Annotated in this window: 54 protein-coding genes, 1 tRNA gene and 1 other RNA gene (2 of these 56 cut by a window edge); 26 read left to right on the forward strand and 30 right to left on the reverse strand. The window is 40.1% G+C overall.

Annotation, left to right across the window (positions count from 1 at the left end):
- A protein-coding gene (fabB, locus tag QL986_RS08485; RefSeq protein ID WP_013465470.1) for a beta-ketoacyl-ACP synthase I crosses the window boundary here: on the reverse strand, positions 1-660 show its 5' portion. 552 nt of this gene lie to the left of the window's left edge; only the first 660 of its 1,212 coding nucleotides appear in the window; it begins with the start codon at positions 658-660; its stop codon lies beyond the left edge, outside the window.
- A gap of 179 nt (positions 661-839) precedes the next feature.
- Between fabB and mnmC the strand changes: the two genes are divergently transcribed.
- On the forward strand, positions 840-2,849 hold the full coding sequence (gene mnmC / locus QL986_RS08490) for a bifunctional tRNA (5-methylaminomethyl-2-thiouridine)(34)-methyltransferase MnmD/FAD-dependent 5-carboxymethylaminomethyl-2-thiouridine(34) oxidoreductase MnmC (RefSeq protein ID WP_290191461.1): 2,010 nt from the start codon (positions 840-842) through the stop codon (positions 2,847-2,849).
- 291 nt (positions 2,850-3,140) lie between these two features.
- Positions 3,141-3,776, forward strand: a complete 636-nt coding sequence (locus tag QL986_RS08495) for an NAD(P)-binding oxidoreductase (RefSeq protein ID WP_290191462.1) — start codon at positions 3,141-3,143, stop codon at positions 3,774-3,776.
- On the opposite strand, the gene QL986_RS08500 is transcribed toward QL986_RS08495, so the two are convergent.
- Positions 3,769-4,527: a sulfite exporter TauE/SafE family protein gene (locus tag QL986_RS08500; protein ID WP_290191463.1), complete on the reverse strand. Its 759-nt coding sequence runs from the start codon at positions 4,525-4,527 to the stop codon at positions 3,769-3,771. The genes QL986_RS08495 and QL986_RS08500 overlap by 8 nt on opposite strands.
- A 312-nt stretch (positions 4,528-4,839) precedes the next feature.
- Positions 4,840-5,196: a transfer-messenger RNA gene (ssrA, locus tag QL986_RS08505) on the reverse strand.
- Between the two features lie 249 nt (positions 5,197-5,445).
- Between ssrA and QL986_RS08510 the strand changes: the two genes are divergently transcribed.
- Positions 5,446-7,071, forward strand: coding sequence for a FapA family protein (locus QL986_RS08510; protein WP_290191464.1), 1,626 nt, complete (start codon positions 5,446-5,448; stop codon positions 7,069-7,071).
- Between the two features lie 64 nt (positions 7,072-7,135).
- On the opposite strand, the gene rnt is transcribed toward QL986_RS08510, so the two are convergent.
- Positions 7,136-7,810, reverse strand: coding sequence for a ribonuclease T (rnt, locus tag QL986_RS08515; RefSeq protein WP_013465481.1), 675 nt, complete (start codon positions 7,808-7,810; stop codon positions 7,136-7,138).
- Positions 7,811-8,281: 471 nt separating this feature from the next.
- Between rnt and QL986_RS08520 the strand changes: the two genes are divergently transcribed.
- Both QL986_RS08520 and QL986_RS08525 read left to right on the forward strand, forming a co-directional pair.
- Positions 8,282-9,160 carry an OmpA family protein gene (locus tag QL986_RS08520; RefSeq protein ID WP_290191465.1) on the forward strand — a complete coding sequence of 293 codons (879 nt, stop codon included), beginning with the start codon at positions 8,282-8,284 and terminating at the stop codon, positions 9,158-9,160.
- Positions 9,161-9,462: 302 nt separating this feature from the next.
- Entirely contained in the window at positions 9,463-10,665 is a 1,203-nt protein-coding gene (locus QL986_RS08525; RefSeq protein ID WP_083494660.1) for an aromatic amino acid transport family protein, read from the forward strand.
- Between the two features lie 77 nt (positions 10,666-10,742).
- Here QL986_RS08525 and ggt read toward each other — a convergent pair whose 3' ends face one another.
- Complete coding sequence (gene ggt / locus QL986_RS08530) at positions 10,743-12,407, reverse strand: gamma-glutamyltransferase (protein WP_290191466.1); 1,665 nt, start codon at positions 12,405-12,407, stop codon at positions 10,743-10,745.
- A gap of 111 nt (positions 12,408-12,518) precedes the next feature.
- Positions 12,519-13,064, reverse strand: coding sequence for a GNAT family N-acetyltransferase (locus QL986_RS08535; protein WP_290191467.1), 546 nt, complete (start codon positions 13,062-13,064; stop codon positions 12,519-12,521).
- A 49-nt stretch (positions 13,065-13,113) separates the two neighbouring features.
- Between QL986_RS08535 and QL986_RS08540 the strand changes: the two genes are divergently transcribed.
- A complete protein-coding gene (locus QL986_RS08540) occupies positions 13,114-13,479 on the forward strand; it encodes a hypothetical protein (protein ID WP_013465487.1) in 366 nt (121 codons plus the stop codon).
- A 71-nt stretch (positions 13,480-13,550) separates the two neighbouring features.
- On the opposite strand, the gene QL986_RS08545 is transcribed toward QL986_RS08540, so the two are convergent.
- Positions 13,551-15,773, reverse strand: a complete 2,223-nt coding sequence (locus QL986_RS08545) for a TonB-dependent receptor (protein ID WP_290191468.1) — start codon at positions 15,771-15,773, stop codon at positions 13,551-13,553.
- Positions 15,774-16,147: 374 nt separating this feature from the next.
- Between QL986_RS08545 and QL986_RS08550 the strand changes: the two genes are divergently transcribed.
- The 3 genes from QL986_RS08550 (at position 16,148) to QL986_RS08560 (ending at position 18,551) form a co-directional block, all read left to right on the forward strand.
- On the forward strand, positions 16,148-16,744 hold the full coding sequence (locus QL986_RS08550) for a LuxR C-terminal-related transcriptional regulator (RefSeq protein ID WP_128583060.1): 597 nt from the start codon (positions 16,148-16,150) through the stop codon (positions 16,742-16,744).
- 241 nt (positions 16,745-16,985) lie between these two features.
- The gene (locus tag QL986_RS08555) at positions 16,986-18,131 is read left to right on the forward strand and encodes a porin (protein ID WP_013465491.1); all 1,146 of its coding nucleotides are present in this window, start codon (positions 16,986-16,988) and stop codon (positions 18,129-18,131) included.
- Positions 18,132-18,143: 12 nt separating this feature from the next.
- Positions 18,144-18,551 (forward strand): phosphate ABC transporter substrate-binding protein, encoded by a 408-nt coding sequence (locus QL986_RS08560; RefSeq protein WP_013465492.1) that lies wholly within the window; start codon positions 18,144-18,146, stop codon positions 18,549-18,551.
- Between the two features lie 106 nt (positions 18,552-18,657).
- Here QL986_RS08560 and QL986_RS08565 read toward each other — a convergent pair whose 3' ends face one another.
- The 8 genes from QL986_RS08565 to rlmE form a co-directional block, all read right to left on the reverse strand.
- Complete coding sequence (locus QL986_RS08565) at positions 18,658-20,283, reverse strand: methyl-accepting chemotaxis protein (protein WP_128583073.1); 1,626 nt, start codon at positions 20,281-20,283, stop codon at positions 18,658-18,660.
- Positions 20,284-20,533: 250 nt separating this feature from the next.
- Positions 20,534-20,618 (reverse strand) — tRNA-Leu (locus tag QL986_RS08570).
- Positions 20,619-20,696: 78 nt separating this feature from the next.
- On the reverse strand, positions 20,697-21,050 hold the full coding sequence (gene secG, locus QL986_RS08575) for a preprotein translocase subunit SecG (RefSeq protein WP_128583059.1): 354 nt from the start codon (positions 21,048-21,050) through the stop codon (positions 20,697-20,699).
- Between the two features lies 1 nt (position 21,051).
- Positions 21,052-21,801 carry a triose-phosphate isomerase gene (gene tpiA / locus QL986_RS08580; protein ID WP_013465495.1) on the reverse strand — a complete coding sequence of 250 codons (750 nt, stop codon included), beginning with the start codon at positions 21,799-21,801 and terminating at the stop codon, positions 21,052-21,054.
- Between the two features lie 72 nt (positions 21,802-21,873).
- The gene (glmM, locus tag QL986_RS08585) at positions 21,874-23,223 is read right to left on the reverse strand and encodes a phosphoglucosamine mutase (RefSeq protein WP_013465496.1); all 1,350 of its coding nucleotides are present in this window, start codon (positions 23,221-23,223) and stop codon (positions 21,874-21,876) included.
- Entirely contained in the window at positions 23,224-24,069 is an 846-nt protein-coding gene (gene folP / locus QL986_RS08590; RefSeq protein WP_013465497.1) for a dihydropteroate synthase, read from the reverse strand.
- Positions 24,070-24,164: 95 nt separating this feature from the next.
- Positions 24,165-26,108, reverse strand: coding sequence for an ATP-dependent zinc metalloprotease FtsH (ftsH, locus tag QL986_RS08595; protein ID WP_033104106.1), 1,944 nt, complete (start codon positions 26,106-26,108; stop codon positions 24,165-24,167).
- A gap of 66 nt (positions 26,109-26,174) precedes the next feature.
- Positions 26,175-26,804 (reverse strand): 23S rRNA (uridine(2552)-2'-O)-methyltransferase RlmE, encoded by a 630-nt coding sequence (rlmE, locus tag QL986_RS08600; protein WP_013465499.1) that lies wholly within the window; start codon positions 26,802-26,804, stop codon positions 26,175-26,177.
- Positions 26,805-26,892: 88 nt separating this feature from the next.
- On the opposite strand from rlmE, the gene yhbY reads away from it, so the two are divergent.
- Entirely contained in the window at positions 26,893-27,189 is a 297-nt protein-coding gene (yhbY, locus tag QL986_RS08605; RefSeq protein ID WP_008112687.1) for a ribosome assembly RNA-binding protein YhbY, read from the forward strand.
- A gap of 58 nt (positions 27,190-27,247) precedes the next feature.
- Here the strand turns inward: yhbY and QL986_RS08610 are convergent, their stop codons facing one another.
- Entirely contained in the window at positions 27,248-27,736 is a 489-nt protein-coding gene (locus QL986_RS08610) for a histidine phosphatase family protein (protein ID WP_024602064.1), read from the reverse strand.
- A complete protein-coding gene (locus tag QL986_RS08615; protein WP_024602063.1) occupies positions 27,736-28,887 on the reverse strand; it encodes a serine hydrolase domain-containing protein in 1,152 nt (383 codons plus the stop codon). The genes QL986_RS08610 and QL986_RS08615 overlap by 1 nt, the downstream gene beginning before the upstream one ends.
- 115 nt (positions 28,888-29,002) lie before the next feature.
- Between QL986_RS08615 and QL986_RS08620 the strand changes: the two genes are divergently transcribed.
- The 6 genes from QL986_RS08620 (at position 29,003) to QL986_RS08645 (ending at position 35,102) form a co-directional block, all read left to right on the forward strand.
- Positions 29,003-29,812 (forward strand): hypothetical protein, encoded by an 810-nt coding sequence (locus tag QL986_RS08620; protein ID WP_024602062.1) that lies wholly within the window; start codon positions 29,003-29,005, stop codon positions 29,810-29,812.
- A 358-nt stretch (positions 29,813-30,170) separates the two neighbouring features.
- Positions 30,171-31,028, forward strand: a complete 858-nt coding sequence (locus QL986_RS08625; protein WP_024602061.1) for a MipA/OmpV family protein — start codon at positions 30,171-30,173, stop codon at positions 31,026-31,028.
- Positions 31,018-31,404 carry a DUF3019 domain-containing protein gene (locus QL986_RS08630; protein WP_016899250.1) on the forward strand — a complete coding sequence of 129 codons (387 nt, stop codon included), beginning with the start codon at positions 31,018-31,020 and terminating at the stop codon, positions 31,402-31,404. The genes QL986_RS08625 and QL986_RS08630 overlap by 11 nt, the downstream gene beginning before the upstream one ends.
- A 57-nt stretch (positions 31,405-31,461) precedes the next feature.
- Entirely contained in the window at positions 31,462-32,166 is a 705-nt protein-coding gene (locus tag QL986_RS08635) for a response regulator transcription factor (protein ID WP_036953683.1), read from the forward strand.
- A gap of 86 nt (positions 32,167-32,252) precedes the next feature.
- The gene (locus QL986_RS08640; protein WP_036953680.1) at positions 32,253-33,542 is read left to right on the forward strand and encodes an ATP-binding protein; all 1,290 of its coding nucleotides are present in this window, start codon (positions 32,253-32,255) and stop codon (positions 33,540-33,542) included.
- A gap of 204 nt (positions 33,543-33,746) precedes the next feature.
- Positions 33,747-35,102 (forward strand): sodium-dependent transporter, encoded by a 1,356-nt coding sequence (locus QL986_RS08645; protein ID WP_036953677.1) that lies wholly within the window; start codon positions 33,747-33,749, stop codon positions 35,100-35,102.
- A 54-nt stretch (positions 35,103-35,156) separates the two neighbouring features.
- Here QL986_RS08645 and QL986_RS08650 read toward each other — a convergent pair whose 3' ends face one another.
- Together QL986_RS08650 and QL986_RS08655 are read right to left on the reverse strand one after the other, a co-directional pair.
- Positions 35,157-35,600: a GNAT family N-acetyltransferase gene (locus QL986_RS08650; protein ID WP_036953674.1), complete on the reverse strand. Its 444-nt coding sequence runs from the start codon at positions 35,598-35,600 to the stop codon at positions 35,157-35,159.
- Positions 35,601-35,652: 52 nt separating this feature from the next.
- A complete protein-coding gene (locus tag QL986_RS08655) occupies positions 35,653-36,396 on the reverse strand; it encodes a sporulation protein (protein WP_013465509.1) in 744 nt (247 codons plus the stop codon).
- A gap of 309 nt (positions 36,397-36,705) precedes the next feature.
- Here QL986_RS08655 and QL986_RS08660 point away from each other — a divergent pair, with 309 nt between their 5' ends.
- Together QL986_RS08660 and QL986_RS08665 are read left to right on the forward strand one after the other, a co-directional pair.
- Positions 36,706-38,277: a cation:proton antiporter family protein gene (locus QL986_RS08660; protein WP_024602056.1), complete on the forward strand. Its 1,572-nt coding sequence runs from the start codon at positions 36,706-36,708 to the stop codon at positions 38,275-38,277.
- A 288-nt stretch (positions 38,278-38,565) separates the two neighbouring features.
- Entirely contained in the window at positions 38,566-38,787 is a 222-nt protein-coding gene (locus QL986_RS08665) for a DUF3820 family protein (RefSeq protein WP_010387988.1), read from the forward strand.
- Between the two features lie 110 nt (positions 38,788-38,897).
- On the opposite strand, the gene QL986_RS08670 is transcribed toward QL986_RS08665, so the two are convergent.
- The 6 genes from QL986_RS08670 to ilvY all read right to left on the reverse strand — a co-directional run bounded on the left by QL986_RS08670 (position 38,898) and on the right by ilvY (position 44,236).
- Positions 38,898-40,130: an ATP-binding protein gene (locus QL986_RS08670; protein WP_036953671.1), complete on the reverse strand. Its 1,233-nt coding sequence runs from the start codon at positions 40,128-40,130 to the stop codon at positions 38,898-38,900.
- A 26-nt stretch (positions 40,131-40,156) separates the two neighbouring features.
- Complete coding sequence (locus tag QL986_RS08675) at positions 40,157-40,849, reverse strand: response regulator (protein ID WP_013465514.1); 693 nt, start codon at positions 40,847-40,849, stop codon at positions 40,157-40,159.
- 14 nt (positions 40,850-40,863) lie between these two features.
- Positions 40,864-41,229 (reverse strand): DUF3019 domain-containing protein, encoded by a 366-nt coding sequence (locus tag QL986_RS08680; RefSeq protein WP_028834008.1) that lies wholly within the window; start codon positions 41,227-41,229, stop codon positions 40,864-40,866.
- A gap of 13 nt (positions 41,230-41,242) precedes the next feature.
- A complete protein-coding gene (locus QL986_RS08685) occupies positions 41,243-42,082 on the reverse strand; it encodes a MipA/OmpV family protein (RefSeq protein ID WP_290191469.1) in 840 nt (279 codons plus the stop codon).
- Positions 42,083-42,193: 111 nt separating this feature from the next.
- Entirely contained in the window at positions 42,194-43,240 is a 1,047-nt protein-coding gene (locus QL986_RS08690) for a GGDEF domain-containing protein (RefSeq protein WP_013465517.1), read from the reverse strand.
- A 90-nt stretch (positions 43,241-43,330) separates the two neighbouring features.
- Positions 43,331-44,236, reverse strand: coding sequence for an HTH-type transcriptional activator IlvY (gene ilvY, locus QL986_RS08695; RefSeq protein WP_024602050.1), 906 nt, complete (start codon positions 44,234-44,236; stop codon positions 43,331-43,333).
- Between the two features lie 137 nt (positions 44,237-44,373).
- On the opposite strand from ilvY, the gene ilvC reads away from it, so the two are divergent.
- The 4 genes from ilvC to QL986_RS08715 all read left to right on the forward strand — a co-directional run bounded on the left by ilvC (position 44,374) and on the right by QL986_RS08715 (position 50,103).
- A complete protein-coding gene (gene ilvC / locus QL986_RS08700; protein WP_036953665.1) occupies positions 44,374-45,846 on the forward strand; it encodes a ketol-acid reductoisomerase in 1,473 nt (490 codons plus the stop codon).
- A 155-nt stretch (positions 45,847-46,001) separates the two neighbouring features.
- Positions 46,002-47,921, forward strand: a complete 1,920-nt coding sequence (locus tag QL986_RS08705; protein WP_013465520.1) for a methyl-accepting chemotaxis protein — start codon at positions 46,002-46,004, stop codon at positions 47,919-47,921.
- Between the two features lie 78 nt (positions 47,922-47,999).
- Positions 48,000-49,190, forward strand: coding sequence for a tetratricopeptide repeat protein (locus QL986_RS08710; protein WP_036953662.1), 1,191 nt, complete (start codon positions 48,000-48,002; stop codon positions 49,188-49,190).
- Between the two features lie 193 nt (positions 49,191-49,383).
- The gene (locus tag QL986_RS08715) at positions 49,384-50,103 is read left to right on the forward strand and encodes a M28 family peptidase (RefSeq protein ID WP_283241266.1); all 720 of its coding nucleotides are present in this window, start codon (positions 49,384-49,386) and stop codon (positions 50,101-50,103) included.
- On the opposite strand, the gene QL986_RS08720 is transcribed toward QL986_RS08715, so the two are convergent.
- Positions 50,049-50,390 (reverse strand): GIY-YIG nuclease family protein, encoded by a 342-nt coding sequence (locus tag QL986_RS08720; RefSeq protein ID WP_024602045.1) that lies wholly within the window; start codon positions 50,388-50,390, stop codon positions 50,049-50,051. The two genes, QL986_RS08715 and QL986_RS08720, sit on opposite strands and share 55 nt — an antisense overlap.
- Positions 50,391-50,496: 106 nt before the next feature.
- Between QL986_RS08720 and bamE the strand changes: the two genes are divergently transcribed.
- Complete coding sequence (bamE, locus tag QL986_RS08725) at positions 50,497-50,856, forward strand: outer membrane protein assembly factor BamE (RefSeq protein WP_013465523.1); 360 nt, start codon at positions 50,497-50,499, stop codon at positions 50,854-50,856.
- Between the two features lie 50 nt (positions 50,857-50,906).
- Here the strand turns inward: bamE and QL986_RS08730 are convergent, their stop codons facing one another.
- Both QL986_RS08730 and QL986_RS08735 read right to left on the reverse strand, forming a co-directional pair.
- A complete protein-coding gene (locus QL986_RS08730; RefSeq protein ID WP_013465524.1) occupies positions 50,907-51,230 on the reverse strand; it encodes an RnfH family protein in 324 nt (107 codons plus the stop codon).
- Positions 51,227-51,667: a type II toxin-antitoxin system RatA family toxin gene (locus tag QL986_RS08735; RefSeq protein WP_013465525.1), complete on the reverse strand. Its 441-nt coding sequence runs from the start codon at positions 51,665-51,667 to the stop codon at positions 51,227-51,229. The genes QL986_RS08730 and QL986_RS08735 overlap by 4 nt, the downstream gene beginning before the upstream one ends.
- A gap of 148 nt (positions 51,668-51,815) precedes the next feature.
- Here QL986_RS08735 and smpB point away from each other — a divergent pair, with 148 nt between their 5' ends.
- Positions 51,816-52,295 carry an SsrA-binding protein SmpB gene (gene smpB / locus QL986_RS08740; RefSeq protein WP_013465526.1) on the forward strand — a complete coding sequence of 160 codons (480 nt, stop codon included), beginning with the start codon at positions 51,816-51,818 and terminating at the stop codon, positions 52,293-52,295.
- 288 nt (positions 52,296-52,583) lie between these two features.
- Positions 52,584-55,178: a TonB-dependent receptor gene (locus QL986_RS08745; RefSeq protein WP_033104092.1), complete on the forward strand. Its 2,595-nt coding sequence runs from the start codon at positions 52,584-52,586 to the stop codon at positions 55,176-55,178.
- A gap of 59 nt (positions 55,179-55,237) precedes the next feature.
- Here QL986_RS08745 and QL986_RS08750 read toward each other — a convergent pair whose 3' ends face one another.
- Complete coding sequence (locus QL986_RS08750; RefSeq protein WP_008109095.1) at positions 55,238-55,843, reverse strand: peroxiredoxin C; 606 nt, start codon at positions 55,841-55,843, stop codon at positions 55,238-55,240.
- Between the two features lie 235 nt (positions 55,844-56,078).
- A complete protein-coding gene (fadR, locus tag QL986_RS08755; protein ID WP_008109093.1) occupies positions 56,079-56,792 on the reverse strand; it encodes a fatty acid metabolism transcriptional regulator FadR in 714 nt (237 codons plus the stop codon).
- 301 nt (positions 56,793-57,093) lie between these two features.
- On the opposite strand from fadR, the gene nhaB reads away from it, so the two are divergent.
- On the forward strand, positions 57,094-57,671 hold the start of the coding sequence (gene nhaB, locus QL986_RS08760; RefSeq protein ID WP_013465528.1) for a sodium/proton antiporter NhaB. Its footprint extends 994 nt past the window's final position; only the first 578 of its 1,572 coding nucleotides appear in the window; its start codon is at positions 57,094-57,096; its stop codon lies off the right edge, out of view.

Genomic DNA, 57,671 nt, shown 5'->3' on the forward strand with positions numbered 1-57,671 from the left:
GTATGTACGTGATGCTTTTTCAGGTGTGTCGTTATATTTAGTCGAAAGCGCGCCCATAGCGTCAAATTCCATCGCTAGCGTCCAGTGAAGTTCTTCACCCCCACCTGCAAAAATAACGTCTTGCTTGCCTAGTTGAATCTGCTCAACGGCATGGCCAATACAATGCGCAGAGGTTGCACACGCAGAGCTAATTGAATAGTTAACGCCTTTAATTTTAAATGGCGTTGCTAAACAAGCCGAGGTGGTGCTCGCCATAGTACGTGGCACCATGTAAGGGCCAACGCGCTTAACGCCTTTTTCGCGAAGGATATCGGCCGCTTCTACTTGCCACTTTGATGAACCGCCGCCAGAACCCACTAATAAACCAGTGCGCTCGTTTGATACTTGTTCGTCGCTAAGGCCCGCATCTTCAATCGCTTGTGCCATTGAAATATAAGAATAAGCCGCTGCATCACCCATAAAGCGCATTGCTTTGCGGTCAACATGCTCTTTAACATCAATATCAATTTTACCTGATACATTGCTGCGCAATTTGTAATCAGCAAATTCTTGGTTAAAAGCAATACCGCTTTTACCCGCTCTTAGTGACTCTAATACTTCTTCTTTATTATTGCCGATGCTTGATACAACACCGATGCCTGTTATTACGGCTCTTCTCATGGGTAATTCCCTTAGCTTAATACTTAATTGTGTTCTATTTTACGCGAATTTAATCACCTAAGTGGTCAGCTTTCTAGCGTACACTTGTACTCTGAACCTACAGCTTATAAATAACGCCAGACTATTTCAAAGAAAACACGTAAAATAATTAAAAAATTATCTATAAAATTGAATTGGTCATGATAAAAAACGCCCACATACACTTTAATGATTTAGGGACACCGGTTGCTAATGACTTTGATGATGTTTATTTTTCTAATGACGACGGCCTCGCTGAGTCTCATTATGTGTTTTATCAACAAAACAATATAGAGTCACGGTTACAAAATCATGACCGTGAGCACTTTGTTATAGCCGAAACCGGTTTTGGTACAGGGCTTAATTTTTTAAATGCATGGCAGCAGTTTTATGACCACCTGCAATGCCCACAAGTTCAAAGTCAACAGTCTAATAACGTGCAACGACTGCATTTTATTTCTTTTGAAAAATATCCACTTAGCGTAAATGATTTAAAACAAGCCTTGCAAGCTTGGCCTAGTTTAAGTCATTTAAGCGCCCAACTCGTCTCCCACTACCCGATTAATTTAACCGGTTGTCATCGCCTTGAATTTGCCAATGGCCTTGTGGTGCTCGACCTCTACTTTGGTGATGTGCTGGAATGTATTAATAGCATGAGCTACCCACAAAGTGGACTGGTTGACGCATGGTTTTTAGATGGTTTTGCACCGAGTAAAAACCCCGACATGTGGCAGCAAAGTGTATTTAATGCCATGGTCGATATTTCTAGAAGCAATGCCACATTAGCCACGTTTACCGCTGCGGGCTTTGTGCGCAGAGGACTAAACGAGGCAGGCTTTAGCATGCAAAAAGCCAAAGGCTTTGGCCGAAAACGAGAGATGCTAGTTGGCACACTCGCTCAGGCTAATTCAAAACAATCGGCCCCCGCCTATTTTGAGCATCACTTCTCTCCCCTTACCAATGTGGCTGTTATTGGCGGTGGTATAGCGAGCAGTTGTATTCTTTATAGCCTCGCGAAACGCGGTATACCAAGCCACTTATTTTGCCAAGATAAACAACCGGCCATGGGGGCATCTCACAATGTACAAGGGGCTATATATCCGCATTTACAAGCAAAAAATTCGCCACACAGTGAACTATTTGCCCATAGTTTTTTATACGCAAAGCGGCTTTACAATCAATTACTCAACAATGGCTTTTTGTTTGATCACCAGTGGTGTGGTGTGCTGCAACATGCAGTAAAAAAAACATTGGCAGAGCGTCATCAAAATCTCGCTGATAAACAACTGTGGCCAGAACAGCTTATGCGAAATGTGACTGCTAATGAGGGTGATGCTATTGCTGGGGTTAAAACAGGTTACTCAGGGGTGTTTTTTGAACAAGGTGGCTGGGTTAATCCCCCCCAGTTAGTCAGTGCTATGTTAGATGCCGCACAGCAATTAAATGAGTTTGAGAGCCTATTTAATTGCCACATTGAGCAACTTAACAAACAACCCGATGGCTGGTACTTAACCACGCAAAAACAAACATTTGGCCCTTTTAGCGATGTGATTATTTGCGCCGGTGAACACAGCAATGCATTTGCGCAAACTAAAACGCTCCCTATTGTTGGCGTACGCGGACAGGTGTCACATGTTCAAGCAAGCACGCAATCACGTAAGCTAAAAACCGTGTTGTGTCATAAGGGGTATTTCACCCCCACTTATTTAGATCACCATTGTATGGGCGCCACCTTTGAAAAAAACAGTAAAAGTCGTGAAGTGACCGAGCAAGATAATCAAACCAACCGCGAGCAACTGCTGAGCTTTTATAACAACACTGAATTTGCCACCAGCTTAGGCAAAATTAGCTCAGCTAAAGCCGCTGTTCGCTGTAGTTTTATTGACCACTTACCTATGGCCGGTGAATGGGTGGAGCAAACTGACTATACACATGCATTTGCTAATTTACGTTTGGGTAAGCGCTATCAATACCAAGCATTAAAAAAACCACAACAGGGCCTGCATATTTTTACCGGCTTTGGCGCGCGAGCATTATGCAGTGCACCGCTATCTGCCGAGCACCTAATTAGTAGTTTAAACAATGAACCTCGCCCACTAAGCGAACGCGTAAGCCAAGCTATTCACCCAGGCCGCTTTATTGTTCGTGACCTTATTCGCAATAAAATTTAAAGGTAATAATACCTACAAAGCCCTTTACCGTAATTACCAAGAACGCAGTGTACGTATTGGCTTATACCACCGTAGCTTTGTAACCGAAGTAAGTATAATGATCGAGTAAAAAGTTCTAAAAAACGCCTTAAAAAATAGCTAATTTTAATACTCAGTTAAGTAATAACTTTTCACTAATATGTTTTTTTTAAATAAGCTCGTTTAAATCCCATTTACTCTTTAAAAATAATTTCCTACCCCAAGGTCTGTTTGTACGAACAATCTTTACACTATATTGAGAAGGAATTAATTATGAGTAAGACTTTAATTATTGGCGCAAGTGGTCAAATTGGTAAAATGGCTACCAAACTACTTTTAGAAAATGAGCAAAATGTTGTTGCACTTGTAAGAGACAAAAGCAAACTGCGTGATTTAGATAGCCCATTTTTAAGTATTGTTGAACAGGATTTAGAAGGTGACTTTTCAAGTGCCATTAATGGCTGCGACCAAGTTATCTTTGCAGCAGGTTCAGGTGGAAGTACAGGCACAGATAAAACCGTACTTATTGATTTGTGGGCAGCGACAAAAGCAGCAACTTATTCTAAAGAGCACGGTGTAAAACACTTTATTATGGTCAGCTCTATTGGTGCAGACGATCCTGATGCGATAGATAGTGACTTAAAGCCTTATCTTGTAGCAAAACATATGGCTGATGAGCATTTAATTCACAGTGGACTCAATTACACAATTGTCCGCCCAGGAACATTAACTGACGAAAGTGCCTCTTTGGAAGTAACAACAGAGCGCCCTAGCGATCAGTCAAAGGCTAAAATTAGCCGCGAAAATGTAGCCAACGCATTGCTTCACGTTGCTACAAACTCATTTTATAGCAATCGTATTTTTGAGTTATTTGATGGCGATAAACCAATAAAAGCCGCTATTAAGTAAGCATTACACTCACCCCTTGCCATGCAAGCTGCATGGCAAGCAGAGTTAAAATCACTTTAAAAATAACCCTAAAACGCGCCACAGAGAGCCGCTTAAGTAAACGAATCCCTAACCAGGTGCCAATGGCTCCGCTTAAAATCATCGCCAGTGTTAACGGCAACCATTGCCAAAAGCTAAAACCCAGCCCCGCATAAACAACGGCTTTTAAGCTATGCTGCAAGGTCATAATACTTGAAAAAGTCGCGGTAAATTTAAGCTTATCGTAATGATTAATGTGTAAATAACTCGCCACCAGAGGCCCACTTGCTCCCACAAAAGTAGAAATAAATGTCGTAATTACACCCGCTATTAAACGCCCTAATCGTGAGTCTTTATTAAATTCAGGGATTGTTCCCCACAGTAAATAAATCACAAATAAAGCCACAAACAGCTTCATGCTATCAAGGTTAATATCGCTCACTACTTGGCTCGACAACCCGGCACCAATTAACCCACCCAGAGTAAAATACAACAACATCGGCTTATCAAGATGAGCAATACTTAACAATAATCGATTGGCATTAGAGCCTAACTGCACTAAACCATGAACAGGCACAACCATTGCCATCGGCATAACCGACGCCATTACCACCAACAGCATTAAACCGCCGCCCGCACCAAAAGCCGCCGATACAAACGAAGTAACCCCCGCCAGTAAAATCAGTAAAAGCGAGATCAAAGGCGAAATGTGTTCAGTTGTAAAAATATCCATATCAAAGCTCGCAGTTATTCATTGGCTCATAATACAAAAAATAGGTAAGTAAGCGACTAGTCTATTAGTTGTAGGGTTCGGGGTCAGCGGTCAGCGGTCAGCGGTCAGCGGTCAGCGGTCAGCGGTCAGCGGTCAGCGGTCAGCGGTCAGCGGTCAGCGGTCAGCGGTCAGCGGTCAGCGGTCAGCGGTCAGCGCAAGATAAATCAATGCACAATAAATTCAATCATTTTAGCCATAAAAAAACCCGCGACTTGATTGCTCAAGTTGCGGGTTTTTTAGGGTTTTTAAACAAACGAATTTAAAAACCGTTATTGGTGGAGCTGGGGGGATTTGAACCCCCGTCCGAAAAGCCTCGACCGTCGGTACTACATGTTTAGTATTGTCATTTAATTAACCTTTAAATCCCGGACAAACACGGTAGATAAAGGCGAGGCCGCTTAGTTTTAACGCTTCAACCCCGGCCAGGGTTTCCGTCGCGATCAGGTGTTAGGGTGACACTCCAAAATCCAGTCCACAAGAATACATGGAAGGAGCGCTAGCCAGCCTAAGCTGCTAGAGAGTAGTTATCGTCGTTTGCGATTACTTTAAATTGCGGCTTTTTTACGAGGCAAACCGCACCTCGACATGCACCTTGGGCTTCTTGAATTCCGTCGAATCCTAATCAGCCCCTGAATAAGGTTACTCATTCAGAGCGTGCAAGCAGTATAACTGAGTAACCCATCAATACTCAACACCTTAGGCGTTTTATTTTATTGGTTGGTTAATCCTGCATCAAACACACTTTTAAATGTAAAATATTGGATAATTAAGAAACAATTACTTAACAAGCATGATGCTTTATGCTCAAATGTAGGGCTAGACCTTGGTCTAATACAATATAAAAAATAATAACAGGCATATTACCTAGAGGATTTATAAATGTCGGTTTTTTCTTTTGATGAGCAAACGGGGCATATCTCTTTGCTCTCCCACCCTAATGTCTCAGGTTTAGCCTCAACAGCAACACAGCTTATTGAATTAATTAGGCAGTCAGAATATTGCGAGTGTGACATTATTGCTAGCAATATTGGTAAGTTGTTTGCTCAAAATAACGACGAAGAGACCCCCTCTTTGGTGGTTGCTCAAGCCATTGATGCAAAGCTAACCATTAACATTGATGAAAAAAATATGCTTGTTGAAGCTACCCTTATTACTGCTAAGGGCGGTAAATTACTTAACATGGAACAAGCAATTGACGTGTTAGCTCAGGCAGGGATTGTAAAGGGTATTAGCTCTCATGCATTAGAACAGTTATTGGCACAACAATTAGAACAACCCTCAGGAAGCACGCATTGCGCTGAAGTCGCTTTTGGTCGCGCGCCTAAAGTGGGTAACGATGCCAAATTTGTGCGTCTTTGCTGCACAGCGCAAGACCGCGTACTTAGCCCGCAAGCTAAGGGCGGTGGTAAAGTCGATATGAGAAACCTAGGTGATATTATTACTGTAAAACCTGGGTGTGAACTAATGCGGCGTATTCCAGCAACATCGGGAGTTGATGGCTTTACTGTGTTTGGAGATGTGCTAACTGCAATCCCTGGCAAAGAGCATAAATTACAACCTTTTGACGGTACTAAAATTGCGCCCGATAACCCCAACTTACTAATTGCCGACTGTACTGGTGTACCGGTTGCCCTTCCCCGTGGTATGCGTGTTGATGATGTTTTATGTTTTCATAATATTGACCCAAGTACCGGCCATGTTGAATTTGATGGCAGTATTATAGTCAGTGGTGATATAAAAGATGGCATGCGCGTGACTGCTACCGGCGATATTACTGTTTTAGGTTTTGTTGAATCGGCGCAGTTAAAAAGTAATAACGCCATCACAATAGTAAAGGGGGCAATTGGCAGAAAACGAGAAGCCGATGAGCCATTCACCTGTTCTATTTTTGCTAAACGAACCGTTGCACTTGGTTACTCTCAATACTGTGACATAAAAACGGAGCAAAACTTATTAATAGAACGCCAATCATTACATTGTGACTTGAGTGCTGGAAATTTAATTAGGGTTGGCAGCGCAAAAGATCCTAAAGGGAAAATTATTGGTGGTCATATTCTAGACGCAATGCGCATTGAAACAGGTGAATTGGGCGCACCAGCAGGAACTAAAACCCGTGTTTGCATCGCACAGCGATGGTATGTGCTAAAACAAAAACAAGCGCAAATCACTGACTTTGAAAAAGTTTTAATCAGTAAGTCAATTGAACTACAGCAAGCGCGCCAGCGAATTAATAAACAAGTTGCAAGCGCACAGCGTCAGCAGTTTTTGAATAAAATAACAACGAATGAAGAACACATAGCAAACCGAAGCGCCAGTATCAGTCAGCAAAAGCAGTTGCTAAGAAAGAAAATGGCGCAGCTTTTAGCGCTCAGTCGTTTAAAAGTTAATGAGCTTATGCACCCCGGGGTGGAGCTTAAAATTGCACGAGAATCAATTAGCTTTTCGCGTAATTATCCACCACATTTAATCACTCACAGTGAAGGTAAAATAACGCAATCGTTTTAATAACGCATATTAAGACTGGCTCAGCCCACACAGTGAACACTCATTAATATGAGCTGAGTTTATGCTAATCTTGGTTGCTTACTTCGTCTTCGTTTTGTTGTGTTTCATCTATAGCAAGTGGCCAACCACCTAGTTGCTGCCAACGATTGACAATTAAACAATATAATTCAGCGGTGCGTTCTGTATCGTATAACGCAGAGTGTGCTTGTTTGTTATCAAACTCTATTCCTGCCGCGCGGCATGCTTTAGCCAATACTGTTTGCCCTAATGCCAAGCCTGCAAGTGATGTGGTATCAAAACTAACAAACGGATGAAATGGTGTGCGCTTAATGTTATTACGCTCAATAGCCGCATTTAAAAAGCCATGATCAAAAGCAGCATTATGAGCAACCACCACTGAGCGCTGACACCCTGCGGCTTTTTGCGCTTTGCGCACTACTTTACAAATTTCTTTAATCGCCTCTTCTTCAGGGACTGCCCCTCGCAGTGCTGAAAAAGGCTCAATACCATTAAACTCAATGGCGGCTTGTTCAATGTTTGCGCCCTCAAACGGTTGCACATGAAAATGAACAGTATGATCTATGCTAAGCAATCCCTCGTCATCCATTTTTAAAACGGATGCTGCAATTTCAAGTAGTGCGTCGGTTTCTTTGTTAAAACCGGCGGTTTCAACATCAATAACCACTGGAAAAAAGCCACGAAAGCGTTGTGCGAAAAGTGTTTGCTCAGTATTTGCCATAGTATTCTTGGTTTATAGGGATTAGCTGTCTATTATGTCAAAATTGGGCCCCTGTCGGCTAGGGGATTTATTGATTAATTGCAGTTAAACTATAGGCATGTTACTTGCTTAGTAATTAGGGTCTGTTGACCGTTGCGGATTAAAATTTGTTCAAGCTAGGGGCGGTTTAATCGCGGCGCGAGGTTTGTAACCTAGTGGGCTAAGTAAAAACCGAGCAACAAAGAGTAAATCGCCCCTAGGCAGAACCCTTCGGGCAGCGCCTGTTTGGCATTGATGCTTTGTTATCGCCTATTTATGGGGAATAACCACACCATATAGGCGCTGCCTTGCCTAAATACCAAACAGGCTGCTGCAAATTTAACCTTGAAAGGTCAACAGACCCTAGCGTTTGCGCTGAATTATTTACTGTTGCGTAATATTTTACGGTTTTTGTCACTTTTTTGGCAAAGCTAGATAACTGGAGAATTCTCAATGAAGTGTAAGTTGTTATTTATTAGCCTAAGCATTAGTAGTGTGCTGTGTAGTTTGAATACAACTGCGGCAATGCGCCAGTACACGGCTAACCAAGATAATTCAAACTGGAACTTGGTTAAAACAACTCGCTTACAATGCCAATTAAATCATGAAGTTCCCTACTATGGTGAAGCCGTTTTTAAAGCATCAGCCAGTAAAAACAAAGATCTCACCTTTAATTTAGACATGGTTGTGCGCCCAGAAAATTACGCGATTGCCGGTTTGAAAGCGGTGCCACCTAGCTGGCGAGCAGGCCGCCCTGCCCGTGATATTGCTGATATGAAATTACTTAAAAAGTTTGATGGTGAATTAGGTAATAAAACAGCATGGGAAATGCTTACTGAGCTTGAAAAAGGTAACCAACCCACTTTTTACTACCAAGACTGGCAAAATAGTGCCGATAAAATTGCCGTGGGCATGTCTAATGTTAACTTTAAGCAAGCGTATTGGGCGTTTTTACAGTGTCGCGATGAACTACTGCCATACAATTTTGAAGATATTTCGTTCACTATAATGAACTATGAATCTAATAGCAGTAAGTTAACTAAGTCATCGCAACAACGCCTTGATAAAATTGCTGAGTATTTGAAAAACGACCCCAGTATAGAGTCAATCAGTATTGCATCCTATACCGATAGTTACGGTGGCCGCTGGAATAACCTCGATTTATCAAGAAAGCGTGCTAAGGAGATTAAAGATTACATGGTTGGCTTAGGCGTTGATGAAGCTAAAGTGGTTACTGAAGGCTTTGGTGAAAAACGCTTTGTAGATACTAATGACAATATTTTAGGCCGTGATAAAAACCGCCGCTTAGTGATTCAAATCGCTAAAATGTAAATTGTCGTATTCCTTTTCGACCGACGGTGTAATGGATAACGCTTTCGGTCAATACATACCATTTTTGTGATGCCTATTTTATACATAGCAAACAACCTCCCTTTTAATTATTAACATTTAGCTTTTTATTTTTTCATTTATATTAATAAGTTAAATTTCCTTTTTTTGATGATTTTGGCTTTTTTAATACAGTTGTAAATAGAAGATTACATTTTATTTTGTCTCTTTTATGACAAAACTATTTAAGTTTTACACAACTAGTTATATCTTGCGTGTCTCTCACGTTTGATCAGGATCATTAAGTGCTTAAAAATAAAACAATAGGTAGCATGTTAATTGTTGCAGGAACCACCATAGGTGCAGGTATGCTTGCCCTGCCTATCGCCTCTGCAGGGCTTGGATTTAATACCGCGATGGTATTAATTATCGGTTGTTGGTTACTTATGACCTACACCGCTTTACTTATGTTGGAACTACATCAATACGCCCCTCGCGACGCCACCTTAAATACCTTGGCTAAGCTTTGGCTAGGTAAGCGCGGTCAGTATGTGGCTAACTTTTCAATGATATTTTTATTTTATGCGTTATGCGCGGCCTACATAGCAGGTGGCGGAGCCCAGCTACAAGAACGTATAAACACTGGTTTTAACTTAAGTATTGCCCCACAGTTAGGCTCCGTTATTTTAGCGGTGGTGATTGCAGGTGTTGTCACTTTAGGCACCAGCAAGGTAGATAAGCTTAATAGAGTGCTGTTTAGTATAAAAATAGTGGTATTGGGTAGCTTATTTTATATGCTTACGCCTTATGTGCATGGCCAGCACTTACTTGAAATGCCGGTTGAGCAAGGGCTGATACTTTCGGCTATTCCGGTGGTATTTACCTCTTTTGGCTTTCATGGCTCTATTCCTTCTATTGTTAAATACGTTGGCCTTGACATAAAAACCTTACGCAAAGTTATGATTGCAGGCGCCTCTTTACCACTGGTTATTTATATTTTTTGGCAGGTATTAAGCCAAGGTATAATGAGCCAAGCCCAACTTCTCGAAAGTGAAGGCTTAAGCGGGTTTGTAGCCAGTGTGGCAAATATTGCTAACAACACGAGCGTTTCTACAGCCGTTAAGCTTTTTGCTGATTTAGCGCTGGCAACGTCATTTTTAGGAGTGAGCTTAGGGTTGTTTGACTTTTTTGCCGACACATTCAAAAAAGCAGATACGGGCGCAGATAGAATAAAAACCGCATTTATTACCTTTATTCCTCCTCTTGGGTTTGCCTTATTTTATCCGCAAGGGTTTATTATGGCATTAGGTTATGCCGCCATTGCATTGGTGATATTGGCTGTATTTTTGCCGGTGAGTATGGTGTACAAACAGCGTCAAGGCGTTGAAAAAAGCGGTTATAAAGTACGAAGCGGTAATATTGGTTTAGCCATAGCCGCTTTGTGTGGCATTTCAATTATTAGTGCGCAATGCCTGCAAATGGCAGGGCTAATACCTGCAATAGGTTAATACCCCATAATAAGTAATACTCTATTGGCAATCCCCCCAAACAAGAGTTTGGGGGGATTGCCATGCAAACGCTAACGTTAAAACACGATTGCTTTTCCTCTACCGCTTTGCTCTGACGCCGCATCTAATTTGCCATTATGATTAATAATCACATGCATATCACCAAAGTGGCGTTCGTCCACTGTGTAGCCCATTTTTATCAGCTGTTGTTTTACTGATGGCTCCAAGCCGGCATGTGCTCTGATAACATTTTTTGGCCATAACTGATGATGAAAACGCGGGCTATTTACCACATCATCGGCGCTCATATTAAATTCAATCGCGTTGAGTATCGATTGATACACCGAGCTAATAATAGTAGTGCCACCTGGCGACCCTGTTACCATTTTCACCTGATTATTACTGAGTAAAATAGTGGGGGTCATAGAGCTGAGCATACGTTTATGCGGCTGAATTTCATTTGCTTTGCCGCCAATGGCACCAAATACATTCATAACCCCGGGTTTAGCGCTAAAGTCATCCATTTCATCGTTTAAAATAAAGCCTGCGCCTTCTACCACCACACCACTGCCAAAGCCTAAATTAATGGTGGTGGTATTAGCTACAGCGTTACCCATGTTATCGACAATGGAAAAGTGAGTGGTTTGCTCGCTTTCTTTTAAACCGGGTTTAATGTTTTCGGTGGTTGAAATAGCCTTTAAATCTATACTGCTACTACGGTTTTTAAGATAATTTTCTGCAAGTAGTTTTGCTGTAGGTACTTGGTAAAAATCAGGATCGCCTAAGTACTCTGCTCTATCGGCAAATACTCGCTTACCTATTTCAGCCAATAAATGCACATACCCTACTGAATTATGTTGTTGTGCAGGCGTTGGTTTTTTAAGCTCATACATTTTCAGCCATTGCAATATAGCAATGCCGCCTGAACTTGGTGGCGGTGAAGTAAGCACTTGGTAGCCATTCCAGTTCGCTTTTATAGGAGTCCGCGATTTAGCACGATAACGTTTTAAGTCATCTTGGTTAATGATCCCGCCATGTTGGTGCATAAATTTTGCAATAATTGCGGCAGTTTCACCTTGATAAAAGCCATCTTGACCGTCATCGCGAATGCGCTTGAGTGTGGCAGCTAGCTCTGGTTGTTTAAAAAGCGCACCTGCCGTAGCTGTAGCAAAATAACTGGCAAAATTTACATTAATGTTTTTATTATTTAGATGCGCTATATAGTCCTCAATCAGCTGAGCCAACTTTTCAGGCACAACAAAGCCCAGCTCTGCTAATATTACTGCAGGTTGCACTAACGCTTTCCACGGTAACGTACCATGCTTTTTATGGGCTAACCACATTCCTGCGACACTGCCAGGCACGCCACTAGCGTGTATGCCGTAAATAGATTTATTTTCAATTACTTGCCCCTGCTCATCTAAATACATATCACGATGCGCGGCACTGGGCGCGGTTTCGCGGTAATCTATAAAATCACCTTTTCCATCTTTATGGATAAGCATAAACCCACCGCCACCAATATTACCCGCTTCGGGGAGCGTAACGGCTAATACAAACTGAGCAGCAATAGCGGCATCAACCGCGTTGCCGCCTTGCTCTAACACGGCTTTTGCAGCGTGGGCACTAAATGTGTCGGGCATCGCCACCGCACTTTGTTTAGCCGCTACATTAAAAAAGCCTACTTGTATTATTAAGACACTGCTAATAATTAGCATGCGTGGTGAAAAAAGTGATCCCATCCCATATCCTTAGGTTATTTTTATACATTGATGGCAAACATTAATGCACAGTAACAAACACTAGGTCAATATTTATACGCCACATTTAAAGAGCTTAGGATTGTTGTTAGATTATCCACATGACTTTGAATAAAGTACGGCTGTTAAATTTGAGCCATCCTCTGTATGAATATAATAATGTTTAAGCTGCATACTGAGTTTTTTCATAACATTAATTGAGCCAACATTTGAGGTCAGTGCTGTAGCGCTAATTGCCTTTACTTGGCGTTGCTTTTCAAGCTCTGAACAAATAGCGCCTGCCGCTTCAATAGCATACCCTTTGCCCCAACTCGCTTGCTTAAACCGCCAGCCCACTTCAATATCACTAAAATCAGGCGTATCTGAAAAAAAGCCCATCGGCCGAACAAGTACCCATCCTATAAAGGTATTGCTTTCACGCAAGGTTACTTGCCATAACCCCCACCCTTGTTGCTCGTTACGATAAGCAAGCATTCTGGGAATACTGACTGTTTTTATCTCTTCAAGCGAAGTGGGTTTACCTTGTGTTAAATACTGCATAACGGCTGGGTCTTGATCGAGCTCGTATAATTGCGGCCAATCATGTTCGTCCATTAATTTAAAACTTAATCGTGTTGTTACAGCTATGTTCATTTTCATTGTTGTATAGTTACCTCTGAAATATAATTTTCTCTAAAGGAGATAGTAAATGAAGAAATTAGCAGGTTTAGCTTTATTAGGCACTTTAATTACGTTAACTGGCTGTGAAGATGCCAACGAAGTAAAACAAGATGCAAAAGAAACAAGCGCTCAAGTGAAAGAAAAGCTTGATGAAACTTGGAATGAAGTAAAGGAAAAAACCAATGAGCTTAAAAATGATGAATCATTAAATGAGCTACTTGAAGAGAGTAAAGAAATGGGCTTAGACATGTACGACGACGGCAAAGAAGTAGCTGTTGATGCATGGATTAAAAGCAAAGAAGCGGCTGGCGAGCTGACTGAAAAAACCAAGCAAAAAGCACGTGAAATTGCCGCAGAAATTGAGCAGGCACGTAAAGAACATAAAGAAGGTTAATTATTTTTAACCATAAAAAAAGGTAAGCCATGGCTTACCTTTTTTGTTTTACTTTTAAAGTAAAATATAGATTATAGTTCAAAGTCTTTTTTGAATTTTAAACCAAACTCACTACGATCATTACTGCGCATAACGCCAACAAAGCCAGTTTGCTGTAGACGTCCTACATCGTAAACTTCGTTCAGAACGTTTTCGCCATAAAGTGTTACTTCCATATCGCCATATGCGTTAGTGTAAGAAATATTAAAGCCAACTAACTCACGCGAATCAATTGTTTCACTTTGGCTATATACTGACTGACCTTGCATTTCACTACGGTATGAATAATTAGCATTAAGTGCAACTGTCGCACCGCTGTCTAAATCCATAAAGTATGATGGGGCAACCATTACAGTCCAGCGAGGTGTTAAAGCCGGTGAATCACCTTTACCAATACCTTGAACGCCGGCTTCAACCTCTGTAATTTCTGAATCTAGGTAACCTACAGCACTTCTTATTGTAAAGTCGTCAGTGATAGCAACGGTGGTTTCAAGCTCTATACCTTGTGCTTTTGATTGGCCCGCATTTTCAACAATAGTTACAAAACCACCACCCGCTGTTGGATCTGAAAACGGAAGTGCTAAATCAGTGTAATCAGTAACAAATACCGCTAACATCATAGATACGTTTTCGTGTACCTGGCCTTTCAAGCCCATTTCGTAGTTAACCGCTTTAGTTTCGTCGAACGACACAAACTGATCTGGTCCGCCAAATGGACGCGGTGGGAAGCCACCAGTTTGATAACCTTTTTGAATTTGACCATACACATTCATGTTATTGCTGATTTGGTATGATGCATTAATGTCCCATGTCACCGCGTCAAAATCAGCACTTACAAACTTAGGTACAGGGAATGTTGGGAACTGCGCGTTTGCGTCTTTTTCGTCTTTAGAATAACGCAATCCACCGCCAACAGTTAAATCATCAGTTAAATCGTAGCTAGCATTAATATAAGCTGCATATGAGTTAGTTTCTTGATTAATTTCAAAGTCGCCGTAACCACCAAATGAAGGAGTAACGCCATCATTCAACAAGCCATTTGGTGTATTGAACGGGCTAAATACAAATGGACCTGAACGAGTGAAGCCATCTTCGTTAAAGAAGTAAAGACCAGAAACAAAATCCATGTTGTCGAATGTTGCATTTAACTGAAGCTCAAATGAGTACTGATCGGCTCCACCTTCTTCAGGAAATTCTGATAAGTTTAGAGGTGATGCATCATCATCTAGGCCACCTTCATACTCAGATGTACGATAGCTTGAAATAAATTTAGCTGTGTATGTATCGTTAATCGCCCAATCAGCAGTTAAAGACGTACCCCAACCAGAGTATGACGTTGACTCAATACCAGCAACAGTAGTACCTAAATCATCTGGGTCTGATGGGATCATGTCTTGTGTAAGTAATGGAAAGTCACCATTGAATACATCATTTGGGTCAAGTGGTTCTGTCAGTTCAATTGTATAAGGAGATTGGCCTGACTCGTTATCAACACCGTCTAAAGAAAACGTAAATGCAAGATCTGAATTTGCTTGCCATTTAAGAGCAACACGACCGCTAAACTCTTCTTCTTCACCTATTTCTTTTTCTGGGTTCGCTAGGTTTACCGCTTCGCCAACACCGTCGCGTGTTTTGTATGACGCACTTGCAGACATACTTACTTCATCATTTAATGAGTTATTGAAGTAAATATCGCCAGCAATACGTCCACGACTACCTAATTTTGCAGACGTTGTTAAAATACCTTCATCGCCCGGTTGTTTGGTAATAACGTTTACCGCACCACCTAACGTGTTTCGACCATATAGAGTACCTTGTGGACCGCGCAGTACTTCTACACGCTCAACATTAGGAAGCGATAAGTTAGACCCCATTTGGCGACCTAGGTAAACGCCATCTAGGTAAACACCTACACCGGGATCGGTTGTTATAATGTGATCTTGTAAACCAATGCCGCGAATAAATACAGAAGCATGTGCCGCGTTACCAACACCATAACGAGTAATGTTTAAGTTAGGAACGTATTTGCCAATGTCTTCTAAGTTACCCATATTGGCTTTATCAATAAGGTTAGCGCCTATTGATGTAATTGCAGTTGGAGATTCGAACAAGCTCTCGGTACGTTTACGTGCTGTAACTTCAATTTTTTCAAACGCGTCTTGTTTGGCAGTGGTTTTAGCTTCTTGTGCATTTACACAAGTTGTTAGGGCTGCAATAACCGCTAAACTTAACTGTGAGAGGGTGCGTAATTTCAAGGTTTTCTCCAAAGGGTATTAATTTAATTATGCGTTATATGTTGTGTAAACATAAACTGTAGGCATAAAAAAAGATGCTTAGATGCATCTTTCCTCTGGGAGTGTATTGTATTACATAAAAGTTACAAAATGTATATTTAACTTTAGTTTATACAAAAAAATTAATTTTCAGTTTTTAATCTGAACTAATTATCTCAATAATGACGCAACTTTGGTTTTAAATTAAGACTTTAAAATTATCCAGCAGCCATGTTATGCATAAATCGCACACATAATTTATTGTGAAAAACACATTAAAGCTACATGAGATTATGACAATATCCAAAGACCCTTTATATTTAAGTCTACAGCAAAGCCATTTTTAGGTGAAAAGCATGACAAAAAAACAGACCACACAATCAGCTAACATGCTTTTTAACAACAACCACTATAATCCATTATTTTTTACTACATTGAATAACGACATATTGTTAGTCTGCTATTCAGCCCTAAATTCTCTTACTAATTACGAACTTTTAAACCAATTTATTCATACAAATAATTACCAAGGGCTCGTTATTTTTAATATCCCTAAAAATACCGATGCGGCTTCACTCAAAGAATGGCCAAATTTAAAAGGTCTTTTTTATCAAGATACTAGTGAAGAGTTGTTCAATAGAGGGTTAGATGCAATTAAACAAGGTGAATTGTGGTTTCCACGAACCATTAGTGACATTTGGATGCGCCAAATGCTCGATACAGAGCAAAAAAACGCTTTGCAAACAACTAACCTAACCGATAAAGAAATTAAAGTACTCAATCTACTCTTTAGCGGACTTCATTCCAGTGCTATTGCTGATAGTTTATTTATAAGTGAAGCGACGGTGAGAGTGCACTTACATAAAATTTATAAAAAAATAGCGGTCAAAAATAAACAGCAAGCAATTCGTTGGTGCCAAGATAACTTAAAAAATATAAATTCACGTTTATAACTAAAAAAATAATTACTACTTAATACGTACTGCAGTAAATATTATCTCATCATAAATAATTCAAAAAACTCAGCTAGTTACATTACCTTAAAATATAAAAGCCTTAATTTTCAATCACAGTCATGTGTTCTTGTTGCAAAAAGGTAGTGAAAAGTACTTAATTTATTAATTTTAATTAGAAAAAAGTTAATACTCGTCTTATACTGCAGCGGGATACACATGAAATTAAATAGGATACACAATGAAAAAACTATCTGTAGCAGTAGCAATTTGTTGCGCACTTGCCACAAGCAACGCGAGTGCTGAAGTTCGTATTAATGGGTTTGCTTCTATTGTCGGTGGTAAGTCGCTCGATAGTGATCAAACTTTATATGGATATGATGATGATATTTCATTCAAAAATGAAAGCGTATTTGCTCTTCAGCTAACTGCTGATTTGCAAGAGAAGCTATCCGCTACAGCCCAAATAGTGGCTCGCGGCGAAAATGATTTTGATGCCGATTTTGAATGGGCATACTTAACTTATGAGATATCTGACGAATTACAGATCAGTGCTGGTAAAATGCGTGCACCGTTTTATCGTTACTCTGACTTTTTAGATGTTGGCTATACCTACCGCTGGGTGCGCCCACCTCAGTCTGTATATAACTTACCTTTTTCAACCTATGAAGGCCTAAGCTTATTACATACAACTCAGCTTGGTGATTGGGACTCTACTCTACAGGTTATTTACGGCAGCTTCGATGATAATATTGCCGTAGTATCTGTTAATGGTGATACCGAGCTTAATGATATTGCAGGGTTAAACTGGACATTAAGTTACGATTGGTTCAGTGCTCGCGCTGCTTACTTTGTTGCCGAAACGAGTATTGAGATTGAAAATGATACGGCCGAAGGTATGGCCCTTAACGGCTTAGAACAAGCCCTTCGTAACTCAGGTTTTGTTGACCAAGCAAACAGTATTGCTATTGACGAAGACGATGGTGCATTTTTAGCGCTTGGCTTTTCAATTGATTACAACAATATCTTGTTTGACGCTGAATACACACAGTTTGAAGTAGATAACAGTGCGCTCGCTAAGCAAACTCAATATTACACATCCTTAGGCTACCGTATGGATGAATGGCTTGTTCATTTAACCTATGAAAATAACGATGATGAGCATGACAGTAATCGTTATAATGCAATCCCAACTGTGCCGCAATTAAATGCTGGCCTTAACCAAGTTTTGGAAGGCTCTAAAGCAAAAAGTAATGTGTACACTATTGGTGCTCGTTATGATTTCCACCCAATGGCTGCCTTAAAAGTAGACTTTAGCCGCTTAAAAGATGACATAACAAATACTGAAACCGACGTAGTGGCCGTTGGCGTTGATTTAGTATTTTAATTGGAGCGAATCATGAAAAAATTAATTTTAGCCAGCATGCTAACATTATGTAGCTCAGCAGTTTTTGCTGAAGTTGCAGTCATCATTAACCCTGCGAATGCTAATGCAGTAAGCCAAGACGATATTAAAAAAATATACCTTGGCAAGAGCAAATCGTTTGCCGATGGCACCAAAGTTAATCCTGTTAATCAAAATGGCACTGCAGTCGCTGATGAATTTAACGACAAACTTGTTGGTAAATCGGGTAGTCAGTTAAATGCCTATTGGTCAAAGCTCGTATTTACAGGTAAAGGCACACCGCCGGGTAAACTTGATAATGACCAAGCTGTGATTGATTTTGTCGCTGCTAATGCAGATGCAATTGGCTATATCGATAGCGCCAAAGTAAGTGATAAAGTTAAAGTAGTGGGTAAGTATTAATCTGCTAAATTAAAATAAAAGCCCGCAATAAATACTTTATTGCGGGCTTTTTTATCCCTTAACGTTTTACAAAATCATAAAACGTTAAAGTAATGTGCTTTAGCAACTACTCAATTTTAAACTTAGCAGTTGCATCTAATAAGTTATCTGAAAGGTAATGTAAGTTTTTAGCCACATCTCTTACTGCTTTTAGTGAGCTCATAGTATCTTCAAATGAAACATGCATATTAGATACGTTGTCTACAACCATTGCAGCAACAGAGGTTTGCTCTTCTGTTGCAGCTGCAATTTGCGAGTTCATGCCATTAATTTCTAGTATTTGCTCTGCAATTTTTTCAATCGAAACACCGGTTTGCTCTGCTGCACTAGCATTATCGGTTGCCATATCTCTTGCAGAGGTCATCGCGCTTACAGATTCATTAGCTGCCACACTTAATGTACTTAACAATTCACGTATTTCATTAGTTGACTGCGCCGTACGAGAGGCAAGCTCACGGACTTCATCTGCAACCACGGCAAAGCCTCGGCCATGTTCACCCGCGCGTGCAGCTTCTATTGCGGCATTTAGGGCTAATAAGTTTGTTTGCTCGGCAATGGATGTAATTACATTTAATATTTGCGATACATTTTTAGTGTCATCAGCTAACTTATTAATGGTGCTGGCCGCTATATTAATTTCATCACTTAGCGTTCGCGACGCATTTACAGACATTTTTACTTGTATTCGGCTTTGATCTACTTCTTTTTCTGCGGTTTGCACGGCATTAGATGCGCTTGCAGCTGATTGTGAAATATCACCCACGCTTTGCTTCATTTCTTCCATCGACTGTTTAACAACATCTGCATCGGTGGTTTGTTTGGTGGTCGCTCTCTCCGCTCGCTCCATCCCTTGTACAAGACGGGTTGAATTTTCCATTAACGGTTCACATACCGCGATGACTTCTAAAACGGTTTCTCTAAGCAGGCTAATAAAAGCATTAAAGTTTATAGATACCTGTCCTATTTCATCCTCTGAGTTAACAGCAAGCTTGGTACTTAACGACCCTTTACCACTTGCCAAAAGGCTTAAATTATTAGCGGCATCACTGGCTGATGAACCGATATTACGCGCAATCCAAATGGCCATTAGTAATAACAGTGCTAATGAAACTACCGCAACAACCAGCATTAAGTTAAGTGCATCATCAGAACGTGCTTTTGTATTGGCCACCAGTTCGAAAAAGCGAGCATCTGCTTTTTGTTGTGCGTTTTTAAAGCTGGTTAATACGGCTTCATATAGGCTTGTTTTAAGCTGAGCTTGTTGTTGAATTTTACTGAAATCTGCCGTGCCATTAACCATACCATTGGCAATAGTTGCAGATATTTTTTCGTAATTAGCTAGTCGTGTTTTTGTATCATTATCAATATAAGAGGTATTAATTGCCTCAATCGCACCAAGATTAGTAACCAACTGCGCATAGGTTTCACTCGCCTTTGTTACTAAGTCTTGCTCACCAAAGGTTACAGCCTGGGTGTATAATTCATCTAATTTTTCTAAAATACTAACGTTAGCCAAGGTTAATTTGGCTACTTTATAAGACGATTTCTCCATTTCATTGAGTGATATGCGATTTTCGTTCATGGCAAAGTAGTTAACCAAAACGATTACTAAGAATGCGATGATCGCTATAGATGTAATTGCATGTATTTTTTTAGTAATGCTGAGGTTTTTAAAAGAGAAACCTGAAGCCATATTCATTTACTCCGTTTAATTATCTATAGTTATTATCGGCTTAAGATGCAGAAATGTTAACTTTATTTTTAACTTTAGACGCTTTTTATACATAAAGTTAAATATACCGTAATATTCTTTTGTAAACACTAACAATTGAAATATAGAGTGTTCTACTCAATGATCAACATTAATCCTAAAAGAGTTGTTTAATATTTTAAATTTTAGGCACAAAAAAACCAGTAACATTGCTGTTACTGGTTTTTGTATTTGGTGCGGATGGGGGGACTTGAACCCCCACGCCCGAAAGCACTACCCCCTCAAGGTAGCGTGTCTACCAATTCCACCACATCCGCATTTTTTAAGCTATTGCTTAGTGTTAAGTCCGCATGTTTATTTGAGGGAAATAAACAACTTAACGATTTAAAACTAAATTAATTTGGTACGTCAGAGCTTTGCTCTTTAGTTGATGTGACTGGCACATCTTCTTCAACTGGAGACACTGTTTCAACAGCTGGAGCCGCTTCTAGGTTTTCCCATTCGTCAGTCTTTTTAATTTGACCGGCAGTTAGGTTACCTAACACAATACTAAGCACAAAAAAGATTGTAGCTAATACCGTTGTCGTTTTCGTCATGAAATTCCCAGCCCCAGAAGAACCGAAAACTGTAGACGATGCACCGGCACCAAATGATGACCCCATGTCCGCACCTTTACCTTGTTGGATCAAAACCATACCAACAAGCGCTAAAGCTACAATTAAATACACTACTAATAAAATTTCGTACATCTTATACGGTCCCTTTTGCACTATTGCAGATAGCAGTAAATGATTCTGCTTTTAAACTTGCGCCTCCAATTAGGCCGCCGTCTATATCTGTTTGCGCAAATAATAATTCGCTATTTTTTTCATTAACGCTACCACCATATAAGATGGTTAGCCCTTGTGCTAAATCGCTATCTAGTGCAGCAATTTTGTCACGGATAAATTTGTGAACACTTTGTGCCTGTTCAGGCGATGCAGTCTTACCTGTGCCTATAGCCCAAACGGGCTCATATGCTATCACAGATTCTTTTAGTGCTGCTACACCTAATTTATTAATTACTGCGTCAATCTGCGCAGCAACTACTTGTTCTGTTTGACCGCTTTCTTGCTCTGTTTCGCTTTCGCCAACACATAAAATAGGCGTTAGACCTACTTGTTGCGCGCGAGCAAATTTTGCAGCAACGGTATCATTGCTTTCTTTGTATATGCTGCGTCGTTCAGAGTGACCAACCAGTACATATTTCGCACCTAGCTGCTTAATTAGCTCTGCATCTACTTCACCAGTAAACGCACCTGGGGTATTTTCAGACACTGTTTGCGTGCCTGTTGTTACACCACTTGCAATCATTGCTGGGACTAGAGGAAACGGAGGAAATAAAACAATGTTTACTTCAGAAGATTTAACATCGTTAATAGCATCAGACAGTTGTTGAACGAGTTCTAATGAACCATTCATTTTCCAGTTGCCTGCGACCATCGCTTTGCGTGCTGCCATTTTTCCACTCCACATTAGAAAGCGGGCGAGATATTAACTCGACTCGCCCAAAGTTACAAGAGGTTATTGTTATCAATCAGTTTGTTTGCTCATAGATTCGACAACCGCTGCTATTTTCTGTGCACTATCTATTACTATTTTTTCTTGCTCAGCTTCAACCATTACTCGTACTACAGGCTCAGTGCCTGATTTACGCAGTAATACGCGCCCTTTATCTGCTAAGCTTTGCTCTACTTCAGCAACTGCAGCGAGCACTTCGGGTGCTTGGGTCGGATCAGTACCGGCAGTGTAACGTACGTTAATCATTTTCATTGGGTACTTAGTAAAACCGGCTCCTAAGTCTTGAAGTGTACGATTTTGTGCTACCATAGCAGCAAGCACTTGTAAGCTTGAGATGATGCCATCACCCGTGCTGATTAAATCTAGATTCAACACATGGCCTGAGCTTTCACCGCCAATTTTCCAGCCTTTTTGCTGCAGCAGTTCCATCACATAACGATCACCGACTTTACTGCGAGCAAAAGCAATGTTTTTTGCTTTTAACGCATTTTCAAGTCCCATATTCGACATAACCGTGCCAACAACACCACCGCCTAAATTGTCATCTTGTGCAGCTTGGCAAGCAATAATATAAACCAAATCATCACCGTCGAATACGCGGCCATTATGATCAACCATCATCACACGGTCGCCGTCGCCATCATAGGCGATACCGACATCCGCTTTGTGTTCAAGTACTTTACGCTTTAATGTATCAACATGGGTTGCGCCACATTCATGGTTAATGTTTACACCGTTTGGCTCACATGCATGGGTGATCACCTCTGCACCAAGCTCTCGCATTACAGAAGGAGCAATATGGTATGTAGCACCATTAGCACAATCTAAAACAATTTTAATTCCTTCCAGGGACAATCCTTGTGGAAACTGGCTTTTACAAAATTCAATATAACGGCCATCAGCGCTAGATAAACGTGTTGCTTTACCTAACTTGTCAGAAGCAACACAGGTCATAGGCTCGTCAAGCATCGCTTCAATTTGTAGCTCTACCTCATCATCTAACTTTAAACCTTGGCCATTGAAAAACTTAATGCCGTTATCATAATAAGGATTATGTGATGCGCTGATCACTATCCCCGCTTCAGCGCGAAACGTTTGCGCTAAATAAGCAACTGCAGGCGTTGGCATCGGCCCTAAAAGAATAACATCAATACCTGCTGCAATTAATCCAGCCTCTAGGGCAGTCTCAAGCATGTAACCTGAAATACGAGTGTCTTTACCTATAATGACTTTTTTAGTGCCATGAAGTGAGAGTACACGCCCTGCGGCCCAACCCAATTTCATCGCAAACTCTGGGTTAATAGGACCTTGACCTACTAAACCACGCACACCGTCCGTGCCAAAATATTTTCTTTCTTTCATTTAAAGTACTCCTTGTTTGCAGGCTTGATATACGCCAAGCACATCTGCGGTTTCTTTTACATCATGCACACGAATAATGTGTGCACCGTTTTGTGCGGCGATCAGTGCTCCAGCTAAACTGCCTGCCAATCTATCGTCTGTGTCTCTATTTAATAATTTACCAATCATTGACTTACGCGATAATCCCGCGAGCAAAGGAAGTCCCAATTTTGCATAATCGTTAAATTGAGCCAATATTTGATAATTATGCTTTAGTGTTTTTCCAAAACCAAAACCAGGATCTAAAATTAACTGGCTTTGTTTAATGCCAGCAGCTTCACATGCGGCTATTCGCTGGCTAAAAAAATCGTTTATCTCACCCGCTAAGTCATTATAGTGAGGAGCGTGTTGCATACTACGAGGTTGCCCTTGCATATGCATTAAACACACTGCTACCTCAGGAAACTGTGCAACCACATCAATTGCGCCGGGTTCTTGCAATGCCCGTACATCGTTGACAATATCAGCACCGGCTTCAATCGCTTGGCGCATCACCTCAGCTTTACTGGTATCGATTGAAATAACGCAGTCACTTTGCTCACGAATAGCTTTAATAATAGGAATAACACGCTTTAGCTCATCTTCAAGGCTAACATCAGGTGCGCCTGGGCGTGTTGACTCGCCACCGATATCTAAAATGGTCGCACCATCATCAAGTAATTGCATCGCATGACTCAGCGCGGCAGTTGTATTTAAGAACTGACCGCCATCAGAAAATGAATCAGGGGTAACATTCACGATCCCCATAATCACAGGCTCTGCAAAATCAAGCGTTCGGCCGCGCGCAAGGTTAATTTTATTATTCATCGCTAACCTTAATATGTGATAATTTTAGTTATTTACATCAAACTGATACAAAAAAGCCCCGAACTTCGGGGCTTTTGGATACGTTATTTTAACGATTATTCAGCTTTATCATCAAGGTTTGTTTCATCTTTTTTAGATTCATCAGCTGGTTTTTGTACTTCATCAACTGGTTTGTCTTTAGAAACATCTTCTTTTTCTGGTTTAGCTTCATGACGGTCATGCGCATCACGTGGTTCACGTACAGGCTGACGAGCCATTAAATCATCAATTTGCTTCGCATCAATGGTTTCATACTTCATTAGTGCATCTTTCATTGCATGCAGAATATCAATGTTTTCTTTCAATATTGATTCTGCACGTTGATAGTTGCGGTCTGAGAATAAACGTACTTCTGCATCAATTACTTTCGCCGTCTCATCAGACATGCTCATAGAGCGACCACCACCGCCACCCATGTACATCTCACTTTGATCTTCAGCATAAAGTAATGGACCTAACTTTTCGCTTAAGCCCCACTGAGTCACCATCTTACGCGCAATATCAGTGGCACGTTCAATGTCATTGCTTGCACCCGTGGTTACTTTGTCTTCACCATAAATGATTGCCTCAGCAATACGACCACCGTAAAGGCTTGAAATCATTGATTCTAAAAGCTCTTTAGAGTGACTAACACGATCTTGTTCTGGTAAATACATAGTCACACCTAGCGCTCGGCCACGTGGGATAATAGATACTTTATAAACCGGGTCGTGCTCTGGCACCATACGACCTACAATTGCGTGGCCAGCTTCATGGTAAGCCGTCATTTCTTTCTCTTGCTCACTCATAACCATGGTCTTGCGCTCAGCGCCCATCATGATTTTATCTTTCGCAGCGTCGAATTCAGCCATACTAACAACACGTTTATTGCCACGTGCAGCATACAAAGCCGCTTCATTTACAAGGTTAGCGAGATCAGCACCCGAGAATCCTGGTGTACCACGTGCAATCACGGCCGCTTCAACGTTATCGCCTAATGGCACTTTACGCATATGTACTTTGAGAATTTGTTCACGACCACGAATATCAGGTAAACCGACCACTACTTGACGGTCAAAACGACCAGGACGAAGTAACGCAGGGTCTAGTACGTCAGGGCGGTTTGTCGCAGCAATAACGATGATACCTTCATTACCTTCAAAGCCATCCATTTCAACAAGCATTTGGTTTAGAGTTTGCTCACGTTCATCATGGCCGCCCCCCATACCAGCGCCACGTTTACGCCCTACCGCATCAATTTCATCGATAAAGATAATACAAGGAGCTGCTTTTTTAGCTTGTTCGAACATGTCACGTACACGTGATGCACCTACACCTACAAACATTTCAACAAAGTCAGAACCCGAAATAGTAAAGAACGGTACTTTTGCTTCACCAGCAACAGCCTTAGCAAGTAATGTTTTACCTGTACCTGGAGGACCGACCATAAGTACGCCTTTAGGAATACTACCGCCTAATTTTTGAAACTTAGAAGGGTCACGTAAAAAGTCCACCAGCTCGGTTACATCGTCTTTGGCTTCATCACAACCAGCTACATCAGCAAAGGTCGTTTTGACTTGATCTTCACTCATTAAGCGGGCTTTACTTTTACCAAATGACATGGCGCCTTTGCCACCGCCACCTTGCATCTGACGCATGAAGAAAATCCACACACCAATAAGCAGGATCATAGGGAACCAAGAAATAAAAATGCTTGCTAAAAATGATTGTTCTTCAGGTTTAACACCTTTAACGTTCACATCGCTTTTTAACAAATCATTTAAAATGTCTTTGTCATAAATAGGCATAATGGTTTGAAAACGCTCGCCACTATTTTTTATACCAGTAATTGTGCCACTACCACTTTCAATGGACACTTCTTGTATAGAGCCGCTACGGGCGTCTTTTACAAATTGACTGTAACTTGTTTGACGATCAACTTGATCGCCGCCATTAAAGCTCTGAAATACTGACATAAGCACTACTGCAATAACCAGCCAGAGTATTAGATTTTTCGCCATATCGCTCAAGGGGTTAACCTCTTGTATCCAATTAATTTAAATTCAACTAAACGCCAAGCAACTGTACTACAGTTTGTATCCAGTCGCTACTATATATACTTCCCGAGAACGGGGACGCGAGGCATCCGGTTTACGTATCTTCACTGCTTTAAAACTATTACGTACATCTTGCAAATATTGATCAAAGCCTTCACCTTGGAATACTTTAACAATAAACGCGCCATTTTTCTTTAAAACTTGGTTGCACATATCAAGTGCAAGCTCAACCAAGTACATGCTGCCTGCCTGATCAACCGAGTTATTGCCACTCATGTTAGGTGCCATATCAGACAATACCACATCTACATTTTTACCATCAATGCGTTTTAACAATGCATCAAGTACCGCTTCTTCACGAAAATCGCCTTGTAAAAAGTCAACGCCCGCTAAAGAGTCCATAGGTAAAATATCACACGCAACCACTTGGCCTTTGTCACCCACTTTTTCAGCTAAGTATTGTGACCAACTCCCTGGGGCTGCGCCTAAATCAACAACAGTCATCGCTGGGCGCAATAACTTATCTTTGTTTTGGATTTCGTCTAATTTGAAAACAGCTCGAGAGCGCCAGCCTTTTTTTTGCGCTTCTTGAACATATTTATCATCAAAATGTTCTTTAAGCCAACGTTGTGAACTGGCTGACTGTTTTTTATTTGTCATAAATTAACACGCAACTAATTAGTAATATTCTCTAGATGGCGTTAGAATACCCTTAATTCAAGCCATATTCAGCAAAATTTGTAATATCATGACATTATCAAACAAACAAAAGCAGTTTTTAAAAGGTCAGGCGCATAGCCTTAAGCCTGTAGTTTTACTAGGTTCTAACGGTTTAACCGAAGGCGTAGTAGTTGAAATCCAAAGCGCACTAGAAATTCACGAATTAATTAAAGTGAAGGTGCCAACAGACGATCGTGAAACCAAAAAGCTTATTTTTGATGCTATTGTTCGCGAAACAGGGGCTACTAAATTACAGACTATCGGTCATACGATTGTGCTTTATCGTCAAAGCCCTGAGAAAAAAATTCAATTACCTCGTGGCTAATAAGGCCATTTAAAGGTAAAACAAAAAAACCAGCCATTGCTGGTTTTTTTATGCCTGCTTAAAAACCCATTGTCAGCGTTTTAACTTCATAACTATTATTTTCTAGTTTACTCACTAAATAATAATGCCCGTACTGACTCTCATCCATACTTTCAATAGCTTGGTTACTCAATAATGAAGCCAACTGCGGTGTGGTATTACTATGCCCTATTACTACCACAACGCCATTTTGTGCTAATAATTGTTTTTTCAATGTCATTAGATCAGCAGCATCATAGGTAATAACTTTAATATTATAATACGCGGCTAATGGCGCTGCCGTGTTTAGGGTACGGTTATAGTTACTGCTGAATAACGTTATGTTTGGATAGGTGTTAACTAACGAAACCAAGTGCTCAGCACGCGCTTGGCCTTGGGCAGTTAGAAATGGATTTTCCCCTGTTTGTTTTTCGCTATGTCGAAACAAGTAAACCTGTTCAGGGGCAGAAAAGGCGGGTTGGCAAATAAGTAATAATGCTATTAACAATGTTTTTATGTGGGCGTTCATTATTGCTTCTCTCGTTTATATGCTAATAGGCGATTTATAAACTCAGTAGTAAGCTCATTAATGAGTCCAGTTTCTGCATTTAAAATCAAACTAAAGCCTACATTTAAGTGCGGAAAAACCACTAAGTCACTGCGGTAGCCTTGCACCCAACCACTGTGGTAATAAAGCGTTTCATCATCATAATCATACACACGCCAGCCTAGCCCATAGTAGGCTTCGTTCATGTGCTCTCGCCATACTCGTCTGTAGCGTTCTTTTTTAGTATGTGTATAAGGACGCGTTTGCGTGGCCAATGCTTCTAAGGATAATACCGATGGATATTGCCCTAATTGCGCATTTAACCAAATAGCCATATCTGACGCACTTGCGTTTACCCCAGCTGCCGGAGCGACTTTATAATAATTCTTTTTCAAACGGGCACTGTACCAACGCTTTTTCCCACGCACATGAGGGTGTGCGTAGTTACTATCTTGCACCATGGCATCGTAGCCTAAGCTTGCATCGTTCATTTTTAGAGGGATAAAAAATGCGTCATTGAGCCACTGAGTATAAGTTTTGTTGGTGCTTTTTAAAATCACGTCATCAATTAAACTAAACATGACATTTTGATAGCCATAACAGTCACCGGGTTCGCATATGGGTTTTACACTTAATAGCTTTTCTACAATATCGCTATACCCCATTCGCGATTCGATTAAATTATCGTATGCATTCGGTACTAGCCCACTAGAATGGCTTAAAATATGAAAAACCTTTAAATCATCTTTGTAGTCGGTTTGTTTAAATTCAGGAATGTAATGACTAACAGGAAAATACAAATTAAGTTGTTCTTCATTTGCAAGTTTTGCCGCTAACGACCCTGCAAACGTTTTAGATACTGAGGCCAAACGAAACCGAGTGTGTGGATTAATTTTTTGCCCACTGCGCACTTTGGTATGCCCCATTGTATGAATATAGTCACGCGCTTGTGCGTTGACGATGGAAAGCGCTCCGCCCGGAATCTTTTTTACTTTTAGTTTTTTTTCTACGTAGCGTCCATAATTTTTAACAAAAGCTTCCCAGTCAGGATCTGTGCTTGCGCTTGCCTGTAAATGCGTCCCTAAAATACATAAAGCAAAAAAATAAAAGGGTAAGGAGTTAAAATACTTCATTCTTAGCTAATTTTTCTTTTTTAGTCATAATCAGCCTCTATAATATCATGAACTTTTGCTCGGACTAACGTACAATATGTTCGATTAATGGCTTTTGAGTGGATGTAAAATATTTATGCGTTTTTTAGTTGTATCACTTTTTATTGTATTAGCTTCAGGTTGTGCCGTAGTTAAGCAGCCTGCAGAACCTTTAGCAATGCCTGCAAAACCTTTGCTTAAGAGTCAAACTTACCAACTTAAATATGAAACCGAGCATGCTTCACCGAAAGTAAAATCGGTGCAATTACCTGCACATAACATTAAAAAAAATCAGACTGTCAGAGTGATAGTAGACCGTGCAAGTGTCACCGACACATTAGTATCTCAAATTAGCCAAGCACTTAACGATAAACAACTAAAAGTTACCACAACCGATAACAGTGATTACACGTTAGCTATTCATCAAGTTGACCTTGAGTTTATAGATGATGCTAAGTACATCCTAGCGCAGCCAGAAAAACCTTATTCATTGTTTTCAAAAGTAGCACAGCAATTCCCTTCTCAACAATGCGCAAATATACTGGCACAAGTTAGTATGCGCCTTACACACAAAGCATCGGGAGATGTAGTGTGGTTTGCCAAATCATCAATAGATAGTGCAAGCTTTCACCGTGAGCCCCTAACCTATAGCTTTACTGAAGAAAAAAAGATCACTAACGAGTTAGAAGTTGTTGCGTTTATTCATAAACATAATACCGAACAGGCTCGGCTTAAGCGTGCTGAACTTAAAAATGAAGTAACGGCCCCTGCTTATAAAACCATTACTAAACTGAGTCGTTTAACTAAATTAAATGGGCCATGTACACGTACTGAGATCAGCGCATTAACTCCCATGATGCAATTTTACTTAAGCAGTATACTTATCGATAAAATTAAGGTTCAGTAGTTGCAGGACGACCGCTACATTTTTTTACAGATTTAGCCAAGAGTTTGACAATATACTAGGGTCTGTTGACCTTTCAAGGTTAAATTTGCAGCAGTCTGTTTGGTATTTAGGCAAGGCAGCGCCTATGTGGTGTGGTTATTCCCCATAAATAGCCGATAACGCAGCATCAATGCCAAACAGGCGCTGCCCGAAGGGTTCTGCCTAGGGGCGATTTACTCTTTGTTGCTCGGTTTTGACTTAGCCCACTAGGTTACAAACCTCGCGCCGCGATTAAACCGCCCCTAGTTTGAACAAATTTTAATCCGCAAAGGTCAACAGACCCTAGCCTCTTTAGCAAACTCTAATTTAGGTTCCAAGGATGAAGCATTTCCCACAAAGACATTTTTTCCGTTGTGCAGCCTTATTGTTTGCGCTCATTTTTAGTGGCCAGAGCACAGCAAGCAATCGTTACTATGCCGATAACACATTGGAACCCACTACAGGGTTTGCCTGGGACTGGAGTGCGGGAGCAGGTTATTACATAGAAGATTCTTATTTGGTGGGCATGAATTCTTATGATGTTGGCGCCGAGTTAGATTTAAGCCTTGCGGTTTCTTACGATAATTTTTACCTTGATTTTGATCATAATCAACTCAGCGGTGGACTTGTTTTAGGCTATAGCTTAATTAACAAATACGATTGGGGCCTTGATTTATTAGGTACTAATTCGCAAGCCGGGTTTGACGAACAAGGCTTAGGTATTTATAACGATGGCATTATTGAGCCACTGCGCGGTATCAAAAAACGTAACTATGATTTTGATACTGGCCTTCGATTAACACGTCGATTTGAAAACTCACAAATTTCCCTTGAATACTTACATGATATATCTGGTGCTCATAATGGCTGGGTGGCAAACGTATTTTTTAGTCATATTCAGCCTTGGCGTAATTGGGAGTTTCGCTCTGGTATTGGCCTAAGTGCCTACTCTGCAGATTTTACAAACTATTATTTTGGTATTGATAGCGATGAAGCAAACGCAACTCGCCCTATTTATCAAACCAATGCCAGTACCAGTATTATGTTTGAATTTCATGCTGAATATCCCATTAATCAAGATTGGGTCTTTTTAGCAGGCTGGTTAACGACGTGGTTTTCAAAAGAAATTGATGACAGCCCAATTATTTCCCAAGGATATCAACACAAAGCCAAGGTAGGCGTGCGTTATGTACTTTAGATTTTTTTACTGTTTATTGTTTAGTTATTCAGGCTCTTTGCTGGCAGCCCCAGTGCAAATACCCGCTCAATTGAGTGCAGTACCTGATACCTGTGTGGCCTTACGTGAAGGACGTCACTGTTACGCCGATGTTGTTTTGTCATGGCAGCAAGTAGAAGTGGGAAATTATTGTCTACGCGATGCCACCTCAAAGTACATTATGCAGTGCTGGCTTAAACAGCGACAAGGTTCGTTTAATTATGCCTTTGACTCAACGCAAAGTATTTCGTTTGAACTATTTGACAGTAATACATCACAAGTCATTGCCGTCACAGAAGTAAAATTACAATGGGTGTATCAAAATAGGCAAAAAAAGCGGCGTTGGCGGTTATTTTAGTCACACACTATAAACATTATGATAGCTAAACATCATTTAGGTATGCGAAGAAAGCTTATGGATAATTACGGTACTATTTTACTGGTTGAAGATGATATTTCTCTTGCACAGTGGGTCACTGAGTATTTAACAGAGCAAGGCTATGTTGTACATGTATGTTATCGAGGTGATGAGGTAATAAGCCAAGTAAAACGTTTAAACCCACAACTTATTTTACTCGACATCATGCTGCCAGGGCTTGATGGTATTAGTGTATGTCGTGAGCTACGTAGCTTTTATCATGCCCCAATTATAATGCTTACTGCCCGCGATGAAGAAATGGATGAAGTCATTGGGCTAGAAGTCGGTGCCACAGATTATATAATAAAACCAGTACGCCCTCGCGCATTGCTTGCACGCATTAAATCTGCCTTGCGCTACAGTAGCGACACGCCTAAAACCGATGATCAAGCAAATATGATCAATATCGGTCAATTAAGTATTAATACCGAGTCACGCAACGTTACCCTTAACCAACAGGATGTGAACATTTCAAGCGCAGAGTATTTATTACTGCATTACTTAGCCAGTAATGCTGGACAAGTTGTTTCCCGCGATGCGGTGTTTAAAGCAACCAAAGGCAGGGAATATGATGGCTTAGATAGAAGCGTTGATGTGCTTATTTCTGCCTTGCGTAAAAAGTTTAATGATGACCCACAAAAACCAGAAAAAATTAAAACCATTTGGGGACGTGGTTATTTGTTTGTGACTACAGCGTGGTAAGTTTTAATGCCTGAGTGCTTAAAATAATTAGCGCGATAGTAATAAAAGTCACTTCAATACTCCCAGCCTATTATGGAATAGCATCAATGAAAAAGTTTTATATTTCACTACTAGGCAGTGCGCTGCTTTCAATTATTGTTTTAGGTTGGCTTATTGATGCATTTAGCCAACAAGCGCATGCGCCTTTGGATGAGTTTAGCGTTCAAAGCCAGATTATTGTCGGGTTAAGTAAACAGCTCACAGCGCTTAAACCCGATGCTCGCCCGCAACAAGTAACAAAGCTCGCCGCTGACTTTGACCTTATACTTAACTACAAATTAAATCAGTCTCTGGCACTGCCCTTAGCGCTATTAGATAAAATGCAAACCCAAGGCGGATTAATACTCGAAGACGAGCAAGGCTTTTATATGCTCTACACAAATGATGAGTTAAGTCCTTATCATTTAACCATGCGTTTAGATAAACCCTATGAGGCCACACAACGAAACGATATTATTTTAACGCTATTATTTTACACTGGCTTATGTGTTTTTATGGGTTTTATTATTACCCCTTTAGCAAAGCGCCTTACGGTGTTAAACGAAGCAGCAAAGCAATTTGCATCTGGTAATGTTAAAGCGCGTATTACCCCCTCTCGATTTACCTATATAAAAGATGTGGAACTGACCTTTAACCGTATGGCGAGTCAAATTGAAAAGCTAGTTGCTGAAAACAAGCTAATGGCCTCCAGCTTATCGCATGATATTAGAACTCCAATTGCTTGCTTACGCTTTGGTGTCGACGCCGCTCTTGATAGTCATGACGAGAGTAAAATAAAGCATTATTTAACTCGCATGGAAACCGACTTAGACCATATGGAGTCAATGCTAAAAAGCTATTTAACGTTTGCTACTTTAGAGCAAAATGCGAATAAGCTTACTTACTCATCAGCAAACCTTAAACAATACCTAAGTGATATTGTATTGCAACTTGAGCCTAGAATAACCTCTCGCTCGCTTAATATCTCTTTAGAATGTGATGATCATACCGTTTATGCTGACTTACATTGGCTGGCAAGAGCAATCACCAACTTAATTAATAATGCCTGCGACTTTGCAAATCACAGCATTCAAGTAACCGCTTCAGTACAAGAACGTTTTCTGGTGGTGAACATCGCCGACGACGGACCAGGCATTGCTCAAGAAAATAATCATAAAGTATTTAGCCCATTTTTTCGTGAACGCAGCCACCGTAATCGCAGTGATAATAGTTATGGCTTGGGGTTAGCAATCGTCGCCAAAGTTGCCGATTGGCATCATGGCACCATAAAAGTGAGTAAAAGTGAACGACTCTCAGGCGCCTGTTTCACATTAACCATCGCTCAGTTTGAACATTAATCAACAATGCAAAGATGCTCAATACAGCTGATTAACGAAATATAATTAAAAAAATTGTGCTATTTATAATCAAAATACGCACGTGTTATTTATACAGCTAAATAAAACGCAATAATTGTGCAACAGAGACAAATAAGCACTTTTTATTTAATTATAATTCCAGTAGATTGTCACGGCGTCGAAAAAATAGAGAAGCAGAATAATATGAGTGCAGTAAGAGGTGAGTTTAGCTCCCGCTTTGGTTTTATAATGGCTGCGGCAGGATCAGCTGTTGGCTTGGGTAATATTTGGGGTTTTCCGACTCAAACAGCAAGTAATGGGGGCGCTGCATTTTTAGTCGCGTATTTAGTACTGGCTTTCTTTTTAGCCTACCCCGCTTTAATGGCAGAACTGATGATAGGTCGCCATGGGCAAGCTAACGCGGTTTCTTCATTAACTAAATTAACCACGCGACCATGGCAAAAGCAATTTGCCTTTGCTGTCGGTTTTGGTGGTATTTTATGTGCTGGATTTATTTTAAGTTTTTATGCCATTGTTGCCGGTTGGATGTTAAGTGCCACTTTAGAACCGGTAACCACATTAGTAGGCGCTGATGCCGCCTCTTTATGGTTAAGTGAGCAGTCGCTTACTCGTAATATTCTTTTCACTGTTTTATTTATTATTTTAACTGTTGCTATTATCAGCCGCGGTGTAGAAAACGGCATTGAAAAATGGTCTAAACGCTTAATGCCCGCTCTGCTCGGTATTTTGTTTGCCTTAATTGCCTACGTGATGACTCAAGAAGGCGCTATTGAGGGGTTAAAAGCTTACTTAGTCCCTGACTTTTCTTCTATTTTTGACCCTACATTGTTAGTGAGTGCCTTAGGCCAAGCTTTCTTTTCACTGTCACTGGGCACCAGTGTGATGATTATATATGGCTCATATATCAGTAAAAAAGAAAACCTTGTGTCCCTTGGCGCGTATGTAACCTTAATTGATGTGTTTATAGCGTTTGTAGCGGGTTTATTGATCATCCCTGCTATGTACGTGGCACAAGCGCAAGGTGTTGAAATATTCTCTTCAACTACAGGTAAACTTCTCTCTGAAGATACTCTCGTATTTCAGGTATTGCCTGCCTTATTTGATGGCATGGGTGGTGTAGGTTTATTTGTTGGCTTTGCTTTTTTTGCATTGATGAGTATTGCCGCACTAACTTCATCTATTTCCATGTTAGAAGCGCCAGTGTCGTACACGGTAGAGCGCTTTGCGATGAAACGTGTTCAAGCAACGTGGTTAATAGGCGCATTAATTGCCATTGTGAGCATTACCATAGTGTGTAACCTAGGCACTTTATTTGGCTTAGTGATCACCCTAACAACCAAAGTTGCACAACCTTTATTAGGGCTTATGTGCTGTATATTTGTAGGTTGGATCTGGTACAGATCGTCACTACTAAAAGCGATTCAACAAGGTAACCCTGAGGTGCATAATACGTTATTTTGGAAGATATGGCCTTGGTATACTAAGTTTGTATGCCCTATTGCCATTAGCTTAGTATTCTTACATTCCCTACTAAGCTAGTTAAAAGATGCATAAAAAAGGCCCACATCAGTGGGCCTTTTTAGTGGAGCAATACTACTGCTTTAAAATCATATCCTGATGGGGTATGCCATCTTCTATATATTCATCACCAACACATTCAAAACCGAATGAGCGATAAAAATTCAGTAGGTAGGTTTGTGCGCCAATATAAATATCGCGAGTCGGCCATTGCGCCTTACAGCAAGCTATTGCTTCATTGACTAACTGTTTGCCTAATCCAGAACTTCGCTGTGATTGAGCAACCAATACACGCCCTATCGCACTGTACTGAGCATCTTTTTCATAACAACGGGCATAGGCATGCACCGATAGCCCATCAAGTAAATAGACATGACGTGTAGAGTCTGCGATATCGTGATCATCAAGTTCGGGGTAAGGACATGCTTGTTCTACAACGAATACGTCGACACGTACACGCATGATTGAAAACAGGGTTTGGGAGTCGAGCGCAGAGAATGGCTCACATTTAAACGCCATTTAAACACCTTTTTTATTGCAGGGGCTTACCTAAAGTAAGCCCCTAAAGCGATTAAGCGAATAATCGCTCTAACTGATCACATAACTGCGATAAATTAACATGGTCATGCTCTATGGTTAAATCAACATAGCCATCACTTCTAAACGCTCTGTCTAATTCAATCAATACATGGGTTTTATGCGCTTCAGGAATAAATGACAACTCAATTTCTTTTATGCCAAACAAACTGCGACTATTAGGCTGATACTCAAGCTCTTGATAACATCCCGATACAGATTGAAAAGTAGGGGCACGTAAATGGCCTTGTTCTACATCGGCTTTAACTAAACTAAAACCAAGCTTTTCCATCGCTTGCATGCATGTTTTAACCGCTTCATTAGGATAAATGTGTAAATGGTCTTTATCTGTTGGATCAAGCGCAAGGTCAATATCAAGGCCTGTTTCTAACCATACATAAGATTGATTATAACCTGCATTAATTTCAGTTATAGGCGTTTCTGAGTGTAAACGAGCTTCAAACGGAATAGTTCTTACTTCACCGGGCTCAATAATACCAATATCGGTAATGCGCCACTGGTCAATCACATGATTAGTGAAATAATCACCGTCTTCACTCGCCACTTTGACACGGGTAACTAACATTAAGTCTAAACCGGTAATTTCTTGGCTCACATCACCTGCAGTAATTACAATTTGCGCGTTAAATAATTGCCCCGGCTGAAGATGCTCGGTCTCTAAAATAGTATCTACTTTGGCGGCACCAATGCCTACCGATGCTAAAATCTTTTTAAACATATTTTCTCCTTAAGCTAAGCAACTCTAATGTTTGCTTACGCTTAAACTCCTTCGTTATGGCATCTTAACCACATTTAAAAGCTCTTGTCAGCGAAAAACTGCTATTTACATGCTGTTTACCATAAAACTAGCCATATATGTGCATTTTTTATACATTGAAGCTACTTTACCTCTGCATAAACTGACAGTAGCAATCATTTGATAAATACTCACTATCACGTAACTAACTGCGTTAAATAAGTAGATTAATTGTCAATAAGCATTGTTTTTCGCTACACTACAGTGCCTAAAAAAGTGGTATTAATAACTATGGAACTAATTTATTTTGCTACCGCCTTCGTCTGCGGTTTTGGTATATACCAGCTAAAATTGCCGCCACTTATCGGCTTTCTTATGGCTGGATTTATTCTTAATTTAGCGGGTTATAAAAGCACGGAATTGCTGGAAACAATTGCATCTTTAGGGGTTACACTGCTACTTTTTAGTATTGGCCTCAAGCTTAAAATTTCAAATTTAATAAAACCTCAAGTCTGGGCTCCGGCCACCTTACATATTATTCTAAGCAGCGCTTTATTTAGTGGCTTTATGCTACTACTGGGTGTTTTTGCACTGCCATTATTCGTCGATTTAAGCTGGCAAAGTGCGCTGTTAGTTGGTTTTGCTCTGAGCTTTTCAAGCACCGTATTTGCGGTAAAAGTCCTTGAAGAGCGCGGTGAAATGGCAAGCCTGCACGGTAAAATAGCCATTGGCATTTTAGTTATGCAGGATATATTTGCGGTTATATTTTTAGCGGTCAGTACCGGTAAGTTGCCGAATATTTGGGCCTTAGGGTTAATTATTGCCTTACCTTTATTTCGCCCTGTTATGTACTGGGTGTTAAACCGCTCTAAACATGGTGAGTTACTGCCGCTATTTGGGTTTTTCTTTGCCTTAGTAGCAGGTTATAACGCCTTTGAATTTGCAGGTCTCAAAGGTGATTTAGGTGCTTTGATTGTAGGTATGATGTTCGCACCACACAAAAAAGCCGGTGAATTGTCTAAGTCATTGCTTAGCCTAAAAGATATATTGCTAGTTGGCTTTTTCCTAAGCATTGGTTTAAGTGCAGAGCTTACTGCCCACTCCTTAGTCGTCGCTTTAGTGCTGGTATTAATTATTCCAATTAAAACCCTGCTCTATTACATACTAACCAACCTATTTAAACTTCGTGCGCGTACCTCTTTGTTAACAGCATTTAGCCTAGCTAACTTTAGCGAATTTGGTTTGATTGTGTGTGCAGTTGCCGCATCTACCGGCATGGTTACCTCTGAGTGGCTTGCTGTTATTGCGATTGCGGTGTCGATCACCTTTGTAATTGCCTCTCCTTTAAATAAACGCTCTAACGAGCTATACGTTAAAATTGAACGCTTTTTATTAAAGTTTGAAAGCAAAACCCGCTTAGCTGAAGAGCTCCCAGTAAACTTAAATGACACAAAAATTGTTATTTTTGGCATGGGTAGAATTGGCACAGGTGCCTATGAAACAATAAACGCAACTCATCCGGATGTTGTTGCAGGTATTGATATTAAGCCTGAGGTAGTTGATAAGCATGTAAAGCGAGGTCGCCGAGTATTAATTGCCGATGCCACCGATCCTGATTTTTGGCAACGTGTTAACCACTCCCACGTTGAAATGGTAATGCTAGCTATGCCTAAGCACATGCAAAATATTTTTGCCTTAGAGCAATTACAAGCATCGGGTTATAAAGGACAAGTAACGGCGATTGCCAACTACCCCGATCAGCAAAAAGAATTAGAAGAAATGGGAATAGACTCTACTTACAACTTTTACTTAGAAGCAGGTAGCGGTTTTGCAGAGCATGTAAAGCAAACCCTGTTTCCTTAATAGGGTTTAGATGCAAATAGATTGCATTTACATTCCTTTACATCTGCGTATTTTATTGGTTTAAAAATAAGGTAAAATGTCTGTGTTGGTTTAGTAAAGCTAATACCTAAGTGTGTATTTAAATAAAAATATACACAACTGGACCCCTTGCTTTTAATTAACCAATAAGATTCTCAAATTAGAGGGCCTACTCCCTCTATCAATAGGCTGTTACTTGCCCGTTACAGCCTATTTTATTTCTTTATTATCCCTTACACTTAACACCTCTACTCATAAAAGATGTCAATAATGGATCCTCAACAACTTAAAGTCGCCATTAATACCATTATGCCGTTTGGTAAATATGCGGGACGCCCCTTACTTTTGCTGCCTGAGCCTTATTTAGTGTGGTTTAAACAGCAAGGCTTTCCTGATAGCAAGCTCGGCTCTCAACTTGCAATGATGTACGAAGTGAAGCTTAATGGTTTAGAGCAAATGTTGATGCCATTACTAGAAAAAAATAGTAAATAAAATAGAACTTTTCTATAAGTGGCCTGTCTATCTATTTGCTACTTGTTGATTTTTTGGTTTTAAACCGCAAAAAAGCGCCTTTACGGCGCTTTTTTATTGTGTGGAATTTACTAGTCTAAGCTAATAATAAACTTAACCCCACCCAGTGTAGAGTCTTCAATCGTGCACTGCCCTTTATGCCATGACACAATTTTACTCACTATCGCCAGCCCTAACCCAAACCCACCGGTTTTTTTATCACGACTTTTATCTAAGCGTGTAAACGGCTTAAATACTTTTTCGCGCTCAGAGAAGGCAATGCCGGGGCCATCATCTTCAACCACTAGCAGTAACTTTTCATCGGCAGTACTTAAACTAATATGTACACTTTTCGAGGCATGTTTAAGTGCATTACTGATTAAGTTTTGCAGCACCCGCGACATAAAATGACTATCGCATAAGTAAATAAATTGAGTGGGGAGCGTTGTTGTTAGTTTAATACGGGTATCAAAGTTTACTTTTTCAATATTAGTTTTAATTAATGCAACGATATCGCAAGGGGCTAATTGTAGACTGGGTTGCTGTGTATCTAAACGGGCGTATTCCAACATTTCAGATACCAAGGACTCCAGTTCATGAATATCCATTTGCATGTCAGATAAATACTGCTGTGCTTTGGTATCGTGAGTTTTATCCTCAAGTATTGCAATAGCAAACTTCAACCGCGCTAATGGCGTTCTAAATTCATGAGATACAGAAGAGGTGAGCTCTTGCTGAGCACTCAGTAAAAACTCAATACGTTGCTGCATTACTTGCAATGTATCGGTGATGGGTAAGAAGAATGACTTTGAGCTATCGCTTAATTGAAAGTCTTGCGAGCCACCCACTGCCTCGCATGCATGACTCAGCTTTGCAAAGTCTCGCCACAACAAAAAGCTCCACAAACCTATTGGTAAACTTATAATAAACAACACCAGTAAATACGGTAACACAGTCCCTGAGCTGCTGTGTTTAACACCCACAGGGCCTACTTGTAGCAATTGTGAATTATTTAGCGTTACATACCAAACGATACGCTGCTGTTTATCATATAAATAAAGGTAATGGTTTTGAAATAGTTGTGCTTGCTGTTCAGGTGGGAGCACTAGATCTTGCTGGGCAATGACTTGGCTATCAAAATTATGTTTAAGCTGCTCAAGCCCATCTGGGGTTTGTGAAAGCAGCCATAAAGACTGCCCAAATTCGTCATCTAACAATACACTTTGCTGAGATTCATCATAGGGCCAAAACTGCTCTATAACGCCACTAACAATAAACAAAGAGACAATAATATACACGTAAAGGCTTATAAATAGCTTTCCCATTAACCTAGCCTAATACCTTGCATTTATTACATATCCCACGCATCTGATACAAATAAATAGCCTTGCCCCCACACCGTTTTAATACGGTATGGTTTATCACTGTTATCACCGAGCTTTTTACGAATTCGTGATACACGAACATCCACCGTGCGGTCTAGACCGTCGTACTCACGCCCTATCATATGTTGATGGACATGCTCTCGACTGAGCACTTCACCAGCATTTGAAGCCAATAACCACAACAATTCAAATTCATGAGAAGTCAGGACAATTTCAACACCGCTTAGCTTTACAATGCGGCTGGTTTTATCTATTGATAAATCACCAAATTGAAGTTCTTCAATCGCTTTAACACTTGGCTGTCCACGGCGAAGCAATGCACTAATTCGAGCAAGAAGTACACGCGGCTCTGCCGGTTTTATAACGTAGTCATCAGCCCCGAGTTCTAAGCCTATAACTTGATCGAAGTCTTCACCCTTTGCTGTTAGCATTAAAATAGGGAGAGTGTATTTATCGCGTACTTGTCGACACACGCTAAAGCCATCTTTTCCTGGCAACATTACATCTAAAATGATCAAGTCGACGTGGTTTTCACTAAGATAAGGAAACACTTCGTCACCGCGTTCTAAAACGTCAACTTCTAAGCCATTATGCTCAAGATAGTCTTTGGTTAATTGTTGCAACCCTAAATCATCTTCAACAAGTAATATCTTTGGCATTTACTGCTCCTAAATTAAAAAAAGCTCCAAGGTGAGCGTAGCCGATGTTTTTTCTTAGCGTATGCGGTTTGCACTTCTATTTGCACACTCGCTAACGATACACCTGTATGGGGATTAATCAGGGAGTATATGGTCTCCACCTGAACACGCGCTTTATAACTAAGTTGGCCTTTTTTGACACCTTGCCAGCATTGTAATTGTGTATCTTGTTGGTATAAACATACATCGCTAGCGGCTGACAGTTGCCACTTAAATTTTAACTCAAGATCACAAAATTCTTGTTGTTCGGAAACCACACAGACTTTGGGTGATACGTTAAGTGAAGAGGCTTTTGCAACGCTAGCGTTGCTAAAAAATGAAGCTGCAAGCACAACCAACATAAAACACTTCATATTAAAATGTATGTTCGAATCCTATAAAGGCGGTCATTGAATAGTCATGTTCAAAAAGCGGGCTGCTATCCATTGCTGAATAATCATAATAGGCTAAATGAAAACGAAGCGCGTTGACTCCATCTACAGGCCAACGGGCGTCGATTTTAGCATAAGGTTGCCAACTACTACCAACTTCTATTTCACCGTAAATAGATTCAGCGCTATTTAAACCATAAAAATAGTTATTTAGTTGGGCTGATTTGTAATTAACGCCTAACGTCGACTTTAACGTTAATTGCTTAAACTCATGGTGATATTGCCATTGAAACGATCCCCTGTAGCCATTATAAACGCTGTTTACATCATGCAATAATTGCGCAGAAAATACTTGCTGCTGCTTTACAAAAAAATAGCTTATACCAGCATCAAGTGCGACTCGTCTTTTTTGTATATTATTTATATTTACTTGACGAGGTGAGTCAGTGTGTAGCGATTCTAATATCTCGTTTTCAGACGTTGTTTTAAAGGGGAAAATATTTTGTGGATGCCAATCAATAAAAAAACGTGACTCAGGGTTAATTTCTGACACAAAACTAACGTTATGTTGTTTGCTTTGTAAAAAAGAATAACCAAGGCGGCCATTATCAAAAAACCAATTTTGACCATAATAGGCCACTTGCGGAATAACAACTAAGGGGATGTTATCTGCACCATACAGAGGATTTGTGATCACCCCAACACCAACACTCACACTAAGGTTAAGCTCATCAGTGGATATATGTTGCTGCTTCTGAGCAATCGCATTAGTGCTTAATAGCACTAATAAAAGGCATGTGTTTATTCTCAGATTGAACCGCATGAAGTTAATCGCTAGTTTATAAAGTGGCTTTGACCCTATAGTAGCAAGTAGTATGAACACAAGCTCTAGAGGGTTACAATCATTAACAAATTTGATACAAACAGAACACGTTTACATATCGGCCGCTATTTCGACCCGATTACGACCATGGGTTTTAGCTAAATAAAGTGCTCTGTCTGCCTTTTCAACTAATAAACAGCTTTTACTAAAGGGTTCCATTAAAGCAATGCCGAAACTGGCTGAAATATTACGTTTATTATTACTGTCTTCTTTTTTACGAATCGTCAATTTGGCAATGCTCAAACGAAGCTGATTACAAAATGCCATCGCATCATTAATGCTTTCAAAGTAACCCGTAATACAAAATTCTTCACCACCAAAACGATAAGCTCTGTATTGCTCTTGTACACTATTTTGCACTTTTTGAGCGACTAGCTTGAGTACCTCATCGCCTTTTTGATGGCCAAAATCGTCATTAAAACGTTTAAAATGATCAATATCGAACATAATCAACACCGCTAATTTACCGTGTTCATTTTGTGAAGAGGCGTTCAAACAAAACTCAACAATGTCTGTATCAAACTTACCGCGATTAAATAATCCGGTTAAGGAATCTTTATCAACCGCTTCTTGGGTCACGCTAAGCGCTTCTTTTAAATCTTTAATTTCGTTGTACGCTTGCGCTAATTTGGTTTGGAATCCACGGGCGTAATCTTGCATCGCAATTGATTCGTCAGTTAGGCGCTCAACGCAAGAAAGGATCTCATTAAATGAGTTAATACTAGAGAGCGTTTTTAATTCATTTTGTGAATCAACTAACGAGGTAGTAAAGCTTTTCGAATATTGAATGGAGTCACTAAGATCAAACTGCATTTGCTCTACGGTGCCATGAAACCTTTCAGACATTTGTTGAAAAAATGCAAGCTCTTCGTCATTAATATGCTTATTAAAAATTTCTTGGGCGGTTTGAGCTGAACACGTATTGTGCAAAGAGATGACTTTATCAAGCTCTGTGTTTAGTTGTGGGTTGTCGCCCTGTACATAACAGTACCAAATAGCATAATTTATTGGCGTTACAGGCATTTTGTATTTAACCATCAACGGAATGGCTTTTTTTAAACACTGGGCAGAATGAGCAAGTGAAACCGTATTATCCATAATTAAAACTCTTAGACATCACAACAAAGATGTTAATAAACACATAAATATTAGCGGTTTATATTAACAGTTTTTTATCATCCAACAAGCCTATATTATGTTTTCCCCCATATTTTGTGCAATATTCCAAAGCGCACTAATAGCAGGGTCGTTTAGTTCTTTATGTAATACAGCCAAACCAATTTTAAACCCTTGTGGTGGCTCGCCTTTATACTCTAAAACCTGAACCTTATCGTTAAGCGGACTATTATCGAGTACAATTTTTGGGATCATGGCCACGCCTAACCCTAAACTCACCATAGATACCATAGCTTCATGCCCTGCCACTTGCGCGTAAATTTTTCCTTGTACATTATTTTTTCGCCACCACTGCTCCAACCTTTGTCTTGAAAATCCTTGTTCAGCAACAATAAATTCAAGCTCAGACCAATCAATAGTTTCGCTACTAGTGGCTAATTTTTCTGTGATCGGACATTGAATAGTGGGTGCAATTAATACCAATGGCGAGTAGCCAATATCTACAAATGCAATTTGTGCAGGTAATTTACTGGGTCTGGCTGCAATGGCCATAGATTCATGTCCATCTAACACTCGGTTAATAGCCAAGGCGGGATCGCCCGTATTTAAGGTAATTTCAATATGCTGATGCTGAGCTCTCAGTTGCTCTAAAATATGATGCAAAAAACTGTAAGACGCGGTAACGGAGCAATAAAGGCTCACATTGCCATAAATATGTTGTTGCGGTTCGTTTAAATTAGCTTTAAACCGCTGCCAATGACTAAGTGTTGCACTGGCATACTCCTTAAATGCAACGCCTTCGCGGGTAAGCTTTACACTGCGATTATCACGCTGGAATAACATCACCCCTACTTCATCTTCTAACTGCTTAATATTACGACTTAAAGTGGGCGCACTTATGTGGCATAACTCACTGGCACGAGAGAAATGAAGCGTTTTTGCCAACGCCAAAAAGTAATTTAAATGCTTATGATCCATAACAACACCAGTATTTCATATTATGAAACACTTTAATTCAAATATATCATTTTACGCAAGAAAAGATTTTCCATATTGTTATTCCAAGCAAAGCAAAAGCAATGCATCTAACAAACTGAATTAATAGGAAACTTATCATGGCAAATTATTTTAATAGCTTACCTTTACGCGAACAATTAGCGCAATTGGCACAATGTGAATTTATGGGCGCAGACGAATTTAACGACGGTGTTGCTGCACTTAAAGGTAAAAAATTGGTAATTGTAGGCTGTGGCGCACAGGGCCTAAATCAAGGCTTAAACTTACGTGATTCTGGTTTAGATGTAGCCTATACACTACGTGATTCAGCCATTTCTGAGCGTCGTCAGTCATTCTTAAATGCATCTGACAATGGTTTTAAAGTGGGTACATATGAAGAGTTAATCCCAACAGCCGATGTAGTACTTAACTTAACACCTGATAAACAACATACTGCAGTTGTTAATGCCATCATGCCATTAATGAAACACGGCTCAACCCTTGCCTATTCACATGGCTTTAATATTGTTGAAGAAGGCATGCAAGTTCGTGAAGACATTACCGTTATTATGGTTGCACCAAAATGCCCGGGGTCAGAAGTACGTGAAGAGTATAAACGCGGCTTTGGTGTACCTACATTAATTGCGGTTCACCCAGAGAATGATCCTCAGGGCCATGGCTTGGCACAAGCAAAAGCCTATGCAGCAGGTACAGGTGGTCATCGCGCGGGGGTACTTAAATCATCATTTATCGCTGAAGTGAAATCTGATCTGATGGGCGAGCAAACCATTTTATGTGGCATGCTACAAACTGGCTCTATTTTATGTTTTGACAAAATGATTGAAAAAGGAATTGATGCCGGTTACGCCTCAAAGCTTATTCAATATGGCTGGGAAGTGATCACAGAAGCACTTAAATATGGCGGTGTGACAAACATGCTTGACCGCTTATCAAACCCTGCAAAGGTTAAAGCGTTTGAGCTAAGTGAAGAGCTTAAAGTGATTATGCGTCCTCTTTATAACAAACACCAAGATGACATTATCGATGGCACATTTTCACGTGTAATGATGGAAGACTGGGCAAATGATGACGCTAACTTACTAAAATGGCGTGCTGAAACTGCAGAAACTCATTTTGAAAAAACCCCTGCAGGCGATGTAGAAATTGCTGAGCAAGAATTTTTTGACCACGGTATTTTAATGGTGGCAATGGTAAAAGCGGGTGTAGAACTGGCATTTGAAACCATGACAGCGGCCGGTATTATTGCAGAATCTGCCTATTATGAGTCACTGCATGAAACGCCGCTGATAGCCAATACTATTGCACGCAAAAAGTTATTTGAAATGAACCGCACTATTTCAGATACCGCTGAGTACGGCTGCTATTTATATAACCATGCCTGTTTGCCGCTTCTACAAGAATTTATGCAAGGTATTGATACTGATGTTATTGGTAAAGGCTTAAAGGAGCAAAGTAATCAAGTTGATAACCAAACTTTAATTCAAATAAATACGGCTCTACGTGAGCACCCTGTTGAGAAAGTAGGCGCAAAATTACGCGGCTACATGTCCGCAATGAAAAAAATAGTTTAATTCTATAACCCTAGAACTTTCACTTGTTAGAAACCAAGCCCACTTGCATTTTGCTGTGGGCTTTTTTAAGTGCAAATTAATCATCAATAGCTGAAAATAAATAATGTGCTAAAATAATTCCCCTCATTGCCTCAGTTGTAAATATAAGCACTATCATGACGATACAAAATCTCTCTATTACTCAAAAAATAACAGCCCTTGGAAGCATTATTGCTATTTGTGTTGCTGTATTAATTGGTTTGACGTCTTTGCATAACTCAAAGAATATTATTGAGCAACGCATGATCGAATCTGAACTGCCAAGTAAATTGCAAACAATCAGTAATCATATTGGTGGCGAGATCAATGAACTTCTTGGTGCAGCACAGCAGCTTTCGGCAAATACCTTTATTTTAGATTGGGCAAATGCTGGCAACAACAACGACACGCTATTACTTAAAGAGCTCAATCGTTTGGTTGACCAATACGATCTTGCCACGGCTTCGTGGGCGAATAAAAACACTGCACAATATTGGAATCAAGATGGCTTTTTACGTGTTTTAAAAAATGATGCCGCAGATGGATGGTTTTTTGCTTTTACACAATCAAAGCAACCTTACTCAATTAGTATTTATCAAGAGTCAGAAAACGATGTAAAAATGTTTGTTAACCACCAACAACCTAATGGTTTAGGCTTGGCAGGCTTAGCAAAAAGCATTACAGATATGCAAAAGCTGCTACAACAATTTAAAATTGAGCAATCAGGGTTTGTGTTTATTGCCGATAAAAACGGATTAATTCAGTTACATAAAGATGCAGACAAAGTCGCTAAGGTTAATATAGATAGTATTTACAGCGCTAATATTCATAACAAATTACTTAATAAAAACGGCTTCGCTTTAGAGGAAGTAAATATCAACGGGCAAGCCACACTCATTGCAGCCACACCGATTAAAAACACTGACTTATTTGTATTAGCTCAAGTCCCAAAAAGCGAAGTCTTTTCTAGTGTAAATACCCTAGAGTGGCAAATATTCACTTTCACTATCATCACTGCGCTAATCGCAAGCGTGATCAGTTACTTATTAGCTCGCTCTTTAGCTTCACCGTTATCAACAATGGCTGAGTTATTTTCGCGTTTAGGGCGTGGCGATGCAAATTTAGCCTATCGCTTACCAACTTCTCCCCAACCTGAGCTAAATAATTTAACCACCGGCTTTAATCAATTTATTGAAAAAATAGAAACCGCTATTGTGCAAGTAGCTAATGAGAGCCACGGTATTCGCCACAGCTCAGATCATGTATTTTCGCAAGCCAAGCAAAACTCTTTAGCGCTTGATAAGCAAAAAGAGCAAACTATTTCAGTTGCAGCAGCCATTAATGAAATGGGCGCTACAGTGCAAGAAATAGCGCAAAGTGCTGCCAATGCAGCTAAGTTAACCAACGATAGCCGCGATAACACCAAGCAAAGCCATCAACAAGTTTTACAAAGCCAAACGACAATCTCAGCCCTTGCCAGCGACATTGACGGCATAACCGAGCAAGTTGCTTTGCTTTCTAAAAAGACTATTGATATCGCTAGTATTGTGGATTCAATTAGAGGTATATCTGAACAAACTAACTTACTGGCTCTTAATGCAGCCATTGAGTCTGCTCGTGCTGGTGAACATGGACGAGGCTTTGCTGTAGTTGCTGATGAAGTAAGAGCGCTGGCGAATCGTACCTCACAATCGACCACTGAAATTCAATCAATGATTGAAGAGCTCACTCATATTTCAGATGACGTTGTCAGCGATATCGGTCAATCAAAAGATAAAGCACAACAAAGCGTAAGCGCAATGCAAAACTCGGTTGAGTTACTTAATACCATTACTGAAACAGCCAATGAAATTAACGATATGGCGACCTTAATTGCCACCGCCACCGAACAGCAAAGTAGCGTTGTGAATGATGTAGGTCGTAGTATTGAGCAAATAAGTGAGATCAGTGATAAATCAATGAGTGAACAAATCAATACAGAACAAGCAATTCGTGATTTAGCCACCAGCGCACAAACACTTGATGCACTCGTTGCTACGTTTAATCAGCAACGTTAAATAGAGTGTTACATTAAAAAATAACCTCTGTACAAAATAACCACTATACTTAAGTGTGTTTTTTGTACAGAGGTGTGTATGAATGCTCTCCAAGGTAAACATTATTTACTGATTGTGTGCCTGCTGGCTCTGTGTGCTTGTAGCACCACAGATAACGCCAATATAAGCGTGCCAATCCCCACTATTACTCCTCCCATGCAATTACAACAGCAACTTGTAGAGTCTGAGCAACAAATATTTCAACTCGACGATAGCCTCAAACAGCAATTAAATGCTTACGTGCAATCGAGTAAATCAGTTGATGAAATAGCGTATAGCCTACTTAGTTTTTTACTCACAAATGGCGATAGCGCTTTATCTTATCAATCCACCGCGACACAAACCGCATCTCAGAGCTATCAAAACTTAAACGCCAATTGCTTGTCACTATCAATTTTAGCATATAGTTTAGCTGAGCATTTAGGGCTTAAAGCTCGCTTTCAAAAAGTACACATTCCGGAGTATTGGTCACTAAATCAGGGATTTAATTTACTCACGGGGCACATCAACCTTGCCATAGACAATAAAACGAAACTCAAAGACAGCTCACTTGTTTATCAGCGTAATAAGCGTTTAATCATTGATTTTGACCCCAATAGCCGACAAGCCCGTTTTGCAACCTCATTGCTTTCAAAAAAAAGAGTGACCGCCATGTTTTATAATAATAAAGGGGGTGAGGCACTGGTAAATAAACACTATGATTTAGCGTTTAGCTATTTCAAAGCAGCAATCAATACGGACGCTTCATTTAGTGCTAGCTGGGGCAATTTAGGGGTACTCTTTAAACAATTAGATGATTTAAAGCAAGCGGAGCAAATGTATCGCTATGCTATTGCCTTAAATACTGATAATAATACTGCACAAGGTAACTTAGCATTATTATACACACTCACAGATAGAGTGGCCGAAGGCGAAAAGCTATTGGCTGAGCTTGACAAAAAACGCCAAGAAAATCCTTACTATCATATCTCGCTTGGTAACAGTGAGTATGTAAATGGTAATTTTAAAGGCGCAATTAGCCACTATAAAAAAGCGAACGCTATGTCACCAACCTTACATGAAAGCCACTTTGGACTGGCGCGAAGTTACTTTGAGTTAAATAATATAGCTAGGGCGGAATTTCATTTGCGTAAAGCCAGAAAAAAAGCAGACTTTACACATGACAAACAACGCTATGATAATAAACTCATCGCATTAAAATCACTTATCGTTAAGGCGAATCATTATTAAATTATTTAGCTTAACCTGCATTGTATTTTTTATAAGTTGGAGTGGACTCTCAAAGCCGATTGAGCCGCAGTTATTCACTGATTTAACAACGCTAACCAGCTCTAAATTAGCAGGCAGAAAAACGAATAGTCACTCGGCTTTACTCACCAGAGAATATTTAAAAGCACGCTTTAAAGAGCATCAACTGACGGTTATAGAACAACCTTTTACTTATCCATCAGGGCTGTTTTCTAAGGCGCAAGGCGTAAATATTGTTGCGACCAAAACAGCAAAAAATTTGCCTGTTATTGTTATTACAGCGCATTACGACCATTTAGGCCTAAAAGCCGGAAAATTACACCCTGGCGCTAACGATAATGCCTCGGGTGTTGCCGCATTACTATACTTATCGAACGCTTTACAGATGCAATCATCCTATGGTTTTATGTTTGTTGCAACAGACGCTGAAGAAAACGGTTTACACGGCAGTGAGCACTTTGCCAAAACAATGCGCCAGTCTCCTATTGCTTTAAATATTAACTTAGATATGTTGGCAATTAAAAAATCGCATAAGCGGTTATACGCGCTAACAAGTCGTTCGTTAAAAAACCAACTCACTCCACTATTTAGCCAAATAAAAAATACGAGTGTCGAATTAAAGCCCGTTTATTCATCACGAAAAATGAGTCGACTCACCAACACGAAACAAATAGACTGGCACAGAGCCAGCGACCATTATTCATTCGCTAAACAGAAAATTCCGTATGTGTACTTTTCGATGGGCGCCGATAATTATCATCACACAGCAAAAGATACGCTCGAAAATATTAATACTGCTCTTTATCAAGAAGCAGTATTGCTAATTGAGGCATTTATTAATCAGCTTTTGACAAACCCTGAGGTATTCAGTCCCCCTTTAAAAGCAGCAACGTAAGCCTCTTTTTTTGCCCGTGGAAGTTTTTTAATCGCATATTCTAATTTACTTGCGTCGCTTTTAGTTCCAACTTGTTGCTGATGAATGAGCACCAGCGGTCCTTTCCCTTTGAGGTTTTTTGCCCCTTTACCCGCTTGGTGCGTTGCTAAACGACGCGCTACATCAACTGTAATACCGGTATACCAATGACCAAGCCGTGTTTGCACAATATACAGTGACCAAACAGCCGGTTTACTTTTACTATTGCACAACTCATCGTTTAAACTTTTTTGATTATTAATGGTCAAAACCTCGCCTTAACGCGCTAAACAAAAACAATTACTCAAAAGGGTTTTACCTTGAGTGACTAATCGGTATCATGCAGATTATAAAAAATAAGGATCACAACTAACAATGCAGTCGTTAAAAACTTTTTCTCTTTGGCTTATCGTCGCTTTAACGCTTAGTTCAGCCGCAGGTTGTTCTAGCTGGGTGTACAGAATCAACATCCCTCAAGGTAACTTTTTAGAACAATCAGACGTTGATAAGCTTCGCGTTAATATGACGCGCGAGCAAGTAATTTATGTACTAGGCAGACCGATTGCCGAAGACGCCTTCGATAAAAATACTTGGCGTTACGTTTACAGCTTTAATAAAGGGCGCGCTAATGAACAATATAAATCATTAGTATTAAACTTTGAAAATGAAAAGTTGGTAACGGTCTCTGGTGACTATGAGCAACCAGAAAACTTTACAACCCCTTTAGAGCAATAAGCCATTTGGGTTTAATTGAAAAAGGTGAGCATGGCTCACCTTTTTTGTATCTAACGATCTAACGGTCGGCCACCGGTTACTTTATTTGCGCGGCCCTCTTCTTTGGCTTTTTCGGCGCGCTTTCTACGGGCATCTTTAGGGTCGGCAATTAATGGGCGGTAAATTTCAACTCTATCGCCGTCTTTAAGCTCATGATTAAGCTTTACCGTTCTGTTCCATACACCTAAAGTTAAAGCGGTTGCATCAATCTCAGGGCACTTCTTAATAATACCTGATTGGATCACTGCTTGCTCTGCGGTGGTACCTTGGAATACTTCTATATTTAACGTGGTTGCTTTCGTTGGCAACGCAAACACAATTTCAATATTGATCATGCACGCTCTCCATATACCGCTTTTGCTCGTTGAGTAAAGGCACTCACCATATTTTTAGCTACATCATTAAAAATTTTACCAAACGCAAGTTCTATTAACTTACTAGAAAATTCAAAGTCTAGCTGTAAATGCACTTTGCACGCATGCGCATCTAATTGCTGAAAATGCCAGCGACCTTGTAAGGTTTTAAAAGGCCCATCGACCAAGCGAAGCATCACTGTTTGCTCATCAATTAGCGTATTTTCAGTGGTAAACCATTTTTTTATACCGGCTTTAGATATTTCTAAACTGGCGGTCATGTTATTATCATGCTGCTTAATAATTTTTGAGTCTGAACAATTAGGTAAAAACTGCGAATAAGCTTCTACATCATTGACTAGATCAAACATCTCTTTAGTGCTGTACATAACCAGCGCACTTTTCTCTATTTGTGGCATACTCACTCCCAACTGTGTGCAGGAATTTTAGCAAGCTTTGTGCGTTTCCCCAAACTTTCATCGCGCTTAAATGAATCCTTCGCTTTTGCATGTATAATTTAAAAAAATCGATGTAAAACATCTCGTATAACGTATATTATAGGGCACTATGGCTAAGAAAAATTCATCAAAATCGACAAGTAATACCATCGCGCTAAATAAAAAAGCGCGACACGAGTATTTTTTACACGACAAGTTTGAAGCAGGTATTGAACTCCAAGGCTGGGAAGTAAAAAGTATCCGAGCAGGTAAAGTAAATATCTCTGAAACTTATATTCATCTTAAAAACGGTGAAGCGTTTTTATTAGGCAGCACAATCCAGCCTTTAAATAGTGCATCAACCCATGTTATTTGCGACCCGCTGCGTTATCGTAAATTATTACTAAGCAGACGTGAACTTGACCGTTTGGTTGGTGCAACCGAGCGTGATGGTTATTCATTAATTGCCACAGCTATGTATTGGAAAAAATGCTGGGTAAAGCTTGAATTCCATTTAGCGAAAGGTAAGAAAATGCATGACAAACGTGAAGACGGTAAAAATAAAGATTGGTCCCGTGAAAAAGAACGCTTAATGAAACATAAAGTTTAAATAAAAAAGCCTAACATCATGTTAGGCTTTTTTTTGATAAATTTTTAGGAAAATACAAATTATTACAAATTAAAGTCGCTCGGCGTTTTGTTTATCAATAATAACTAAATCACGTTACAGCGCCAAATAGCGAGCATCCTATCGTTTACCTTTATTGAGAAAATCAGTACATATTAGTGCAGATAACAAAATCATCTTTGTGGCCAATTGATAACAGTTAAGTTACATGGTATTAATAATTCGACTTGTAAAACAAGTAAATTATAACATATCAACAAGGACTTAAGGATGAAGCAATCAATTGCATTTACACCGAGCTTAATCATCGGTGCTACTATCGCATTGTCAGCAGGTTTTAGTACAACGACTTATGCTGCACAGCAAACTGCAGAAAAAGTAGAACGTATTCAAGTAACAGGCTCTCGTATCAAGCGTTCGGACATCGAAGGCCCGTCTCCAGTACAATCCATTAATAAAGAAGACATCGAAAACATGGGTTATGACAACCTACAACAGCTTCTTGAAAGAATGCCTGTTGCAGGTAATGGTACTTTTTCAACCCGTGGTAATAACCAAGACTCAACCGCAAATGGCTCAGCTGCCGTCAGCCTTCGTGGCTTAGGCGCCGATGCTACCTTGGTACTTATTAATGGTCGTCGTGTTGCAATCAGCGCATTTGCTGAAGGGATCACCAACTCATTCGTTGATATCAACAGTATTCCTGTTTCAGCAATCGAACGTATTGATATTTTAAAAGATGGCGCCTCAGCAATCTATGGCTCTGATGCTGTAGCGGGTGTTGTAAACGTTATCTTGAAAAAAGATATTGACGGTATTGAAGTAAACTTAGGTTACGGCGGCACAGATGGCCCTAACTATGAAGAAACTACAGCCAGTATTGTTTGGGGTACTACTAGTGCAAAAAGTAGCGCATCCGTTATTATTGATTACTTTAAAAACACCTCTTTATCATCAGATGAAATGGGGCGTTTAGGTACTGCTAATCAATCTCCATATGGCGGTGAAGATTTCCGTTCATCACGTGGCTTCCCTGGCTACTTCTATGTTGATGGCGTTAAAACAATTGACCCTGCGTGTCCTGCAGAAAATGCAACATCAAGTGGCAGTTGTTTATTTGACTATGGTCCATTTGGCTATATTGCACCGGCATCAGAACGTGTAGGTGCTATTTCACAATTTGAATACCGCTTTGATAATGGCATAACGGGCTTCTTAGAAATGGCCGTTCAGCATAACAGCTCAATTGCAGCAGGTGCCCCAACGCCACTTGATGAAGATGCGGGCTTAACAGTACCAGGTAGTCACCCTAATAACCCATTCGGCCAAGATATTGAAATAGGTCGTTACAGAACCGTAGATGCGGGTGCGCGCCAATGGGATATCGAATCAGACACATTACGTTTTGTTGCTGGTTTAAAAGGTGAAATAAACGATTGGAGCTGGGAAACAGCGGTACAAAAAGGACGTAGTAAGTCATTACAAACTGGGGATCGCTCACAAGGTTGGGTACGCACCGACTTCTTACAACAAGAAATTGATGCCGGTAACTACAACCCATTTGGCGGCACTTACAACGATCCGGCCGTAATTGATAGAATTACTACGAGCTTGGTTCGTCAAGGCGAGTCTCATATGACGTCGTTCGATGCTAACATTTCAGGTGAAGCATTTAGCTTTGGTGATGATGTTGTCATGATGGCGGCCGGTATTGAATACCGCGAAGAGGACGTAACGGATACGCCAGATGATCAATTCCAACGAGGATTAATCTTTGGTACCGAGTCTGTGTCAGCTGCAGCAGAGCGTGACCAATACGCTGCCTATGTAGAGTTTTCAATTCCACTTGCTGAGAACTTAGAGCTACAACTTGCTGGTCGTTACGATGATTACAGTGACTTTGGTACCACAACCAATCCTAAAGTCGCTTTACGCTGGGCACCTACTGATGAAATCACAGTGCGTGGTTCTTGGGCACAAGGCTTTAGAGCACCGTCTCTTGCACAAGTAGGTTTAGGGCCATCTCAAGAGAGCCAGTTCTTTATCGATAATTACCGTTGTGACGCAACGGGTAAAGATTGTGATGCACTAGATTACAACATTGAATTTGCTGGTAATCCTGACTTAGAGGCTGAAGAGTCTGAATCTTGGAACGTCGGCTTTATTTGGGCACCTACAACTGACTTTGGTTTGAGTGTAGATGTATGGAGTATCACCCAAGACAATAAAATTGATGAGCAAGAGTTTGGTCCAATTTACAACTCAGAGTGTAATAACCAAAACAGTACCGTATGTGTTCGCTTACCTCCTTCAGGTACAGACAGTTTAGGGACTATTCAAAAGATTTTCAGTACTTTTGAAAACGTGTCATCACAAGAAGTTTCGGGCGTTGATATTTCAGCAAATTACAACCACTCACTGGATGATTTAGGCTTACTAAAATTCAATTTAGAATGGGCTTACCAAGATAAATTTGAAAAAGACGGCCGCGATTATACCGGCGAATATGGTTACCCAGAGCATCGCTGGATTTTCTCAACTAACTGGGAAATTGGTCAGTTCAACACAAACATGAACATTAGTTATGTAGGTGAGTTTGAAGATACGCCAGATATCGACTTCGATGGTAACTTAGACTTCGATAGTAATACATCGCGTACTGTTGATTCACAAGTACTGGTAGATTTACAAACATCATACCGTATTACTGAGTCAGCAAAAGTATCACTAGGTGTGAACAACTTATTTGATGAAGAGCCACCGTTTGCAATTGGTGACGGTGATTCAGATCTGTATGGTTACGCATCGGGTGTACACAACCCTCGTGGTCGTTACATTTACACTAAAGTTAGCTTTTCGTTTTAATTTAAAATAATAAAAAACCGCCATTTTGGCGGTTTTTTTTCTTAAACTAAAGGGCTAAATTATAGCTCGCCTTCGTTTTCAGATAAGAATTTAGCAACGCCTTCAGGGCTTGCGTCCATTCCTTTTTTACCTTCAGTCCAACCAGCAGGACATACTTCACCGTGCTCGCTGTGGAATGCTAGTGCATCTACCATACGGATCATTTCGTCGATGTTACGACCCAGTGGTAAGTCGTTCACTACTTGGTGACGTACGTTACCTTCTTCATCGATTAGGAAAGAACCACGAAATGCAACGCCCGCTTCTGGGTGCTCAACGTCGTATGCTTTACAGATTTCGTGTTTAACGTCTGCAACTAGTGCGTATTGAACTTTACCAATACCGCCGTCTGCTACAGCCGTGTTACGCCATGCGTTGTGTGAGAATTGTGAATCGATAGAAACACCAATTACTTCTACGCCACGTTTTTGGAATTCTGCATAACGCTTATCAAAAGCAATAAGCTCAGAAGGACATACAAATGTGAAATCTAGTGGGTAGAAAAAGATTACTGCTTTTTTACCTTTAATTTTTTCGTGAAGGTTATAGCTATCTACAATCTCACCGTTACCTAGAACAGCTGCAGCGGTAAAGTCTGGTGCCTGGCGGCCTACTAATACACCCATTTTATTCTCCAAATATTTTGAGTTTATTGTCAATTGCTTACGCAATACTGATAGTAATATGGGCACTAATTTTAAAATTACAATAGCAACCATATTTAATTAAACATTATTCTATGGCTATCAAAAATAAATTAACAATCGTATTTATAGATAGCACCGTTCTAAAATAGCGAACGCTTGATAAATGAACTAATTTTTAATCATAAAAAAACCTGCTTTAAGCAGGTTTCTTTTACTAATCCATAATATCGCTAGGCATATCACCGCGAATATGTTGCCATATTTCACCGGTTTGATGACCATATTTACGCATCATGAATATTGCACCATCGTGCTCTTTATTCTCAGCAAGCTTAGTTAAGTCTTTATAAAACTGGCGTGCAAGCTCGCGAGTGCGAGGATCTGAAAAGTAATGACAGCCAATCTTAGAATAAAAACCTTTAAAGCCATTAAGGATGAGCACATAAATGCGATTGTTACCGGCAACAGCTAATTCATGATGGACTTTATAATCATAATCTGCAAACGCTTGCGCGCTGTCTTCTAATTCATCGCTTTGTGATAAAATTTCGATAACACGCTCTGGTGCAAGTTTTATAGCTGCACGGGTATAAATTGCGCTGATATTAGTACGTGCTGAGAGTAACTGATCGGTTAGCTCTGGCATTTTATCTTCATCTAAACGTGCCAGTGTTTCAAGGATATTTAATCCTGAGGTTTCCCAAAAGTTATTAACGCGAGTAGGTTTACCATGTTGTATTGTTAACCAACCGTCCCTAGCTAATCGCTGTAATACTTCTCGTAATGTGGTTCTAGTAACACCAATTAACTCTGAGAGTTCACGCTCAGCAGGCAGAATTGAACCTGGAGGAAAATCACCATTCCAGATTGACTCTACTATGTATTCCTCAGCAAATCCTGCTGGGCTTTTCGCTTTAAAAATTCTCATTCAATTCCTACTCGAATTAATTCACATCACATCGCTACATACGATTAACTGACTGATTGTACCAGACAAGCCACAACTAACAAGTAAAGTAAGTTAAATTACCTAGGTATGTGATTAAAAAGGCAACTTTACTTGTATGATTCGCTAGTTTTACCGATAGGTTTTAAACACAATATGAATGCCAACCTATTATTCATACCAGACACTTTGACTATTATTATTTAGTTGTTTACACCCTCTATAAGCTGGACTAAGTTAATGACATTAACCAGACTATTAAACGCCTCCCTAGGGAAAAATCATGCAACAGAGTGTCCCATCTGCAATATTTATAAATTTTTTAGGTAAAGCACCTCAATGGTATAAATACACCATTATTGCATTTTTAATAATTAACCCGCTGCTGTTTCAATTAAACCCTTATTTGTCTGGCTGGGTACTGGTTATTGAGTTTATTTTTACACTGGCCATGGCGCTCAAATGTTACCCACTGCAACCTGGTGGTCTACTTGCCATTGAGGCACTATTAATTGGTATGACATCAACCACGCAAGTTGAACATGAAATAGCACAAAACCTAGATGTGCTTTTATTACTTATTTTTATGGTTGCCGGTATTTATTTCATGAAAGATCTGCTGCTGTATATTTTTACCAAGTTAGTGGTTTCAGTAAGAAGTAAGACCGTTTTATCGCTTGCCTTTGCAATAGCTGCTGCGTTTTTATCAGCTTTTTTAGATGCCCTGACTGTAATGGCGGTTGTTATTGCGGTGGCCATGGGCTTTTATAGTATTTATCACAAGGTGGCCTCAGGAAAAGATTTTATTAGTGAGCACGATATTAACGATGATAACCAAGTAAAAGAGGTAAACCGTCAAGA

Source organism: Pseudoalteromonas sp. APC 3250, assembly GCF_030407915.1.
GTDB classification, from domain to species: domain Bacteria; phylum Pseudomonadota; class Gammaproteobacteria; order Enterobacterales; family Alteromonadaceae; genus Pseudoalteromonas; species Pseudoalteromonas tetraodonis.

What these genes read in the sequence shown, in the direction of transcription:
- mnmC (WP_290191461.1), top strand. Translation starts at nt 840, where the DNA reads ATGATAAAAAACGCCCACATACACTTTAATGATTTAGGGACACCGGTT.
- QL986_RS08495 (WP_290191462.1), top strand. Translation starts at nt 3,141, where the DNA reads ATGAGTAAGACTTTAATTATTGGCGCAAGTGGTCAAATTGGTAAAATG.
- QL986_RS08500 (WP_290191463.1), bottom strand. Translation starts at nt 4,527, where the DNA reads ATGGATATTTTTACAACTGAACACATTTCGCCTTTGATCTCGCTTTTA.
- QL986_RS08510 (WP_290191464.1), top strand. Translation starts at nt 5,446, where the DNA reads ATGTCGGTTTTTTCTTTTGATGAGCAAACGGGGCATATCTCTTTGCTC.
- rnt (WP_013465481.1), bottom strand. Translation starts at nt 7,810, where the DNA reads ATGGCAAATACTGAGCAAACACTTTTCGCACAACGCTTTCGTGGCTTT.
- QL986_RS08520 (WP_290191465.1), top strand. Translation starts at nt 8,282, where the DNA reads ATGAAGTGTAAGTTGTTATTTATTAGCCTAAGCATTAGTAGTGTGCTG.
- ggt (WP_290191466.1), bottom strand. Translation starts at nt 12,407, where the DNA reads ATGGGATCACTTTTTTCACCACGCATGCTAATTATTAGCAGTGTCTTA.
- QL986_RS08535 (WP_290191467.1), bottom strand. Translation starts at nt 13,064, where the DNA reads ATGAAAATGAACATAGCTGTAACAACACGATTAAGTTTTAAATTAATG.
- QL986_RS08540 (WP_013465487.1), top strand. Translation starts at nt 13,114, where the DNA reads ATGAAGAAATTAGCAGGTTTAGCTTTATTAGGCACTTTAATTACGTTA.
- QL986_RS08550 (WP_128583060.1), top strand. Translation starts at nt 16,148, where the DNA reads ATGACAAAAAAACAGACCACACAATCAGCTAACATGCTTTTTAACAAC.
- QL986_RS08555 (WP_013465491.1), top strand. Translation starts at nt 16,986, where the DNA reads ATGAAAAAACTATCTGTAGCAGTAGCAATTTGTTGCGCACTTGCCACA.
- QL986_RS08560 (WP_013465492.1), top strand. Translation starts at nt 18,144, where the DNA reads ATGAAAAAATTAATTTTAGCCAGCATGCTAACATTATGTAGCTCAGCA.
- QL986_RS08565 (WP_128583073.1), bottom strand. Translation starts at nt 20,283, where the DNA reads ATGGCTTCAGGTTTCTCTTTTAAAAACCTCAGCATTACTAAAAAAATA.
- secG (WP_128583059.1), bottom strand. Translation starts at nt 21,050, where the DNA reads ATGTACGAAATTTTATTAGTAGTGTATTTAATTGTAGCTTTAGCGCTT.
- tpiA (WP_013465495.1), bottom strand. Translation starts at nt 21,801, where the DNA reads ATGGCAGCACGCAAAGCGATGGTCGCAGGCAACTGGAAAATGAATGGT.
- glmM (WP_013465496.1), bottom strand. Translation starts at nt 23,223, where the DNA reads ATGAAAGAAAGAAAATATTTTGGCACGGACGGTGTGCGTGGTTTAGTA.
- folP (WP_013465497.1), bottom strand. Translation starts at nt 24,069, where the DNA reads ATGAATAATAAAATTAACCTTGCGCGCGGCCGAACGCTTGATTTTGCA.
- ftsH (WP_033104106.1), bottom strand. Translation starts at nt 26,108, where the DNA reads ATGGCGAAAAATCTAATACTCTGGCTGGTTATTGCAGTAGTGCTTATG.
- rlmE (WP_013465499.1), bottom strand. Translation starts at nt 26,804, where the DNA reads ATGACAAATAAAAAACAGTCAGCCAGTTCACAACGTTGGCTTAAAGAA.
- yhbY (WP_008112687.1), top strand. Translation starts at nt 26,893, where the DNA reads ATGACATTATCAAACAAACAAAAGCAGTTTTTAAAAGGTCAGGCGCAT.
- QL986_RS08610 (WP_024602064.1), bottom strand. Translation starts at nt 27,736, where the DNA reads ATGAACGCCCACATAAAAACATTGTTAATAGCATTATTACTTATTTGC.
- QL986_RS08615 (WP_024602063.1), bottom strand. Translation starts at nt 28,887, where the DNA reads ATGAAGTATTTTAACTCCTTACCCTTTTATTTTTTTGCTTTATGTATT.
- QL986_RS08620 (WP_024602062.1), top strand. Translation starts at nt 29,003, where the DNA reads ATGCGTTTTTTAGTTGTATCACTTTTTATTGTATTAGCTTCAGGTTGT.
- QL986_RS08625 (WP_024602061.1), top strand. Translation starts at nt 30,171, where the DNA reads ATGAAGCATTTCCCACAAAGACATTTTTTCCGTTGTGCAGCCTTATTG.
- QL986_RS08630 (WP_016899250.1), top strand. Translation starts at nt 31,018, where the DNA reads ATGTACTTTAGATTTTTTTACTGTTTATTGTTTAGTTATTCAGGCTCT.
- QL986_RS08635 (WP_036953683.1), top strand. Translation starts at nt 31,462, where the DNA reads ATGGATAATTACGGTACTATTTTACTGGTTGAAGATGATATTTCTCTT.
- QL986_RS08640 (WP_036953680.1), top strand. Translation starts at nt 32,253, where the DNA reads ATGAAAAAGTTTTATATTTCACTACTAGGCAGTGCGCTGCTTTCAATT.
- QL986_RS08645 (WP_036953677.1), top strand. Translation starts at nt 33,747, where the DNA reads ATGAGTGCAGTAAGAGGTGAGTTTAGCTCCCGCTTTGGTTTTATAATG.
- QL986_RS08650 (WP_036953674.1), bottom strand. Translation starts at nt 35,600, where the DNA reads ATGGCGTTTAAATGTGAGCCATTCTCTGCGCTCGACTCCCAAACCCTG.
- QL986_RS08655 (WP_013465509.1), bottom strand. Translation starts at nt 36,396, where the DNA reads ATGTTTAAAAAGATTTTAGCATCGGTAGGCATTGGTGCCGCCAAAGTA.
- QL986_RS08660 (WP_024602056.1), top strand. Translation starts at nt 36,706, where the DNA reads ATGGAACTAATTTATTTTGCTACCGCCTTCGTCTGCGGTTTTGGTATA.
- QL986_RS08665 (WP_010387988.1), top strand. Translation starts at nt 38,566, where the DNA reads ATGGATCCTCAACAACTTAAAGTCGCCATTAATACCATTATGCCGTTT.
- QL986_RS08670 (WP_036953671.1), bottom strand. Translation starts at nt 40,130, where the DNA reads ATGGGAAAGCTATTTATAAGCCTTTACGTGTATATTATTGTCTCTTTG.
- QL986_RS08675 (WP_013465514.1), bottom strand. Translation starts at nt 40,849, where the DNA reads ATGCCAAAGATATTACTTGTTGAAGATGATTTAGGGTTGCAACAATTA.
- QL986_RS08680 (WP_028834008.1), bottom strand. Translation starts at nt 41,229, where the DNA reads ATGTTGGTTGTGCTTGCAGCTTCATTTTTTAGCAACGCTAGCGTTGCA.
- QL986_RS08685 (WP_290191469.1), bottom strand. Translation starts at nt 42,082, where the DNA reads ATGCGGTTCAATCTGAGAATAAACACATGCCTTTTATTAGTGCTATTA.
- QL986_RS08690 (WP_013465517.1), bottom strand. Translation starts at nt 43,240, where the DNA reads ATGGATAATACGGTTTCACTTGCTCATTCTGCCCAGTGTTTAAAAAAA.
- ilvY (WP_024602050.1), bottom strand. Translation starts at nt 44,236, where the DNA reads ATGGATCATAAGCATTTAAATTACTTTTTGGCGTTGGCAAAAACGCTT.
- ilvC (WP_036953665.1), top strand. Translation starts at nt 44,374, where the DNA reads ATGGCAAATTATTTTAATAGCTTACCTTTACGCGAACAATTAGCGCAA.
- QL986_RS08705 (WP_013465520.1), top strand. Translation starts at nt 46,002, where the DNA reads ATGACGATACAAAATCTCTCTATTACTCAAAAAATAACAGCCCTTGGA.
- QL986_RS08710 (WP_036953662.1), top strand. Translation starts at nt 48,000, where the DNA reads ATGAATGCTCTCCAAGGTAAACATTATTTACTGATTGTGTGCCTGCTG.
- bamE (WP_013465523.1), top strand. Translation starts at nt 50,497, where the DNA reads ATGCAGTCGTTAAAAACTTTTTCTCTTTGGCTTATCGTCGCTTTAACG.
- QL986_RS08730 (WP_013465524.1), bottom strand. Translation starts at nt 51,230, where the DNA reads ATGATCAATATTGAAATTGTGTTTGCGTTGCCAACGAAAGCAACCACG.
- QL986_RS08735 (WP_013465525.1), bottom strand. Translation starts at nt 51,667, where the DNA reads ATGCCACAAATAGAGAAAAGTGCGCTGGTTATGTACAGCACTAAAGAG.
- smpB (WP_013465526.1), top strand. Translation starts at nt 51,816, where the DNA reads ATGGCTAAGAAAAATTCATCAAAATCGACAAGTAATACCATCGCGCTA.
- QL986_RS08745 (WP_033104092.1), top strand. Translation starts at nt 52,584, where the DNA reads ATGAAGCAATCAATTGCATTTACACCGAGCTTAATCATCGGTGCTACT.
- QL986_RS08750 (WP_008109095.1), bottom strand. Translation starts at nt 55,843, where the DNA reads ATGGGTGTATTAGTAGGCCGCCAGGCACCAGACTTTACCGCTGCAGCT.
- fadR (WP_008109093.1), bottom strand. Translation starts at nt 56,792, where the DNA reads ATGAGAATTTTTAAAGCGAAAAGCCCAGCAGGATTTGCTGAGGAATAC.